Raw genomic sequence first — 55065 nt, forward strand, 5'->3', positions numbered from 1 at the left:
GCGGGCCGAGCGGCAGCGGGAGGCCGTACTGGAGTCCTCGCGGGCGGCGAAGGCGGCCCGGGAGGCGGTTTTGGGGACATCCTCCGCGGCTGACCGGAAGGCCGAGAAGAAGGCGCTGGACGACGCCCTGGACGGGGCCCGCGAGGAGGATCTGCTGAGCCAGATCCGCCAGCAGGTGCTGCTGATCCGCCCGCAGGCGCCGGTGGAGCCGGCCCGGCTGGAACGGATCCGGCCGCGCACGCTGGTCTCGTTCATCGCGGGCGCGTTCGGTGCGTACTTCCTGCTCACGCAGCTGGCCCATGTGGACTTCGCGACCATCATCGGCGAGGCGCAGTGGGGCTGGGTGGGCGCGGCCCTGGCCTTCTCCGTCCTGACGTACTTCGCGGCGGCGATGAGCCTGCTGGGCTTCGTGCCGGAGCGGGTGTCGTTCCTGCGGACGGTGCTCGCACAGGTGGCGGGCTCCTTCGTGAAGCTGGTCGCCCCGGCGGCGGTCGGCGGTGTCGCGCTGAACACGCGCTTTCTGCAGCGGGCGGGGGTCCGGCCGGGCCTGGCGGTGGCCAGCGTGGGCGCCTCGCAGCTGTTCGGGCTGGCGAGCCACATCCTGCTGCTGCTGGCCTTCGGCTACTTGACGGGAACCGAGAAGACCCCGGAGATGACGCCGTCCCGGACGGTCATCGCGGGTCTCCTGACGGTGGCGGTGCTGGTGCTCGTGGTCACAGCGGTGCCGTTCCTGCGTAAATTCGTGGCGACGCGGGTACGGGCCCTGTTCGCGGGCGTGGTGCCGCGCATGCTGGACGTTCTCCAGCGACCGCAGAAGCTGGTGACCGGCATCGGCGGGATGCTGCTGCTGACGGGCTGCTTCGTGATGTGCCTCGACGCGTCGATCCGGGCCTTCGGGGGCGGGCAGGCCATCAGCTACGCGAGCATCGCGGTGGTCTTCCTGGCGGGCAACGCCTTGGGCTCCGCCGCCCCGACGCCGGGCGGCATGGGCGCGGTCGAAACAACCCTGACCCTCGGCCTGATCGCGGCGGGCCTGGAAAAGGAGGTCGCCATCTCGGCCGTCCTCCTCTTCCGCCTGATGACCTTCTGGCTCCCGGTACTCCCGGGCTGGATCTCGTTCAACTTCCTGACCCGCAAGGAAGCCATCTAGCTCCGCCGGGGGACGGCCAAAGCCGCGGCGCCGCTGCCGGGTGCTCCGCCTCGGACGCGAGCGTGCGCGGCGACCCGAACGGGTCAGCGCGGGGGCGGGGTGTGGCGGGGGCACGCAGGATGGGGGCATGTCGAGAAATGGTCCCCGGGTCGCCGCTGCCGTCGTCCTCGCCGCTGTGCTGGTCGGTGTCAGCGGCTGTTCCGACAGTAGCGAGGAGAAGAAGCCCAAGGCCGGCGGGACCAAGGGGGCCGAGCCGTTGAAGTGGGGGGAGTGCGAGGCTCCCACCGCTGCCGAGGGTGGGGGGCAGGCGCCGTCCAAGGAGTGGCAGTGTGCCACCCTCCACGTGCCCCTCGACTACGCCAAGCCCGAGGGGGAGACCATCCCGATCGCGCTGATTCGGGCCAAGGCCCGGGACAAGGGCAAGCGGATCGGGTCGCTCGTTTTCAACTTCGGCGGGCCCGGTGGGTCGGGGATTTCCACCCTTCCCGGCGCCGCCAAGGAGTACGCGGCGCTGCGCGAGCGGTATGACCTGGTCAGCTTCGACCCCCGCGGGGTGGGGCGCAGTGCTCCTGTCCGCTGCGAGGGCGACAGGCAGCTCGACGCGTATTACGCACAGGATTCCACGCCTGGGACGCCCCAGCAGGAGAAGGCCTTTGTTGACAACCTCAGGAAGTTCCAGCAGGCCTGCGAGAGGAATTCCAGGAAGGTGCTGCCCTACGTCGGCACCGAGAACGCCGCCCGCGACCTGGACCGGATCCGCCAGGCCCTCGGCGACGAGAAGCTGAACTACTTCGGGATCTCCTACGGCACCGAGCTCGGCGGGGTCTACGCCCACCTCTTCCCGAAGAACGTCGGCCGGGCGGTGTTCGACGCCGTCGTGGACCCGACCAAGACGTCGGAGGAGGGCGCCCTCGGGCAAGCCAAGGGGTTTCAGCTGGCCCTCGGCAACTTCGCGCAGGACTGCGTGAACCGCGGGGACGAGTGCCGGCTCCAGGGCAGCACCGCCAAGGAGATCGAGGCGAACATCGTCAAGCTGCAGAAGGACCTGGCCGTCAAGCCCATCGCCGGTATCGGCGGCCGGATGCTGACTGATTCCGCCGCGACCAACGGGATCGCCCAGGCCCTCTACTCGAAGCAGCTCTGGCCGCTGCTGGAGCAGGGCCTGGACGAGGCCGACGGCGGGCAGGGGCAGCTGCTCATGGCACTGTCCGACGCGCTCAACGGGCGCGACCAGCAGGGGCACTACAGCAATATCGGGGCAGCCAATACGGCGATCAACTGCGTGGACTCCAAGGACCGTTACACCCTGGAGCAGACCAAGTCCAAGCTCCCGGCCTTCCGTTCGACCTCCCCCGTCTTCGGGGACTTCCTCGGCTGGGCGCTGATGAGCTGCACCGACTGGCCGGTCCCGGGTGCTTGGGAGACGCCGGACGTGTCCGCCCCCGGCTCCGCCCCGATCCTGGTGATCGGCAACACCGGTGACCCGGCGACCCCGTACGAGGGCGCCCGCAGGATGGTGGAGCGGCTCGGTCCCGGTGTCGGCGTGGAGCTCACGTACAAGGGCGAGGGGCACGGCGCGTACAACAGCGGCGACAAGTGCGTGCAGAAGGCCGTGAACGCCTACCTGCTGGACGGGAAGGTGCCGGGCGCCAACACCGTCTGCACCGCGACGCAGAACCCCACGGGAACGCCCGTGGCGCCTGAGCCGCCTCAAGGTGCCTGAGAAAGCACCGAGAAACACCGAGAAGCACCGAGGGGCCGTACCGCGATGTGTGCGGTACGGCCCCTGCGATCACTACAAGTAGACCGGCCTTGATAGACCGGGCTTAGTAGACCGGCTTCTCGGGCTCGATCTGGTGGACCCAGCCGATGACGCCGCCGCCGACGTGCACCGCGTCCGCGAAGCCCGCGGACTTCAAGACCGCGAGAACCTCCGCACTGCGGACACCCGTCTTGCAATGCAAGACGATGCGCTTGTCCTGCGGGAGGTCCTGCAGGGCGGTGCCCATCAGGAACTCGCCCTTGGGGATCAGCCTCGCTCCGGGGATCGAGACGATCTCGTACTCGTTCTTCTCGCGGACGTCGATGATCTCGATGGGCTCGTCCGTGTCGATCCACTCCTTGAGCTGCTTGGGAGTGATCGTGGAGCCGGCCGCCGCCTCCTGGGCCTCCTCTGACACGACGCCGCAGAAGGCCTCGTAGTCGATGAGCTCGGTGACCGTCGCGTTCGGGCCGCAGACAGCACAGTCGGGGTCTTTGCGGACCTTGACCTGGCGGTACTGCATCTCCAGGGCGTCGTAGATCATCAGGCGGCCGACCAGCGGCTCGCCGACACCCGTGAGGACCTTGATGGCCTCGGTGACCTGGATGGACCCGATGGACGCGCAGAGCACGCCCAGCACGCCGCCCTCGGCGCAGCTCGGGACCATGCCCGGCGGCGGGGGCTCCGGGTACAGGCAGCGGTAGCACGGGCCGTGCTCGGACCAGAAGACCGAGGCCTGGCCGTCGAAGCGGTAGATCGAGCCCCACACGTACGGCTTGTTCAGCAGCACGCAGGCGTCGTTGACGAGGTAGCGCGTGGCGAAGTTGTCCGTGCCGTCGACGATGAGGTCGTACTGGCTGAAGATCTCCATCACGTTCTCGGCTTCGAGCCGCTCTTCGTGAAGGACCACGTTCACGTACGGGTTGATGCCCAGTACGCTGTCGCGGGCCGACTCGGCCTTGGAACGGCCGATGTCCGCCTGGCTGTGGATGATCTGGCGCTGCAGGTTCGACTCGTCGACCTCGTCGAATTCCACGATGCCCAGCGTGCCGACGCCGGCCGCGGCCAGGTACATGAGGGCGGGGGAGCCGAGGCCGCCCGCGCCCACGGCCAGCACCTTGGCGTTCTTCAGGCGCTTCTGGCCGTCCATCCCGACATCCGGGATGATCAGGTGGCGGGAGTACCGACGGACCTCGTCAACGGTGAGCTCAGCAGCTGGCTCGACCAGGGGTGGCAGCGACACGGGGACTCCGTAGATGGGTATGTCTGAACGGTTGTTCTCCCCGTAACACTGCCACGCCCTTCTTCATTCCGAGACACCCCGTCCGATACGCGAGACGATTTCGTCCCAGTACGCGGGCATCGAGGCCCATGGGTCCCGGTCTCCGGCCCCCCGCCTGTCGGTGAACCAGATGGTGCCGGCACCCTGCCAGCGGGCGATCCGCACAGCCTCCTCCAGATGCGTGCGCGGCACCCCGTGGACGAAGTGGCAGAACCGCTCCGGCGGGTACTCGGCCGTCCACTCCGCCACCTGCGACCAGCGGTAGCCGGCCCAGGGCCCGGAGAAGGTGACCAACTGGTCGGCGGCCTCCGCGTAGCCGGCGTACGGGTGGGTGCCGTGCCCGAGGACGATGTGCAGCCCCTCGCCGAGGCCGCGCAGGGCGCCCACGACCCGGCGCACCTCGGCCAGGCCGTCCTTGTCAGCCGGGGCGTCGGCGAGGTAGAAGCCGCCCACCCGGTACCAGTCCACGAAGCGGTGGGCGTCGGAGATCAGCTCCCCGAAGGACCGCTTCCCGTCCCGCGTCGCGAGATGCCCCAGCAGGGTGCCGCCCGCGTCCCGGAGCTTGACCGACGTCTCCGTGCAGTGCGGGTCGGGCCTGCCGCCGGGGCCGTCCGTGACATTGAGCACGGCCCAGTGCAGCGGGGTCCCGGGCCGGGTCAGCTCGGCCCATTCCACCGGCGCGAGCAGCGGGTGCGCGTAGCCGGGGATGCCGAAGCCCAGCCCGCCGGCCTCGGTGGCCGGCAGCCGGGCCCCCGGGATGGTCAGATGCGACACGCCGCCTCCATCCAGATGTCCGCGAGGGATTCCTCCAGGTTGATCCGGGGCCGCCAGCCGAGCCGGTCGCGGGCGGTCCGTACATCGGCCTGCTGCCAGGCGCCGCAGCCGTCCGGGTAGGGGTACGGGGGCGGCGCGGCGGCGGCGAGCTGCTCGGCCGTCGCCTCGGAGCGCGGGGATCCGATGGCGGCCAGACCGGCCGGCCGGCTGACATGCCCCGGGTGGCCGTGCTGTCCGGGGTGGCCGTGCTGCTGCGGGCCGCCGTGCGGTACGTCGAGTTCGTGCAGGGAGCCGCCGTAGCCCGCGACCCGGGCCAGCACCGCCGCCGCGTCGCGCAGCCGGACCGCGCGGCCGGTGCCGATGTTGACGACACCCTGGGCGGCGGAGAGCGAGGCGGCGTGCACGGCCCGCGCCACGTCCCGTACGTCCACGAAGTCGCGCTGCACGCCGAGCCCGCTGAGCTTGAGCTCGCCGTCCCCGGACTGCATGGCGCGCCGCATGGCCTCGGCGAGCCGGCCGAGCGGGGATCCGGCCGGGGTGCCGGGGCCGACGGGCGAGAAGACCCGGAGGACGACGGCGTCCAGCCCCGACCCGAGTACCAGCTCGGTGGCGGCGAGTTTGCTGACGCCGTACGGTCCGCCGGGTCTCGGCACGGCGTCCTCGGCCGTGGACGACCCGGGCTGGCTGGGCCCGTACTCGGCGGCGCAGCCGAGCTGGACGAGCCTGGCCCCGCAGCCGCTGCGGCGCAGCGACTCGCAGATCGTCGCGACGGCCACGGTGTTGTGCCGGGTGAGTTCCCGGGCCCCGCCGCGGGTGGCGCCCGCGCAGTTGATGACGACGCCCGGGTGGACGGCGTCGAGGAACCGGGTGAGCGCGCCGGGGCTGCCGGTGGCGAGGTCGAAGCGGACGTCCGCGTCGTCACCGCGGCCGAGCGCGGTGAGCTGGACGGCGGGGTCGGCGAGCAGCCGGTCCGCGACGTAGCGGCCGAGGTATCCGTTGGCTCCGATCAGCAGCACCCTCATCGCGCGGCCCCTTGGTTGGTTGGCTGGCCGGTCATCCTGTTTCTCCTTGGTCGAGGGGTGGGGGTAGGGGTACGGGGGCTTCGGCGTCGGCTCCGAAGGGCGGGCGGTGGTCGTCGGGCCTGGTCGTCGAGTGGTCGTCGGGCGGACAGGGACGACGCCGGGGCGGTCAGGCCCCGCGGCTGCTTTCTCCGGGGCGTGCGTGCGCGGACGCGCGGGACAGCGCGAACACGGCGTGTACGAGGAGCCCCGCGGCGGCGGCGGACACCGCGGCCGGGGCCAGGGCGACCCCCAGGGCGAGGGCCAGGGCCGCCGCGGCGGGCCGGCGGTGGGCGCCGCGGGCTCCATGGGTGAGCAGCAGGCGGGTCAGGAACAGCAGCACCGCGAGCGGTACGGCCTGGGTGAGCGGTGCCCCGGTGAGCGCGGCCGCCCCCGCGGCGGACGCGCCGAACACCGTGACGGCCCCGACGAGGAGCGGCCGCGCCCCCGCGGCGAAGTCCTCCAGGGCCCGGCTCCCGGCGAGCCTGCGCCGGGCCCGGGCCGCGAAGGCGGCGGCGACGAGGTGGCCCGGGGCCACGGACAGGGCGAGGGCGACGGCCAGGGCGGTGCCGAACCGGTACGCGGCCCACCCGACGGCGGCTGCCGAGAGCAGGTGGGCGAGCCCGGGGAACCGTCCCCCGGTGCTCCGGCCGGGCCACACCAGGGCGGCGACCGTGGCGAGCACCGCCGCCGGCCCGGCCCACGGCACCCCGGCGGCGGCCGCGCCGAGGGCGAGGGCCCCGGGGAGCAGGGCGCACCCGAAGCGGCGCAGCGCCCGGGGGTCGGCCGGGCTCCCGGCGGGCGGGCCGGGCGGTGCCTCCCCGCGGGGGGTCCGGGCGTAGAGCTCCTCGGCGAGGGAGAACACGTCCCGGTGCCGGAACCGGCCGGCGGTGCGGTCGGTGATGCCGTGCGCCTCCAGCCCGGCGGCGATCTCCAGCGGATCCACGGCCCGCTCGCACAGCTCCCGGTGCCGGTGCAGCAGCGCCTTGACGGGGTCCCCGCCGGGCCGCCGGCGGGGGGTCACGGGGACGGCTTCGTCGACGCTCATACGGTGGCCTCCGAAGTCGGGGTGGGAACCGGGGTCGGGGTAGGAACCGAAGCCGGGGCCGGAGCGGGACCCGAGGCCAGGGCCGGGGCCGGACCCGAGGCCGGGACCAGACCCGAGGCCGGGACCAGACCCCGGACCAGACCCGAGGCCGGACCCGAGGCCGGGACCAGACCCGAGGCCGGACCCGGGCCCGGAACCGGAGCCCACGTCGGCGTGGTCCAGTGCCCCGGAACCCGGGCCTCCGGCGGTCGCGCGAAGGGGATCTCGCCGTCCGGCCTGGCGGAGCCGCGGGCCAGCAGCTGGAGGTAGATGTCCTGGAAGGCGGCCACGTTCTGCTCGACCGTGAACAGCTCCAGGGCCCGCGCCCGCGCCGCCGCGCCGAGGCGTTGGGCTCGCGCGGGGTCCCGTAGCAGCGACAGGCAGGCGTCCGCGAGGGCACGGGGATTGCGCGGCGGCACCACCAGCCCGGTCCCGCCGATCACCTCGCACACCGCCCCGACGTCCGTGGACACGGTGGCCCGGCCGCAGAACATGGCCTCGGCCAGGGTGATGGGGAAGCCCTCGATCACGGAGGACAGCACGACCACCCGCCCCGCGCCGTACGCGTCGGCCGGCGAGGGCGCCTCGGGGCCGCCGATCTCCTCGAAGGTGACCGGGTTCTCCCCCACCGTGACCGCGTCCGCGGCCTCGTCCGGGAAGAGCTGCGCGGCCAGCGACCGGCAGTCGGCGAGGTACCCGGGTGCCACGGCGGTGGCGAAGATCCGCAGACGCGCCCCCGGTTCGGCCCTCCGGACCTCGGCGAAGGCGTGCAGCAGCGCGATCAGGTCCTTGGCCGGCTCCATCCGGCCGACCCACACCAGCGTGTCCGGGTCCCCGCAGTCCGCGGCCTCCCCGACGGTGGCGAATCGGTCCGCCTCCATCCCCGGATACACCGTCCGCAGCCGGTCCCGGGTGGCCCCGCAGCGCTCCTGCCAGCGGCGGGCGTGCGCGTTGCCGGGGGTCAGGAAGTCGGCCTCGGCGTAGATCTCCCCGGCGAGCCGGATGTGGAACGCCGCGAGCAGGGCCCGTGCGGCGGGCCGGGTGGTGTCCTCGGCGTGCTCCAGATAGTGGGCGCGGAGCTGGACCCCGTACTCCGTGACCAGCAGCGGAACCCCGAAGAAGCGTTTGGCCAGCAGTCCGGGCAGCGCCGCCACCCCGCCCGCGGCCGCGTGGCAGACGTCGACCTCGCCGAGCTCCCCGTACCAGTCGAGGGACAGCGGCCGCAGCGCACGCTCCAGCTCGTCCACGAAGTCCAGCAGGTCCGGCACCTGAGCGGCCTGTACGGCGCGACTCGCGCCCGGGGCCCGGCAGGCCGACTCCACGGCCCGCACCGCGGTCTCGGAACGCAGCGCCGCGTACAGCCCGCCCTGTTCCCCCGCGAGTTCGGCGAGCCCGTAGAGCCCGGCCGCGAAGTCCCCGGCCTCGCCCGCGCAGATCCCCCGGACCAGGTCCTTGAAGCACTCGGCGAACCGCCGGCGCTCACGCCGCGAGTAACTCCGCCCGTCATCGGCCGGGGCCCACAGGGGCGCGGTCCGCACCCGGGTCACATGGCCGGGCAGGTCCACCCGGCCGCGCTCCTCCTGCTCGGCGCTGCGGCTCAGCGCGTAGAGCTCGAACTCGTGCTGCGGAAGCCCGCGCACCAGCCGGTCGCACCACAGCCTCGCTTCTCCCGCCGCATACGGATAACCACCTTCCGTGAGCAGTCCGATCCGCACGAGTGGCACCCCCGATCTCCCGTTCAGGCGGTCGCCGTCGGTCTGGCGACCCGCCGCGGGAGAACTCAAGCGGATATGCGGAAGGCGCGACGGACGGTTGTCCGTCGCGCCACCGGAAGGGGTGAAGAGGCGTAACTTTCCCGTACGGTTCGCGTTCGAGCACGCTAAGAAAGGGCCTACGGCCCTCACGCCCCGGCTCAGGCGAGTGGAATCGGGTCCGGCGGAATGGGTCCGGCCGACGAAGGTCCGGTGGAATGGGATCCGGCGGCGGGCCTACGCGAATGCCTCCTGGCGCGTGGAGCGGCGGGTGGCGGCCAGGGCCGGGTCCAGGGACGGGACGGCGGCCAGGAGCTGGCGGGTGTACGGGTGCGCCGGGCGGTCGTAGACCTCGTCCACCGGGCCCTCCTCGACGATCCGGCCGCCCCGCATCACCGCGACCCGGTCGCTGACCTGCCGGACCACCGCCAGGTCGTGCGCGATGAAGACGAGCGCGATGCCGAGCTCCCGCTGGAGTTCCGCCAGCAGGGCGGTGACCTGTGCCTGCGTGGTGACGTCGAGGGCGGAGACGGGCTCGTCGCAGACGATCAGCCGGGGCCGGGGCGCCAGGGCGCGGGCGATGCCGACGCGCTGGCGCTGGCCTCCGCTGAACTCGTGCGGGTAGCGGTCGTAGTGCCCGGCCTCCAGGCCGACCCGGACCAGGAGTTCCCCGACCCGGGCCCGGATCGCGGTCCCGTCCCGCTCGCCCGCCGCGCGCAGCGGGTCGGCGATGGACTCGCCGACCGAGCGGCGCGGGTTGAGCGAGGACACCGGGTCCTGGAACACCATCTGAACCCCGGCCGGAATGCCGACGGCCGCGGCGCCCGCGTGCCGGACCTGCCCGGAGCTCGGCTCCAGCAGGCCGACGAGCATCCGGCCGAGGGTGCTCTTCCCGCTGCCGGACTCGCCGACGATGCCGAGGGTCTCCCCCGCGCGCAGGGTCAGGGAGACCCCGTCGACGGCCGTTACCGCCCGCTTGCCCCGGCCGAACTCCCGGCGCAGTGAGGTGGCTTCGACGACGGGTGGCGTGGCCGCGGCCTTGGCCGTGGGGCCGTTCGCGCCGACCCCCGCACCCGTGGGGCCGTTCGCGCCGACCCCCGCACCCGTGGGCCCCTTCGCGCCCACCCCCGCACCCGGCCCGGTCCCGCCGACCGCAGGGGCTGCACCCACCCCCGCACCGGACCCGGTCCCCCCGACCGCGGGGGCCGTACCCGCCCCGGGCCGCGTACACGCGGGACTGACGGACCATGGGAAGGAGACCTCTCGGCGTGGAAGAAGAACAGCGGAAAGGCCACGCGAGGGGCAGCGGTCGGCAGGCAGCGATCTGCGGTCAGCGTCGGGTGCTGACGGATTGGACGCTGACGGGATGGATTACCGATCAGCGGACAGGTTGTCAACGCGAGTCCGCGTCATTCTTCACCCGCCGGCCCGTCAACTCCCCGGGAACACCCAGGGATTGGGCTTGCACTGAATTCCGCCGATGTCCAGGGATTTCGTCTGCTGCTGCATGATCGGCGCGAGCGCGCCCGGCGTCTGGCAGTTCACGTGCCCGTGCCCGAGCCGGTGTCCGACTTCGTGGTTGATGAGCATCTGCCGGTAGGCGAACATCTGGTCCGCCCCGTACGTCGGCGAGCCCTGCGCCCAGCGGAACGCGTTGATCATCACGCGGTCGGTGGACGCGGAATCGCAGGAGACGTTGTCGATGGTGGTGTCCAGGCCGGACTTGGCGCACCAGACGCCGGTGGTCCCGGGGCTGGCGAGCGTGATCACGAAGTCGGCCTCGCCGCCCGGCACCCGCTCGAAGGTCTTCGTGCCCCCGTGACCCCAGCTGCGGTCGTCGTTGAGGGTGCGGTGGATGGCCTCGGCGAACAGCTGCGGGTCCAGGCCGAGGCCCTGTTCGACATCGACCCGGTAGCGGATCTTCTTGCCCTTGCCGGGCGCCGGCGCCACTCCTGGCACGGTGTCGAAGGTCCCCGGCCCCTTCAGCTTCTCGTCGATCGGGAGCTGATGGGCCATCTTCTGGTCGTACGTGAGTTCCGGCGCGGCGGACGGGGAGGGCGCCGCCACGTCGGGCACCCCGGAGCGGCCGTCGGAGCGGGAGGCCGCGGACTGGCCGGGCAGGGCGCGGTTCGGGCTGTCGTCGTCGGCGCGCAGGGTGGTCTTGCGGGTTTCGCCCTGCGAGGTCATCTGCCCCGCGATGACGACGGCGAGCACGGTGGTGACGGCCGCGGCGGCCATACCCGCGTAGGCGCGGCCCTTGCGGCTGCGCGGAGCGCCGGGATCCTGCTGCTGCTGCTGCTCTTCCTCGACGGGGGCGGCGGGGGCGACGGGGGCGACGGGGGCGACGGGCTTGCGGGGGCCCGGCACCCGGCGGTGCGAGCCGGTGGAGGTGAACGGGTCGGTCCCGGGCCCGGGCTCGGGCAGGCGCGGCGCCGGGATGGTGACCTGCGGGAAGCCGGCCGCGGGGGTGGCGAAGGCCGGGGCGGCTCCCCATGCACCGCCCCGCTCGCGCAGCTCGGGGTGCCCTGCGGCCCGCGTGTCCGGCTGGGGCGGGGCGGCCTGGGGCACGTATCCCTGGTGCGTGACGGTGGGATCGACGCCTGAGGCGCAGCGGTCGTAGGCCTGGTGGTCCTCGTAAGCCTCGTGCGTCTCGTAGTAGCCCCCGTGGGCCGGGTGGCCCGCGTTCGTCCCGTAGGCCTGGTAGGGCTGGTACTGCTGGGAGGACTGCTGGGCCCCGTACGCGTCGTAGGGCTGGTACGCCTCGTACGCCTCATACGTGCCGGGCGCCTCATACGTGTCATGTGCCTCGTACGGGCCGGACTCCACCGGCGCCGGACGGGCAGGACCAGGGGCGGGCTCCTTGCGACTATGTCGTCCCACGGTCCTCAGCCTCTGCCGTCTTCGTCTTCGGTGTCCCGGTCACCGACGCCCGTGTGGGCGCCGGTCTCGTGCAGCAACTCCCGGAAGGCGGCCGCGACCACCTCGGGGTACTCCATCATCGCCACGTGCCCGGCCTCGGGAAGGCTCAGCAGCCGCGAGCCCCGGAAGGCCGCCGCGGCCTTGCGCGCCATACGGTACGAGACCAGTTGGTCCCGGCCACCGTAGACCAGCAGGGTCGGTGCGAGCACCCTCTGTGCCTGCCGCCACAGGCCGTGCTGCCCGCCCAGGGTGTACGCGTCGACGATCCCGCGCGAGGAGCGGGTCATCGCCTCCCAGAAGTACGGCAGGCCCATCCGCCGTTCCATCTCGTCGACGGCGTTGCGGAAGCCCTCCGGGCTCACCCGCGAAGGGTCTCCGTAACAGAGGCCCATCACCCCGCGCGTGCGCTGCTCGGCGGTGAGGTCGCGGGTCAGCCGGCCGAACAGCCCGGCCATGCCCGGCACCGCCAGCAGCGCCGTCGGGACGGCCGACTTCTGCACGCGCAGCTCCGGCAGCGCGGGCGAGACCAGCGTCAGCGTGCGCACCAGGTCGGGCCGGACGGCCGCGACCCGGGTGGAGACCGCCCCGCCCAAGGAGTTGCCGACCAGGTGCACCGGCCCGCGCCCGGCGGCGTCGAGGTGCCGGATGACGACCCGGGCGAGTCCGGTGACGGAGTAGTCCCGGTCGCCGGGTGGCGGGGACCAGCCGAAGCCGGGCATGTCCAGGGCCTCGCCGTCGACGCTGTCGGCCAGCTGGGCCATGAGGTCGGACCAGTTCTGCGAGGAACCGCCCAGCCCGTGGACGAACAAAGCGGGCGGCAAACCGTCCCTCGCCGGGGGGCGCACCCGGAGATTCAGTTCCAGCCCGGGCAGCGCGACGGTGCGCAGCTGCTCCCCTTCGGCCACCCGGACGGCTTCCACCTGGGAAGACAGCTCGGCGGTGGACCGTACACCCGGCAGCTCGGTCGAAGACATGGGGCCAATGTTACGAGACGATCACGCCGGGCCCCTTGTGTTCGCGGTCACAGGCCTGCCTGGCGTCGATACCGCGATCCTCCTAGGCTCGTAGTGAGTACGGCTGTGCTCGCGAGAAGGCGGCGTAGAAGGCGAGGGGAGCGGCATGACTGTCGACCCTGCGGAACCGGACACCTTCCAGGGGCAGCTCCCGGAGCCGCTCGACGAGGAGACGCCCGAGGCGGATGCCGCGGAGCAGCACAAGGAGCTTCAGCCGCGCGAGGACGACCCGCTCACCGCGCTGGAAGAGAGCGAGGCCGCCGATGGGGACGCCTTCGAGCAGGCTCGTGTGGTGCCTCTGGACGAGGACGACTACCGCTGACCAGCGCGTCCGGCGGGTCCGTACCGCGAGAAAACTCGGCTTGAACCCTCCAGATTCGGTTACCGAAAAGTACGATGGCGGCGCGGCGCAGAGCGCACTGTGTTCTTAGAGAAAGTGGGAGGCGGCGTGACAGCCATCGAGCAGACGGAGGCAGCGCGTCCCCGGGGCACGCGACTGCCGCGCCGCGCGCGACGCAACCAGCTCCTGGGCGCGGCCCAGGAGGTTTTCGTCGCGCAGGGCTACCACGCGGCGGCCATGGACGACATCGCCGAGCGGGCCGGAGTCAGCAAGCCGGTGCTCTACCAGCACTTCCCCGGCAAGCTCGACCTCTACCTGGCGCTGCTGGACCAGCACTGCGAGGCGCTGCTGCTGGCGGTGCGTACGGCGCTCGCGTCGACCACCGACAACAAGCTGCGCGTGGCCGCGACGATGGACGCCTATTTCGCCTACGTCGAGGACGAGGGCGGCGCGTTCCGCCTGGTCTTCGAGTCCGACCTGACGAACGAGCCCGCCGTGCGCGAGCGCGTCGACCGGGTCTCGCTCCAGTGCGCCGAGGCCATCTCCGACGTCATCGCCGAGGACACCGGCCTGTCGAAGGACGAGTCGATGCTGCTGGCCGTGGGCCTGGGCGGGGTCTCGCAGGTCGTGGCGAGGTACTGGCTGTCGAGCGAGAGCCCGGTCGCCCGGGACACGGCGGTCGGCCTGCTGACCTCGCTCGCCTGGCGCGGTATCGCGGGATTCCCGCTGCACGGCACGGAAGCCGGTCAGGGCTGACCGGTCCCAGCCTGACCGGTCCGGGCTGACCGGTCCGAGCCGACCGGTCCGGCCGCCGCTGTTCGCTGCCAGCGTGTCCGCCGCGCGGCATTCGTGTCCCCTCACCGGGCTAATGTGGACTGGGTATGGCGCGGCTGATCGCGCGAACCGGACCGTCGGAGGGACAAAGCCGTGGAGGTCAAGATCGGCGTGCAGCACGCACCCCGGGAGATCGTGCTGGAGAGCGACCTGGGCGCTGAGGAGCTGGAGCGCATCGTCACCGCGGCGCTGTCCGGCACGGCGCCGCTGCTGAGCCTGACCGACGTCAAGGGCCGCAAGGTCCTGGTGCCGTCCGACCGCCTCTCGTACGTCGACCTGGGCGAGCCCAGCGTGCGCAAGGTCGGCTTCGGGGCGCTCTGAGCACCCGGAACCAAGCGAAACGGCCCGGTGGTTGATTCCACCGGGCCGTTTCCCTTTCTTCCGCTTCGGGTAGGAGCGCACTGAAACCGGTTGCCCTGACCTGTGGGAGGGACCTCCATGCTGCTGATCGAAGCGCTCGGCTCGGCTCTGCTGGGCCTCGCCCTGTCCGGGGCGGCCGTGCGCGTGCTCGCGAAGCGGCTGCCGTCTCCCCGGATCGTGCTGGTCAGCGGGGTACTGGGAGCGCTCTTCGGCGCGTATCTCACGCACACCGCGCTCGGCCCTGGGCACAACAACCTGCCCGCCGTCTTCCTCGGCGGGGTCCTGGTGTCGGCGGTCGTGCTCTCGCTCCTGCTGCGGCCCGCGACGCGGTCCGGGAGGTCTCCTCAGCGGGCTCCGTTTTCGCTCCCGTCGCGGGGGTGACCGACCCCGTGACCGCTGAAACATCTCGTACGCACGACGGCCCCGGCACGGAGTGATCCCGTGCCGGGGCCGTCGTGGTGCGTGCGGTGGGGCGTATTACGCCGCCAGGCCGAGAGCGGCCATCCGCTTGGTGTGCGCCTTGGTGATGCGGGTGAACATCTCGCCGACGGCCGCCAGGTCGAAGCCGGCCGCCATCCCGTCGACGCCGCCAACCAGCATGGTGGACAGCGCGTCGCGCTCGGCGACCACGCGCTGCGCCTGCGAGAGCGCCTCGCCCATCAGCCGGCGGGCCCACAGCGCGAGCCGGCCGCCGCAGCGCGGGTCGGCCTCGATCGCGGCGCGCACCTTCTCGACGGCGAAGTTGCCGTGACCGGTGTCGTCGAGCACGCCGAGCACGAGCGCGCGGGTGTCGGTGTCGAGGTGGCTGGCCACCTCGCGGTAGAAGTCGCTGGCGATCGAGTCACCGACATAGGCCTTGACCAGGCCCTCCAGCCAGTCCGACGGCGCGGTCTGGCGGTGGAAGTCGTCCACGCCCTTGGCGAAGGGCTCCATCGCGGCGGTGGGCTCGGCGTCGATCGCCGCGAGCTGGTCGCGCAGCCGCTCGAAGTGGTGGAACTCGGCGGAGGCCATCTTCGCGAGCGCCGCCTTGTCGTCAAGGGAGGGCGCGAGTTTCGCGTCCTCCGCGAGGCGCTCGAAGGCCGCGAGCTCTCCGTACGCCAGCGCGCCGAGAAGGTCCACGACGGCGGCGCGGTACTGCGGCGACGCGGAGGCGGTCGCCCAGTCCTGGGCGGCGATACCGAGCGCCTCGGAGGGGGCGCCGTCGTCGGCGGGCGATGCGTTTTCAACGGTCGACATGCTCCGCACAATAGCTTCCCCAAAGGGGCCGCAAGGCACCGCGTCCAGTCGCTGCGAGTCCACGTAAACGCGACTACCAGGTGAATTCACCCAACACGCCTGCGCGAATCCGGGGTACAGTGGTAATGCGCCTGCCGAATACTCGGCGGGCCATCCGAATGAGGATGCCCGGTCGGTGGCCCGATCGGCTCCAACCCGACCGCCCTCGGTGTGATGCGTACGTTCATGCGTACCGCCTCCCACGAGGGGCCCCCTCAGCGGCAGATGCGCTTGAGCGAAGGCTAGTGGTCCCGCGCAGCTTTGCACGGCTCGCCCGAACGTGGGTGGGCGCAGTACTGCAAGCCCGGCACGGTACGACCCCCATCGCCGCCTCGCGCCGCGTCTCACAGAAGAGGCAGCACCCTGACTACGTTCCGAGACCTCGGGATCCTTCCCGAGACGGCCGAAGCCCTTGAGGCCGTCGGCATTGTGTCCCCCTTCCCGATCCAGGAGATGACCCTCCCCGTCGCCCTCTCCGGCACGGACGTCATCGGCCAGGCCAAGACCGGAACCGGCAAGACGCTCGGTTTCGGCCTTCCGCTGCTGGAGCGGGTCACCGTCCCCGCGGACGTCGAGGCGGGCCGGGCAAAGCCCGAGCAGCTGACCGACGCCCCGCAGGCCCTCGTGGTGGTTCCGACCCGCGAGCTGTGCACCCAGGTCACCAACGACCTTCTGACCGCGGGCAAGGTCCGCAACGTCCGCGTCCTCGCCATATACGGCGGCCGCGCGTACGAGCCCCAGGTCGAGGCGCTCAAGAAGGGCGTCGACATCATCGTCGGCACCCCGGGCCGCCTGCTCGACCTGGCCGGTCAGAAGAAGCTCGACCTGTCGCACGTCCGGGCCCTGGTCCTGGACGAGGCCGACGAGATGCTCGACCTGGGCTTCCTGCCCGACGTCGAGAAGATCATCAACTACCTGCCGCCGAAGCGTCAGACCATGCTGTTCTCGGCGACCATGCCGGGCGCGGTCATCGGCCTGGCCCGCCGGTACATGACGCAGCCGACGCACATCCGCGCCACCTCGCCTGAGGGCGAGGGCGTGACCGTCGCCAACATCAAGCAGCACGTCTTCCGTGCGCACAACATGGACAAGCCGGAGCTCGTCTCCCGCATCCTCCAGGCCGAGGGCCGTGGCCTCGCCATGATCTTCTGCCGCACCAAGCGCACGGCGGCCGACATCGCCGAGCAGCTGGAGAAGCGCGGCTTCGCGTCCGGCGCCGTCCACGGCGACCTGGGCCAGGGTGCGCGCGAGCAGGCGCTGCGCGCGTTCCGCAACGGCAAGGTCGACGTGCTGGTCTGCACCGACGTCGCCGCGCGCGGTATCGATGTCGAGGGTGTCACCCACGTCATCAACTACCAGACGCCGGAAGACGAGAAGACCTTCCTGCACCGCGTGGGCCGCACCGGCCGCGCGGGCAACAAGGGCATCGCCGTCACCCTGGTCGACTGGGACGACATCCCGCGCTGGCAGCTGATCAACAAGGCGCTGGAGCTGGACTTCCACGACCCGGTCGAGACCTACTCCACGTCTCCGCACCTGTTCGAGGAGATGAACATCCCGGCCGGCACCAAGGGCGTCCTGCCGCGCGCCGAGCGCACGCGGGCCGGTTTGAAGGCCGAGGACCTCGAGGACCTGGGCGAGACCGGCGGCCGCGGTGGCCGTGGCGGTCGCGGGGCTCCGGCCGCCGCAGCCGCGGTGGTCGAGGACCGTCCGGCCCGTACCCGTACGCCGCGTCAGCGCCGCCGTACCCGTGGTGGTGCGGACCTGGGCGCCGAGGCTGCCGTGACCGAAGCCGCCGTGACCCCCGTGGCGCAGACGCCCGAGGCTCCTGACGCCGACGAGCCGCGCAGGCCGCGTCGTCGCCGGACCCGCGCGTCGGCTCCGGCCGCCGTGGTCGAGGCCGCCGCCCCCGTCGAGGCCGCTGTCGTGGCGCAGGTGGCTCCGGTCGCCGAGGCGCCGGCGTTCTCCGAGCCCGACTTCCAGATGGCCCCGGCCGTGGAACCGGTCAAGACCGTCCGGCGCCCCCGTGTCCGCAAGGTCGCGGAGACCGCCCCGGAGCCGGACTTCCAGATGGCCCCGCCGGTCGAGCCGGTCAAGCCGGAGCGCACGCGGACCCGCAAGGCCGCCGTGGCCGCGCCGGCCGCCGAGGTCGTAGCCGAGGCCGCCGCGGTGGCCGAGGAGGCCCCCGCCAAGCCGAAGCGCACGCGGACCCGCAAGGCCGCCGTGGCCGCGCCGGCCGCCGAGGTCGTAGCCGAGGCCGCCGCGGTGGCCGAGGAGGCCCCCGCCAAGCCGAAGCGCACGCGGACCCGCAAGGCCGCCGCGGTTGCCCCCGTCGCCGAGGAGGCGCCGGTCAAGCCGAAGCGCACCCGGACCCGCAAGGCTGTCGCGGAGGCCCCGGAGGCGTAAGCCTCCCGCTCCGCACCGATGGCCCCGATCCCCTTCCCAGGGGGCCGGGGCCATCCTCGTGCCCGGGCGGAAGGGGCCTACGGGCCGGTAACCTCGGGGCATGAGCAAGCCGCCGCGCCTCACCCTGCCGTCCGACGCCCGCGCGTACCGCCTCACCACCGCACGGGGCGAGTTCGCCGTGCACGAGGCCGGTGAGCCGTCGCGTGGCACCGCCCTGCTGGTCCCGGGCTTCACGGGCAGCAAGGAGGACTTCATCGCCCTGCTGGAGCCCCTGGCCGGCGCCGGCTACCGGGTGGTCGCGGTCGACGGGCGCGGCCAGTACCAGAGCCCCGGCCCGCGCGAGGAGTCCGCGTACGCGCTGGAGGAACTGGCCCTGGATCTCCTCGCCCAGGCGAAGGCACTCGGTGCGGGCCCGGTCCACCTGGTGGGCCACTCCCTGGGCGGCCTGATCTCCCGCGCGGCCGTGCTGCGCGACGCCGGCCCCTTCGCCACCCTGACCCTGATGAGCAGTGGTCCGGCGGCGATCTCAGAGGAGCAGCAGGCCCGTACGAAACTGCTGGTCGCGGCCCTGGAGGAGCTCCAGGGCGACATGCCGACGATCTGGGCGGCGATGCGGGCCCAGGATCCGGTGGACGCCACCCCCGACTCGGCCGCGCTGACGGAGTTCCTGCGCGCGCGCTGGCTGGGGACGGTGCCGGAGCAGCTGATCGCCACGGGCCGCATCCTGATCTCCGAGCCCGACCGGGTCGAGGAGCTGGCCGCGGTGGGCCTCCCGAAGCTGGTCCTGTCCGGAAGCGCCGACTACGCGTGGCCGATCCCGCTGATGGACGACATGGCCCGCCGCCTGTCGGCCGAGCGTGTGATCGTCCCGGGCGCCGAGCACTCGCCCAACGCGGAGAACCCGCAGGTCACGTCGGGTGCACTGGCCACGTTCTGGGGCGCCCACCCCCGCTAGTCCTTAGCGAGTGAAAAAATTTCCTTAGCGTAGGGAATGTTTGCTCCATACACTTCGTTGAACCCTCTGCAAGGAGAACACCGACGAAGGGAGAAGCCCCGTGCGCTTCGAGATTCTGCGCCTGGACGACGTCGACGGAAACGCCGTGGACACCACCGTCGTGGACGTGGCCTCCGTCAACCGGATCGTGCAGCAAGCGGCCGCCATCGGCCAGCGCATTCTGATCCGACCGGCCGAGACGGCGTCCTGCTGACGCCGACGCCCGTCGTACACACGTCGACGCCCCCGCGACCGAACCGGTCGCGGGGGCGTTCGCATGTGCGCGTGGCAGGGTGCGGGGTGCGGCCGGGGCCGGTCAGGCGCCCCGTACGACCTGGAGCACGCCGTTGATGATCTGCTGGACGGCGATCGCGGAGAGCATCATGCCGGCCAGCCGCGTCACGAGGACGACACCGCCGTCCTTGATGATCCGGATGATCACCAGCGAGTAGCGCATGGTCAGCCACAGCACCACGTGCATGGCGGCGATCGCGGCCCAGACCGAGAGCTGGCCGCCGAACCCGTCGGCCTTCTGCACGGCCAGGATGACGGAGACGATCGCACCGGGCCCGGCCAGCAGGGGCATGCCCAGCGGGACGAGGGCGACGTTCACGTCCTTGGTCTGCTTCGGCTCGTCGGTCTTGCCGGTTAGCAGGTCGAGCGCGATGAGCAGGAGCAGCAGACCACCGGCGATCATCAGCGCCGGAACGGAGACATGCAGGTAGTCGAGGATCTGCTGGCCGCAGATACCGAAGACGGCGATGACGCCGAAGGCCACGCAGACGGCCTGCCAGGCCATCCGGCGCTGGACCTTGGCGGGCCGGCCCGAGGTCAGCGCGAGAAAGATCGGGGTAATGCCCGGCGGGTCCATAATCACAAAAAGCGTGAGAAAAAGGGATCCGAAGACGGCGAAATCAAACACAGTGATGCCTTGCAGGAGAGAGGGGTGAAGCAAAAAAGGGCGTGGAGCGGCCGAGGAACTAAGCCTCGTTGCGCCGTCCACCGGCGCCGGGCACGGGGAAGGCCCCGGTGGCACGGCGCGTGATCTCGCCGTAGATCTCGGGGTCCGTCGTGTACTCCCCGAGACGGCAGGTCTTGCGCTCGCCGTGGTAGTCGCTGGACCCGGTCGTCAGCAGTCCGAGGTCCGCGGCCAGTCCGCGCAGCCGGGCGCGGGTGTCGGTGTCGTGGTCCATGTGGTCCACCTCGATGCCGTCCAGACCGGCGGCCGCGAGCTCGGCTATGGCGGACTCGGGGACGACCTGGCCGCGCTTGACGGCGGCGGGGTGCGCGAAGACGGTGACCCCGCCGGCCGCCTTGACCAGGCGGATGGCGTCGAAGGGGTCGAGCTCGTGCTTCTCGGCGTAGGCGCGGCCGCCGTCGGCGAGCCAGTCGGGCGTGAACGCGTCGGAGACGGTCGGTACGACACCCAGCTCCACCATGGCGGTGGCGATGTGCGGCCGCCCGACGGAACCGTCCCCGGCGATCCGGGCGACCTGCTCCCAGGTGACGTCCACGCCGAGGGCCCGCAACTTGCCGATCATGGCCTGCGCGCGCGGGGTGCGGTCGTCGCGGACCAGCTCCCGCTCACGGGCGAGCTCGGGCTCCTCGGGATCGAAGAGGTACGCGAGCATGTGCACCCCGACCCCGTCGAGCCGGCAGCTGAGCTCCGCGCCGGTGACGAGCGTGAGGCCCGCCGGAACGGCGGCGATGGCCTCGGCGTATCCCCCGACGGTGTCGTGATCGGTCAGCGCGACCACGTCCAGCCCGGCGGCGGCCGCGTTGCGGACCAGCTCGGCGGGGGTGTCGGTGCCGTCGGATGCCGTGGAGTGGGCGTGCAGATCGATGCGCACAGCCGGCTCCATGGTTCTACGTACGTACGGGGGACACTCCAGGGTACCTGTGCCGACGCCCTGGCCGGGCGGTGGAGGGGTGGGGTCCGGCCGCGGGCCCGGGGACGGCGCCCGGCGGTCAGGACGGGCCCAGGATCCGGGGGCTCAGCGCTCCGCAGGGGAGGAGTTCGACTTCCGCGCCCGCGTCGCGCAGGTCGGTCAGGACGAGTTCGTCGTACATGAGGAGCCCCGACTGCTCCGGCCAGACGATCGCCCAGAGCCACAGCCCGCACGCCTCGCCGGCGAAGACGGCGCGGTCGTCCGGGGCGTCGGAGACGTGCCACAGCGGGGTGGGACGGCCCGCCGCCACGACCTTGGCGTGGGGCGGGGCCGAGACGTTCAGGGAGGGGCCCGGGTCGGGGCCGTCCATCCCCGCGAACCGCGCGCCCAGGCCGACGCCCAGCTCCTCCGCGATCAGGAGCAGCTCCCCGATGCCGCCCAGCGGCCCGGGGCCCGAGCAGGCCACGGCCGTGGCCCGGCCGCCACTGCGGTCGTCACCGGCCGAGGCGATTCCGGTGAACAGCCATCCCACCGGCAGCGGCCACGGCATCCACACCGGCACCTGTGCCCGGTGCACCACCACGCTCAGGCCCTCGACGCTCGGCGGGATCACGGGCTGCAGGGGGTACACCGCGCCATGCACCGCGCACTGCCAGGAGTCGGAGAAAAGACCGGGCGCCCTGACCCGGCCACCGCACTTCGGGCAACTTGGTTCGCCCCTCATAAGAAGCCACGCTCCTCCCCGCCGCGCGCCCCGTCAAGACGCGATCACCCGTCCGGGCGGTCAGTCCAGCGCAACGGCCGTACGCAGAGGGTCCCGCAGATCCGTGCCGCGCGCGAGCCAGCGTTCCTGGAGGGCGGCCGCGCCGTGCACCCGCTTCCACGCCGCCTCGTTCGCCGTCATCGGGAGGAGGGGGAGGAACTGCACCGGGTCCATGGGGTCGTCGAGCTCCAGGTCCTCCACCAGCCCGCCCGGCTCCGCCACCAGCACCGAGCTGAACGGCGCCCCGTCCCACAACGGTTCGCCCACGTCCAGCGACGCCCCCGGGGCCACGATCAGCCCCTCCACCTGTGGGCTCGCGGCCAGCACCGCGAGCGGGCGGAGCAGCTTGTCGGTGGGTGCCAGGCCTCCCCGTACGGTCAGCACCAGCTCGGCGCGCGGGCCGCGCACCGGGTCGGCGACCACGGCGGTCGGGTCGGTCATGGGGTGCGCGGACATCCCGAGGGTCGCGTACCGCACGAGGCCCCCCTCGGAGAAGCGGAGTACCTCGATGCGATCGGTGCCGAGGAAGGTGACGGCGGCGCGGGCGTCGGGTTCGCCGAACGCGGTCCGCAGCCGGGCCTCCACAAGGGCCAGAATTTCTGCCATGAAGTGAGCATAGAACTCGTATCCCCCGGGTAAAGGCGGGGTCTTGACCACCCGTCGGCTGATAGTGTTGACAGCTGGTTCGGGTCCGCACGCAGAAGCGTTGTTTCAAGGCCCTGGACGACAGGACGTCCCCTACGGGGGACCGGCCGGAGGAGGTGGGGCTGCGATGGATCGAAGTCGATCGTGCAGTACCAATCGCTCTTCCACTTCCATGCCGGGCGACTCCCGCCCCCTGTGATCTTCCGATCAGTAGAAGAGCGACGGCGGAACTCTGTCCTCCCGTCCTGTTCCCTTCCTCTGCGCGTGCCTGCCCGCCCGCGGTGACGGAGGGTCTCCCACCCGTGCGGTCCGCAGCCGCGCGTGCGAAGGAGCCTGCGATGTCGATGCTGCCCTACCTGCGTGCCGCCGTACGTCCGGCGCTGCGCAAGCCCACCCCCGTACTGCCCGGCTACGGCACCACGCGGGACCCTTCCGCGAGCAGCGCGGTGGTCGACTGCGCCGTGTACCGCGAGGGCCGACGCGTCCTGGGGCCCGCCCGCCTGACGCCCCGTGAGGCGATGCGCCGGGTCCGCGAGGACGGCGGCTTCGCGTGGATCGGCCTGCACGAGCCGACCGAGGACGAGTTCGCGGGGATCGCCGCCACCTTCGGGCTGCACCCGCTCGCCGTGGAGGACGCGGTGCACGCGCACCAGCGGCCGAAGTTGGAGCGCTACGACGACACCCTCTTCACCGTCTTCAAGACGATCCACTACGTCGAGCACGCCGAACTCACCGCCACCAGCGAGGTGGTGGAGACCGGCGAGGTGATGTGCTTCACAGGCCCCGACTTCGTGATCACCGTCCGGCACGGCGGCCAGGGCTCCCTCAAGGGCCTGCGCCACCGCCTGCAGGACGACCCCGAGCTGCTCTCCCGGGGGCCCTCGGCCGTCCTGCACTCCATCGCCGACCACGTCGTCGACGGGTACATCGCGGTCGCGGCGGCCGTCCAGGACGACATCGACGAGGTGGAGAGCGATGTCTTCGCCGCCCCCGCCAAGGGCAGTACGCGCGGCGGCGACGCGGGCCGGATCTACCAGCTCAAGCGCGAGGTGCTGGAGTTCAAGCGGGCCGTCTCCCCGCTGCTGCGGCCCATGGAGCTGCTGAGCGAGCGCCCGATGAGGCTGGTGGACCCGGGGATCCAGAAGTACTTCCGCGATGTCGCCGACCACCTGGCGCGGGTGCACGAGCAGGTCGTCGGCTTCGACGAGCTGCTGAACTCGATCCTCCAGGCCAACCTCGCGCAGGCGACGGTCGCGCAGAACGAGGACATGCGCAAGATCACCTCCTGGGCGGCGATCATCGCCGTCCCCACGATGATCTGCGGGGTCTACGGGATGAACTTCGAGCACATGCCGGAGCTCCAGTGGCGCTACGGCTACCCGATGGTGATGTGCACGATCGTCGGGATCTGCTTCACCATCCACCGGGCGCTGCGCCGTCACGGCTGGCTGTAGGGCGTGTTTTAAAAGTCCCGCCTGGCCCGCGGCGTCTGGTACCGCACCTCGCTGCGTTGTCGGAGCGCCCGAGTACGTCCAGTACTCGGGCGCCCCTCCGCCTTGCGATGCACGGCACCAGACGCCGCGGGCCACGCCCTCCGGGCGCCCGGCGCTACTTTTAAAACCCGCCCTAGGCCCACGGGGAGGACCCGGGGAGGACCCCCTACCCTGTCCGCATGACTCTCAGCACGCTTGACCTGGCCCTCGTCGAGGAGGCCACCAAGAAGTCCGGCCTCATCTGGGTCCGCGGCACCGGGGCGGACCGGGCGCTGTGGCACGCCTGGGTGGACGGCGCCGCGCACGTGCTGGGCGACGGGCCCGGGGAGCAGCCGTTCCCGGGGCTGGCCGACGGCGCGACCGCCGAGGTGACCGTACGCAGCAAGGACAAGGGCGGCCGGCTGGTGGCCTGGACGGCGACGGTACGGGAGCTCGCGCCCCACAGCGAGCCGTGGGAGGCCGCGGTCGCCGAGCTCAAGGGCAAGCGGCTGAACGCGCCCGACTCGGAGACGATGACCGAGCGCTGGGCCCGGGAGTGCCGGCTGCTGCGCCTGGAGCCGGCCACGGCGAGCACGGACCTGCCGGGCGGTTCGCTGGCCGCGGCGCCGCTGGAGTCGCCGGCGATCACCCGGAAGCCGATCCCGGCGGGCCTGCCGAGGCTGCTGCTGAAGCGGAAGAAGGCCGCCCGCTAGGGCACCCGCCAGGCCACGCCCGCCAGGCCACCCCCGCCAGGGCACCCGCCTCGGCCCGTCCCAGGGCCTGTCGGAGCGTCCTCAGCCCTTGCTCGGGTCGGTCCCCTGGCCGGACCCCTTGGTTCCGGCCGAGGAGCCGCCGCTGCCCGCTTCCTTGGTCGTCGGCAGCTGGGACCCGTAGTCGACGGTCTGGTCCTGCTCCGGCGGGTCCAGCTGGAAGGTTTTGCCCCACTCCCCGAGTTCCACCCGGCCGGCGCCGCCGGCCCGCTCCATGACCAGCGGGTACGGCGTCCCCTCCAGCGAGACCGACAGCTTGCCGCCCTTGCCCGCGTCCGCCGCGAGCTGGACCGCGCGGGTGTGCCCGACCTTGGTGTACGTCTCGCCCTTGGTGAGCTTGCCCTCCAGTCCGAGCAGCCCGTCCAGCAGCACGTCCATGTCGGTGAACCCGCGGAACTGCTTGTACGAGGGGTCGCCCTCGGGGACCTTCACGTACTTGTCGCCGAGCTTGCCGGCCGAGTCGGACTTCCCCCAGAACGCGGCGCTGGCCTTCAGGTACAGCTGCTCGCCCACCCGCAGCAGCTGGAAGGTGTCCTCCTGCGACTTCACCTCGCCGGAGCCGCCGTCCGACTTCAGCCGCATGTCCAGGGTGAAGGTCTTGCCGCCGCTGACCAGCGTGCCGGAGAGGTGCACCGAGTCGGCTGCCGTGGCCGCGGCCCGCGCCTTGTCCTCGATCTGGTCGGCGGAGAGCTTGCCGACCCCGTTGGTGCCCTTGTCGGGATCGGGGTCCGCCCCGCAGCCCGTGCCGGTGACCGCGAGGCCGGCGCACAGGGCACCCACGAACGCGGCCCGGCGCAGCCGTGCGGCAGGGAAGTAGGCGGTCACGGGCAGGTGCCTCTCGTCGGTCGTCTGCGGCAGCAGGCAGCGTACCCGCCCGTGGACGGGCCGCCGCGGCCCGCCCGCGGTGGCTCGGGGGCACGCCCGTGCGGACCGCCCCACCAGGGCAGTTGTCCGCGGCACGGGCTAGCCTGAGGGGCGGCAGGACTGGTGATCGATGCTCTAGGAGGCGCTCGGATGGTTGCTGGCGCCCCGCGCATCTTCGTCTCGCATCTGTCGGGTGTGCCCGTCTTCGACCCCAACGGCGACCAGGTCGGCCGCGTCCGCGACCTCGTCGCGATGCTGCGCGTCGGAGGCCGCCCGCCGCGGCTGCTGGGCCTGGTGGTCGAGGTGGTCAGCCGGCGCCGGATCTTCCTTCCCATGACCCGGGTGACGGGCGTGGAGTCCGGGCAGGTCATCACCACGGGCGTGGTCAACATGCGGCGCTTCGAACAGCGCCCCACCGAGCGGCTGGTCCTCGGTGAACTGCTGGACCGCCGGGTGAAGCTGACCGCGACGGACGAGGAGGTCACCGTCCTCGACGTGGCCATCCAGCAGCTGCCGGCCCGCCGGGACTGGGAGATCGACCGGATCTTCGTACGGAAGGGCAAGTCGGGGGCGCTGCGCCGGCGCGGCGAGACGCTCACGGTGGAGTGGTCGGCGGTGACCGGCTTCTCGCTGGAGGAGCACGGGCAGGGCGCCGAGAGCCTGGTGGCCACCTTCGAGCAGATGCGCCCGGCCGACGTGGCGAACGTACTGCACCACCTGACGCCGAAGCGGCGCGCCGAGGTGGCCAACGCCCTCGACGACGACCGGCTGGCGGACGTCATGGAGGAGCTGCCCGAGGACGAGCAGGTGGAGATCCTCGGCAAGCTGAAGGAGGAGCGCGCGGCCGACGTCCTGGAGGCGATGGACCCGGACGACGCGGCCGACCTGCTGTCCGAGCTGCCGGAGGACGACAAGGAGCGGCTGCTGACGCTGATGCAGCCGGATGAGGCGGCGGACGTGCGGCGCCTGATGGCGTACGAGGAGCGCACGGCGGGCGGTCTGATGACCACCGAGCCGATCGTGCTGCGGCCGGACGCCACGGTCGCGGACGCGCTGGCGCGCGTACGGCAGTCGGACCTGTCGCCGGCGCTGGCGGCGCAGGTGTACGTGTGCCGGCCGCCGGACGAGACGCCGACGGGCAAGTACCTGGGCACGGTCCACTTCCAGCGGCTGCTGCGCGACCCGCCGTTCACGCTGGTCAGCTCGATCGTGGACACGGACCTGCCGCCGCTGCGGCCGGATGCCTCACTTCCGGTGGTGACCAGCTATCTCGCCGCGTACAACATGGTGGCGGTGCCGGTGGTCGACGAGAGCGGCTCGCTGCTGGGCGCGGTGACCGTGGACGACGTACTCGACCACCTGCTGCCGGACGACTGGCGGGAGAAGGACTTCCATTCCGAGGAGGCCGTGAGTGGCCACTGAGCGCGGGCGCGGCGACCAGGCGCGCGAACGGCGCCGGGAGCAGATCCGGGAGCGGCGCGAGCAGGCCCGGCTGCTCGCGCGCGAGCACGGGCTGGAGGAGGCCGCCGAGCGGGCCGCCGAGCGGGTGCGCAGCGAGCGCGCGAAGAGCGGCATGGCGACCGGGTCGAGCGCGCTGACGCGCTCGCGGGCCCGGCTGGACCAGCCTCGGGCGCCGCGCCGGTCGCTGCTGCCCGAGTACGACCCGGAGGCCTTCGGTCGGCTGTCGGAGCGGGTGGCGCGGTTCCTCGGCACGGGCCGGTTCATCGTCTGGATGACGCTGGTCATCATCGTGTGGGTGCTGTGGAACATCTTCGCGCCGGACGACCTGCGGTTCGACCAGTACCCGTTCATCTTCCTGACGCTGATGCTGTCGCTCCAGGCCTCCTACGCCGCTCCGCTGATCCTGCTCGCGCAGAACCGGCAGGACGACCGGGACCGCGTCAATCTGGAGCAGGACCGCAAGCAGAACGAGCGCTCCATCGCCGACACCGAGTACCTGACCCGGGAGATCGCCTCCTTGCGCATGGGCCTGGGCGAGGTCGCGACGCGCGACTGGATCAGGTCCGAGTTCCAGGACTTGATCAAGGAGATGGACGAGCGTCGTCTATTCCCGCTCAAGAGTGACGAAGGCGACCGCTAGCGGCCTTTCCTGGGGGACGCTACCGAGCCGTACCATCGGGGCATGGCTACCGACACAAGCTCCGCCGCCGTGCCCGAGCAGGACGCGATCCTGGACGCGCTGGCGACGGTGAACGACCCCGAGATCCACCGGCCGATCACCGAGCTCGGCATGGTCAAATCGGTGGAGATCGGCGACGGCGGCGCGGTCGCCGTCACGGTCTACCTCACGGTGTCGGGCTGTCCCATGCGCGAGACCATCACCAAGAACGTCACCGAGGCCGTCGAGAAGGTCGCGGGCGTCACCTCGGTCGAGGTCTCCCTGGACGTGATGAGCGACGAGCAGCGCAAGGAGCTCGCGGCCTCGCTGCGCGGCGGCACCGCCGAGCGCGAGGTGCCCTTCGCCAAGCCGGGGTCGCTGACCCGTGTGTACGCGGTCGCCTCCGGCAAGGGCGGCGTCGGCAAGTCCTCGGTCACCGTCAACCTGGCCGCGGCGATGGCGGCGGACGGCCTGAAGGTCGGCGTCGTCGACGCGGACATCTACGGGCACAGCGTGCCGCGCATGCTGGGCGTGGACGGCCGCCCGACCCAGGTCGAGAACATGATCATGCCGCCGTCGGCGCACGGCGTGAAGGTCATCTCCATCGGCATGTTCACCCCGGGCAACGCGCCGGTGGTGTGGCGCGGGCCGATGCTGCACCGGGCGCTTCAGCAGTTCCTGGCCGATGTCTTCTGGGGCGACCTGGACGTGCTGCTGCTGGACCTGCCGCCGGGTACGGGCGACATCGCGATCTCGGTGGCCCAGCTGGTGCCGAACGCCGAGATCCTGGTGGTCACGACCCCGCAGCAGGCCGCGGCCGAGGTGGCCGAGCGGGCCGGCTCGATCGCCGTGCAGACCCACCAGAAGATCGTCGGCGTGGTCGAGAACATGTCCGGGCTGCCGTGCCCGCACTGCGACGAGATGGTCGACGTGTTCGGCTCGGGCGGTGGCCAGAAGGTCGCCGACGGCCTCACCAAGACGGTCGGCGCGACGGTCCCGGTGCTGGGCTCCATCCCGATCGACGTCCGGCTGCGCGAGGGCGGCGACGAGGGCAAGCCCGTCGTGCTCTCCGACCCGGACTCTCCGGCCGGCGCGGCACTGCGCTCCATCGCGGGCAAGCTGGGCGGCCGCGCCCGTGGCCTCTCGGGCATGTCGCTGGGGATCACTCCGCGGAACAAGTTCTAGCCAGGTAGGCATTCGTTCCGCGGGGCGGAACGGCGGCCACACCGGCCATCGGCCCACACCTGGCCGCACCTGGCCGCACAGCGTGAAGGGCACCGCCGACCGGCGGTGCCCTTTCCCGTACCCCGGTACGTCTACTCGTACGCCGTCAGGTCGCCGATGACCGAGAACCCCAGCCCGTACGCGCTCATCCCCCGCCCGTACGCCCCCAGGTACACGCCACCGGAGGCGGTCCCGGCAAGCACCCAGCCAAACTCCGACTCGCGGTAGTGGAACGTCGTCGGCTCCCCGTCGACCGGGAGCGACAGCGTCGACCAGTCCTCACCGGTCAGGTCGTCGGCGAGTTCCCACGCGGCCTCGGTCTGCTGGTCGAGCCAGTCGTCGCGCAGGGTGTGGTCCATCTGGCCGGGCCAGCTGTAGGCCAGCAGCCCGGAGCCGGCCAGCCAGGCCGCCGAGGAGACCGAGGTGGCCTCCAGGACGCCGGTGCCGTCGCCGCTGCGGCGGAGCGGATTGCTGGCGACGGTGATGACCACCGCGAAGCGCTCCTTCTCACCGGTGGCGATCTCGCCGCGCGCGGAGGGCTCGTCGCCGTGGCCGGTGGAGCCGTGCTCCACGGTGCCGTCGGCGCCGGTGCCCACCTGCATGAGCCAGCGGGGGCCGGTGAAGGCCCCATCCAGCCCGTACCAGGGGAAGTCCGCCGCCAGGAACCTCTCGGCCGCCCGGCGGGCTGCCGGGACCGGCGTGCCGTCCTGGGACTGCGAAGGCTGTGGGGGTGCTGTCTGCGGCGGTGCGTCGGCAGGGGCGGGTGCTTCGGCGGGTTGCGCCCCTACCCGGCTACTGCTCGTCGTCTCCATCTGAGCGGCCTCTCGTTCCGTGGGGTCCGGAACGGCCCGCCCCCCTCGGGCGTCCTGCATCCGGACAGATGGAGAGGATAGCCATCCGACCCCGGATCGCCGGGCAGGCGTGAACTCAGGTGGCGTCGGCGTCGAACGGGGTGCGCTGCTCGGCGGCCGGGGCGGCGGGCTTCTTCAGCAGGTCCGGACCGGTGGCGGCGGGTGCGGAGGTGGCGCCGGAGGTGGACCCGGAAGAAGTGCCGGCGGCGGACGGAGACGGCTCCGGCTCCCTGCTGTTGACGGCGTCGGTGACGTCGTTCAGCTCCTTGCGGAGATCAAAGCTGCTGCGGATCTCCTTGAGGTCCTCGTTCTCGCCGAGCTGCTTGCGGATGAAGGTTTTGGGGTTCAGGTCCTCGAACTCGAAGTCCTTGAATTCCGGGCCGAGTTCGGAGCGGATGTCCTGCTTCGCACTGTCCGAGAACGCACGGATCTTCCGGATGACGCCCGTTACGTCCTGAATGACCTTGGGCAGCTTGTCGGGACCGAAGACCAGAATGGCGAGCACCACGATCGTGACCAGCTCGAGGCCGCCTATGTCGTTGAACACCTTGCCGCTCCTCGACTCACTTCACTTCCGGCCCGGACAACGGTACCCGTCGTTACCGCCGGGCCCATACACGCGTACTGACTCCGCGGCGGTTTCACCCCGCCGTCATGATCCGTTCGCCGAACCGAGCACCATTTCCAGGGTCCGCTCCCGGCCCTCACGGAGCACCGTGAGGCTCAGCCGGTCGCCCGGGCGGTGGGCCCTGATCTTGATGATCAGCTCGTCGCCACCGTGCACGCGCGCGCCGTCCACTTTGGTGATCACATCGCCCGGCTTGATCCCGGCGCTGGCCCCGGGGCCGCCGGCGACGACGGACGATCTGCCGTCCTCGCCCTTGGCGGCGACCCGGGCTCCGTCGCCGGTGTACTGCATGTCCAGGGTGACCCCGATGACGGGGTGCGTGGCGCGGCCGGTACGGATGAGCTCCTCGGCGACGCGCTTGCCCTGGTTGATGGGGATGGCGAAGCCGAGGCCGATGCTGCCGCCCTGCCGGTCGGAGTCCTCCTGCTTGTCCGCTCCGCGGATCGCGCTGTTGATGCCGATGACGCGGGCCTTGGCGTCGAGGAGCGGGCCGCCGGAGTTGCCGGGGTTGATGGGGGCGTCGGTCTGGAGGGCGTCGACGTAGCTGATGTCGCTGCCGTCGCCCTTGTCGCCGCCCGCGGTGATGGGCCGCCCGGTGGCGCTGATGATGCCGGCGGTGACGGTGTTGGAGAGGTCGAAGGGCGCGCCGATGGCCACCACCGGGTCACCGACCTTCACGTTCTCGGAGTTCCCGAGCGTGAGCGGCTGGAGTCCCCGTACGCCGGTGACCTTGACCACGGCCAGGTCGTAGCCGCTGTCCCGGCCCACGAGCTCGGCGGTCACGCTCTCGCCGGTGCTGAAGGTGACCGTTATCTTCTTGGCGCCGGCGACCACGTGGTTGTTGGTCAGGATGTGGCCCTGAGGGTCCAGTACGAAGCCGGTTCCGGTGGCGCTGCTGCCGCCGCCGCTGACGTGCAGGGTGACCACCCCGGGCAGTGCGGTGGCCGCGATCCCGGCCACGCTCTCGGGGGCCCGGCCCTTGCTCTCCACCCCGGCCTGCGGAAGCTCCAGCCGGGTGCTGCTCTGGCGCTCGGCGAGCACTCCGACGTATCCGCCGATGCCGCCGGCGAGCACGGCGGAGCCCACGCTGATGGCCACCACGTGCCGCATGCGGATCCCACGGCCCGGCTTGCCGGTGTCCACGGCCTGCAAGGGGGCCACGCCCCAGGGGTCGTAGCGCGGCTCGGGGTCGGCGTGGGGGCCGGCGTGAGGCTGCTCGGCCTCCCCGGCGGTGTCGCCCTCGGCGGCCCCGGCGGGGGCTTCGGGGGCGGCGGCGACTTCGGCGGCGACTTCGGCAGGGGCCGCCCCGGTCTCCGGCCGCGGGGCCGGAACTCCCTCGCGGCGCACGTCCGCCAGCCCCTCGGGCCGGCTCCACCACCGCGGAGCCGGATCGGTCTGCTGACTGTCGGACATGGGCGCTCCCCGCGTACCTGGCGCACCGCCTGGCGGCGCATCTGCCGCCGATTCAACCAGGTCCCGTCCCGGCCGGGGGCTCCGCCCCCGAACCGGAATGCCGGTGGGGGCGCGTCAGCGGGACAGGGAGACCGGCCGGGCCGAGGCAGGCGCCGACGGGGTGACGGGAGGCTGCGGGCCCGGGGTGCGCAGGCTGGGGACACCGCCGGGGCTGGGCATACGGTCGCGGACGGCCGCATCGGCCACGGACACGGCGGGGCCGGGCTGCGAAGCGGGGACCTCGCCCCGCGCGTTCGGGTCGACGGCATCGATCGGCAGCGATCCGCCGAGGGCGATCGCGGCCAGCGACACGGCTCCCGCCGCGACGAACGCGAAGCGGCGCCGGGACCGGCCCACCTCATGGATCCGGAAGCCCTCCCGGGGGGAGACCGGAACGGCGTACCCGAAGGAGGCGAAGGGATCGGCCCCCGGCGAACCCACCGGACGGACTGACCCGCCAGGGCCGACTGACCCGCCCGAGCCGACTGACCCGCCCGGACCCGGGGGGCCGGAGGAGCCGTCGAGACTCCCGCCCGGCAGGCCCTGCAGCCGGGCCAGCAGCCCCGCGGACAGCGGCGGCGGCGCACTCTCCACGAACAGGCTCTTCAGACGGCGCTGCGCATCGGCCTCGGCCTTGCACTTGGGACACGTCGCCAGATGGGCCAGGACCCGCTCGCGCACGTCATGACTGAGCTCCCCGTCCACCAGGGCGGCGAGCCGGTCGCCCAGGTGCTGTTCGGCGGGGGACGGACTGACTCCGCTCACTCGGCTCCGCCCTCTCCCCCGGCGCCCGGAGCGCCCAAGGCCACGCCTGCCAGCGCACGCTGCTCCGCACGGGCCGCGGGAGACCGGTGCTTGAGCGCCTTGCGCAGGTGCGAGCGGCCTCGGTGGATACGGCTGCGCACGGTGCCGAGCTTCACGCCGAGCGTGGCGGCGATCTCCTCGTAGGACAGGCCCTCGATGTCGCACAGCACCACGGCCGCGCGGAACTCGGGCGCGAGGGTGTCCAGCGCCTGCTGCACATCCGCGTCGAAGTGGGTGTCGTGGAGCACCTGCTGGGGGGACGGCTCACGGCTGGGCAGCCGCTCGGCGGCGTCGTCCGCGAGCGCGTCGAACCGGATCCGCTGCTTGCGGCGGACCATGTCCAGGAACAGGTTCGTGGTGATCCGGTGCAGCCAGCCCTCGAACGTGCCGGGCGTGTACGTGGACAGCGAGCGGAAGACGCGGACGAAGACTTCCTGCGTCAGGTCCTCGGCGTCGTGCTGGTTACCCGTCAGACGGTAGGCAAGGCGGTAGACCCGCGCACTGTGCGTGCTGACGATCTCCTCCCATGAAGGAGGGGTCCACGCCTGGGAGCCCGCATCGGCGGCGAAGGTCGCGGTGGTTGCGGTCGCGGTGTGGAAGCGGTCAGCAATGTTGGTCACGGATTTCAGCTCACCCGCCGACCAGAAGAGGCGTCTCAGAACGCCTCCACGATCCACAGGCGCAGCCGCACCTCCCCTATCGGCTCTGGTGGTGTCCAGTGGAGTCCCTACCATAGCCACCCCCTCCGTCAGCTCTGGATAAGCATTTTTGCAGTAACTTTGCACGGGTCTTACGCCCCAGAGCGGCCCCGGACCGGCGTTCTGCCCGGCACCGTCCCTGTCTATCCCTCATCCATCCGGCGTCTACCCCTCACAACGCCCGGTCCCATCTGCGGGTTCCCGACGTCAACGGATACAGTCACCGTTGCGCCAACTATGGGGACAGGAGAGGGTCATTAGCGGCAACCGGCAGACGAGCTGGGCGTTCGCCGACGCGTTTGTCGCCGAGGACGACGCTCTGCGATGGGCCCGCGACCGGTCCAGGGAAGCGGGCCTGCGCTCCGTCTCCCCCGGCACCGGCGCCGCGCTGCGCCTGCTCGCCGCGACCGCGGACGCCAAGGCGGTCGCCGAGATCGGTACCGGAACCGGGGTCTCCGGCATCCACCTCCTGCACGGGATGCGCCCCGACGGGGTGCTCACCACCGTGGATCCCGAGGCGGACCGGCAGGCCTTCGCCCGCCAGGCCTTCCGCGCCGCCGGCTTCGCGGGCAACCGCGCCCGCTTCATCCCCGGCCGAGCGCTCGACGTACTCCCCCGGCTCGCGGACGGCGGGTACGACCTCGTGTTCTGCGACGGGGACCCGACCGAGTCCCTCGACTACCTCGCCGAATCGTTGCGCCTGCTGCGGCCCGGCGGCCTGGTGTGTTTCGAGGGAGTCTTCTCCGACGGCCGCACGGTCGATTCCGCCGCCCAGCCGGTGGAGGTGCTCCGCGTCCGCGAGCTGCTGCGCAGCGTCCGCGAGAGCCCGGCGCTGGAGGCCGCCCTGCTCCCGGTGGGGGACGGCCTGCTGTGCGCGGTGCGGCGCTGAGGCCCGTCCCGTCGGCGGGGGAACGGAAAAAACAACGCTGCCCCGGATGCGATGAGCAGCCGGGGCAGCGCAGAGTCTTCAGTTGGTGCCGACGGTTCAGCCGACGACCTTCTTCAGGGCGTCACCCAGGGCGTCCGCCTCGTCCGGAGTCAGCTCGACGACAAGCCGACCGCCGCCCTCGAGCGGTACGCGCATGACGATGCCCCGCCCCTCCTTGGTGACCTCGAGCGGGCCGTCGCCCGTCCGCGGCTTCATGGCCGCCATGCTCGTTCCCCTTCCTGAAACCAGCTCATCGTCAGCCGACGGCCCCGTTCAGGCGCCTAATACCCGGCATCGAACACATTGCTTCCCGGCCATTATCCCGCATGTCAGGACCCGATGACCAACATCGGCGGGGAACGCTTCTGCAACGCGCTTGACCAAAACCACTCATTTCGGGGACCCGCCTGCGATACTTCGCCACCGCGCAGCCGCCGCGCCGTCCGCTTTCTTTGACGCACATCACATGTCCGGTCGCGTTCCGGTCCGCCATGCTGGCCCTTGCACCGGCCGGTACCGGCCGGTAGCGAAGCCTGCGACGAAGGGGGACCCCCTGCCATGGCCGACAGCGTGCTCTACGAAGTGACCGACGGACTCGCCACCATCACGATCAACCGTCCCGACGCGATGAACGCGATGAACACGGAGGCCAAGGTCGCGCTGCGCGACGCGGTCCAGGCGGCGGGCGAGGACACGGACGTACGGGCCGTGCTGCTGACCGCCGCCGGGAACCGGGCCTTCTGCGTCGGCCAGGACCTCAAGGAGCACATCGGGAACCTGGCGGCGGACCGCGAGGGCGGCTCCTCGCTGACGATGAGCACGGTCGCCGACCACTACAACCCCATCGTGCGGGCACTCACCGAGATGCCGAAGCCGGTGGTGGCGGGCGTGAACGGCGTCGCGGCGGGGGCCGGCTTCGGATTCGCCCTGGCGGCGGACTACCGGGTCGTCGCCGAGACCGCGTCCTTCAACACCTCGTTCGTCGGGGTGGCGCTGACCGCGGACTCGGGGATCTCGTGGACCCTGCCGCGGCTGATCGGTGCCTCGCGGGCCGCCGACCTGCTGCTGTTCCCGCGCTCGATCAAGGCGCAGGAGGCGTACGAGCTCGGCATCGCGAACCGGCTGGTGCCGGCGGACTCGCTGGCCGCGGAGGCGGAGTCGGTGGCCCGCGCCCTGGCCTCGGGGCCGACGGTCGCGTACGCGGCGCTGAAGGAGTCCCTGGCGTACGGGGCCTCCCACTCGCTTCCGGAGGCGCTGGCCCGCGAGGACGTCCTCCAGACCCGTGCCGGGGCGTCCGAGGACCACTCGATCGCCGTCCAGGCGTTCCTTGCGAAGCAGCCGCCGAAGTATCTGGGCCGCTGATCCCGGTCCCCGGGCGGGCGGGCCCGTCGGAGGCCCGGCCCGGCCCGGGCGGCCTCCCGGTCCTCCCGGTACCGGGGCTCTGTCCCCTACCCGCCCTTCCACCGTTCCCTGGGGCTCCGCCCCAGACCCCGCGCCTCAAACGCCGGCGGGGCTGGAGGGTGGCGCCGCGGGGCTGGAGGTGGCGGGCCGGGGAGGTCAGTGGCCCGCGAGGCGGGCGGGCCCGACGGCCGGCTCGCGGGAGACGCAGGTGGCCAGGTGGTCGTTGACGAGGCCGCAGGCCTGCATCAGGGCGTAGGCCGTGGTGGGGCCGACGAAGCGGATGCCGGCCTTCTTGAGGGCCTTGGAGAGGGCCGCGGACTCCGGGGTGACCGCCGGGACGTCGGCGATCGACTTCGGGGCCCGGCCCGGCTCCGGGGCGTGGGACCAGATCAGCGTGTCCAGCTCCCCCGGCTCCCATCCGGCCAGGACCTTGGCGTTGGCGAGCGTCGCCGCGATCTTCGCCCGGTTCCGGATGATCCCCTCGTCCGCCAGCAGGCGCTCCGCGTCCCGGTCGTCGAACTCCGCGACCGCGGCGATCTCGAAGGAGGAGAAGGCCGTCCGGAACGCCTCGCGACGGCGCAGGATCGTCAGCCAGGACAGCCCGGACTGGAAGGCCTCCAGGCACAGCCGCTCGTAGAGGGCGTCGTCCCCGTGGACCGGACGGCCCCACTCCGTGTCGTGGTAGGCGATGTAGTCCTCCGTGGACAGCGCCCACGGGCAGCGCAGCCCTCCGTCCGGGCCGAGGAGGGCCGTCACTGGCCCGGCCGCTTCGTCAGGTCCGGCCGCGCCGGCACCGCGTCCTGAGGGGCCTGCGCCGACGCCTCCAGCTGCGCGATCCGGGCGTCCCTCTCGGCCAGCTCGGCCGCCAGGCGCTCCAGTACGTCGTCCACCTCGGCCATCCGGTACCCGCGCGGCGCGACGGGCAGCCGCAGCGCGTCGATGTCCGCCCGCACCACCGGCCGGGTCTCCGGCAGCGCGTCGGCGACCCGGTCCGGCTCCGCCTCGGGCAGCACGGCCTCCGACCCGCCGCCGACCACCGCGAGGGTGACGGCGGCGACGACCACGACCAGCGCGATCAGCAAGAACCAGAACACGATCAACTCCCTGAGAGACTGCGGCCCACTCCAAGCACCAGGTTAAGGTCGCAGGCGAGGCGCGAGGGCCGCCGGAGGAGGAAAGAACGGGATGCTGCGACTGGGCAGGCGCGAGTTCGACACCCACGAGCCGGTGATCATGGCCATCGTGAACCGGACTCCGGACTCCTTCTACGACCAGGGCGCGACCTTCCGCGACGAGCCCGCGCTGGACCGGGTCGAGCAGGCGGTGGCCGAAGGCGCCGCGATCATCGACATCGGCGGGGTCAAGGCGGGCCCGGGCGAGCACGTGGACGCGGTCGAGGAGGCCCGGCGCACGGTCGGCTTCGTGGCCGAGGTCCGGCGACGCCACCCGGACGTCGTGATCAGCGTGGACACCTGGCGGCACGAGGTCGGCGAGGCGGTCTGCGAGGCCGGAGCCGACCTCCTGAACGACGCGTGGGGCGGGGTGGACCCGAAGCTGGCGGAGGTCGCCGCCCGCTACGGCGCCGGCCTGGTCTGCACCCACGCGGGCGAGGTCGAGCCGCGCACCCGGCCGCACCGGATCGCGTACGAGGACGTCATGGCCGACATCCTGCGGGTTACGCTCGGCCTGGCCGAACGGGCGGTCTCGCTGGGGGTCCGCCGGGACGCCATCATGATCGACCCGGGCCACGACTTCGGGAAGAACACCCGCCACTCCCTGGAGGCCACCCGCCGGCTGGGCGAGATGACGGAGACGGGCTGGCCGGTCCTGGTCTCCCTGTCCAACAAGGACTTCGTCGGCGAGACCCTCGACATGCCGGTCAAGGAGCGCCTGTTGGGCACCCTGGCCACCACGGCGGTCTCGGCCTGGCTGGGCGCGCAGGTCTACCGCGTCCACGAAGTCGCCGAGACCAGGCAGGTCCTGGACATGGTGGCGTCCATCCAGGGCCACCGCCCCCCGGCCGTCGCCCGCCGCGGCCTCGCCTGAACCCACCACCCGACGGCCGGAGGCCGGCGCAGCCACTCGAAGCCGGAGAGGCGCCCCGGCGCCGAACCGCGCGAGAGCGGCGTGAAAAAGGGGCTCCTGGACATGGTGGCGTCCATCCAGGGCCACCGCCCCCCGGCCGTCGCCCGCCGCGGACTCGCCTGAGCCCATGCCCCCGACGGCCGGAGCCGGCCGCCGGGGGCTCGTACGCGGCGCGGCGGCTACTTGCCGACTTCCTTCGTCACCAGCGCGATGGCCTCGTCCACGTCGTCCGTGACGTGGAACAGGTAGAGGTCGCGCTCCGAGGCCTTGCCCTGGGCGATCACCGTGTTCTTCAGCCAGTCGATCAGCCCGCTCCAGTACTCCGTGCCGAACAGCACGATCGGGAACCGGGTGATCTTCTGCGTCTGGACCAGGGTCAGGGCCTCGAACATCTCGTCCAGCGTGCCCAGCCCGCCCGGCAGGACGACGAAGCCCTGGCTGTACTTCACGAACATCGTCTTGCGGACGAAGAAGTACCGGAAGTTCAGCCCGAGGTCCACGTGCTCGTTGAGCCCCTGCTCGAAGGGCAGCTCGATGCCCAGCCCGACGGAGATGCCGTTCGCCTCGCGGGCGCCCTTGTTGGCCGCCTCCATCGCGCCCGGGCCGCCGCCCGTGATCACCGCGAAACCGGCGTCGACCAGGGCGTGCCCGATCCGTACGCCCGCCTCGTACTCCGGCGAGCCGGCCGGAGTACGGGCCGATCCGAACACGCTGATCGCCGGCGGCAGCTCCGCCAGCGTGCCGAAGCCCTCGATGAACTCCGACTGGATGCGCAGGACCCGCCAGGGATCGGTGTGCACCCACTCGGAGGGCCCGGCCGAATCCAGCAGCCGCTGGTCCGTCGTGCTGCCCGCCTGCACCTGGCTCCGCCTGCGCAGCACCGGTCCGAGCTGCTGCTCCTCCGGCCGACGACGAGCGGACCCGTCGGGATTGCGGTGGTTGCCCATAATGTGCTCCCTCCTGCTGATCGTTGGATCAGGGTAGGCGCACAAACGTGACCGCAAGCGGAATTCAGGTGGTCAGCCAGACGCGGAGCCGTTCCTCGCAGTGCAGGATGGCCTTCGTCTCGACGCGCTCGTCGACCTTGTGGGCCAGCAGGGCGTCGCCCGGGCCGTAGTTGACCGCCGGGACGCCCAGGGCGCTGAAGCGGGACACGTCCGTCCAGCCGAACTTCGGCATCGCGCGGCCGCCGACCGACTCCATGAAGGCCGCGGCCGCCGGGTGGGAGAGGCCGGGGAGGGCGCCGCCCGAGAGGTCGTCGACCACGAACTCCTCGACGCCGCAGTCCGCGAAGACCTCCCGGACGTGAGCGATCGCGTCGTCCACGGTGCGGTCGGGGGCGAAGCGGTAGTTGACCGTCACCGTGCAGGCGTCGGGGATGACGTTGTTGGCGACGCCGCCCTCGATGCGGACCGCGTTGAGGCCCTCGTGGTACTCCAGGCCGTCGATGACCGGCTTGCGGGCCTCGTACGCCGCGAGCCTGGCCAGGATCGGGCTCGCCGCGTGGATGGCGTTGGAGCCCATCCAGCTGCGCGCGGAGTGGGCGCGCTCGCCCCTCGTGCGGAGCAGGACGCGCAGGGTGCCCTGGCAGCCGCCCTCGACCTCGGCGTTCGACGGCTCCAGCAGCACCGCGAAGTCGCCGGTCAGCCAGTCGGGGTGGGCTTCGGCGACCTTGCCGAGGCCGTTGAGGTCGGCGGCGACCTCCTCCTGGTCGTAGAAGACGAAGGTGAGGTCCCGGTTCGGCTCGGTCACGGTCGCGGCGATCCGCAGCTGTACGGCGACACCGGACTTCATGTCCGTCGTGCCGCAGCCCCACAGGACATCGTTCTCGTCGAGGCGGGACGGCACGTTGTCGGCGATCGGCACCGTGTCGAGGTGGCCGGCGAGGACGACGCGCTCGGCGCGGCCGAGGTGCGTACGGGCCACGATGTTGTTGCCGTAGCGGTCCACCGTGAGGTGCGGCAGGCCGCGCAGCGCGCTTTCCACCAGGTCGGCGAGGACCTTCTCGTCGCCGCTCACGGAAGGGATGTCGACGAGCCGGGCGGTCAGCTCGGCGGCGTCCAGGGTGAGGTCCAGCTCGGAATCGGACATGCTCCTGACCCTAACGCCCCGGGCTGTGACGAAGCCCGGTGCGTCCGGCCGGTGGACGCGTCATATGGCTCAAGTACGGTGGGCCGCGTGTCCCAGAGCGATCACTCCCGTCCTCGACGCCGTCCTCGGCGCCGCCGGCCGTTCCGCAAGGCCGCCGGTCTGCTCGTACTGCTCGCCGTCATCGGCTATTTCGCCGCGCAGTACGACTCGAACGACGGCGGCGGTGCCCCGCACTGCACGGCCAGCGTGCTCACCGGAGCCGACGCGTCCGGCAAGGGCGGCACTCGCGAGTCCTACGACATGTCCCCCGAGCAGGCGTCGAACGCGGCGACGATAGCCGCCGTCGGCGTCTCCAAGGGCCTGCCGGAGCGGGCCGTGACCATCGCTCTGGCAACCGCGATGCAGGAGTCGGGGCTGCGCAACCTCAACCACGGCGACCGGGACTCGCTCGGCCTCTTCCAGCAGCGCCCCTCGCAGGGCTGGGGCACGCCGGACCAGATCAGGGACCCGGTGTACTCGTCCGGGATCTTCTACGACCGGCTGGTCGAGGTCCCGGGGTACTCGCGGCTCCCGTTGACGGTGGCCGCGCAGAAGGTGCAGCGCAGCGGCTTCCCGCAGGCCTACGCGAAGCACGAGCCGGACGCGATGGTCGTGACGGCGGCCTTCGGCGGCCGCGGCGCCCTGACGTGCGGCGGCCCCGCGCCGAGCACGCCGGGCGATCCGGAGAAGGTGCGGACCGAGCTGGTCCGGATTTTCGGCAAGAAGCTGCTGTCGGGCAACAACGGCGAGCCCTCCCGGACCGAGGACGCGGGCGGGGGCGGGGGCGCGGGCACGGGCACGGCCGCGGGCGCGGGCGCGGGCGGGAAGATCAAGGAAGCGGAGATCAACCTGCCGCTGAGGCAGACCGGCGACGACACCGAGACGCGCCGTGCGGGGGCGCTCGCCCACTGGGCGGTCGCCCACTCGCGGTCCATGGGCATCGCCCGGGTCTCGTACGCCTCCCGGGCCTGGGTGGCCGGCGAGGCGAAGGGGCAGTGGCAGGCCAAGGGCGGAATCGGCAAGTCCGGCGACGGGGACCCCCACAACGCCGGAGACGAAGCCGTACGGATCTTCGTGCACCGCTGAGCCGCCGATGAACCGCCCCCGGGCCGGGAGCCCGCTCGGGTGTGCGGGACATCCCCCGCACGGGGGTCGCCCGGCAGAGCCCCCCGAGGGCCCGGGAACGGTGGAATGCCTGGTCGGCGCCGTCCAATGAGGTTGTCGCGGAAGCCGATTAAACGATGCGTTACTGATCCTTTACCCACCGGCTCCGCAACCTCGCCCGCCCCTCGAGCGGTTGTACACGGCGTACTCAGCCGCTACCGCTTAGGAGCAACATGTCCCTCCCCCTGACCCGTCGGATCGCCCGTGCCGCGCTGCTGCTCGCAGCCGGGGCAGCTCCCGTGGTCGGTGCGGCCGGCGCGGCCAGCGCCGCGGGCCTGGAGTCCGTGCCGCAGCTGGGCGCGCTCACCGCACCGGACGCCACGGGCGACGTGGTGGGCACCGGTGAGACCGCGGCCGCCGGAGCCACCGACACCGCAACCCAGGCCGTCCCGGGAGAGCTGACCGGCGCCGCGGGCCCGCTGCTCGCCGGCCTGCCGGCGAAGGGCCTGCCCACGCAGGGCCTGCCGACCGACGCGGTGCCGACCGACGCAGTGCCGACCGACACACTGACCGGCGCGCTGCCCACCCAGGGCCTGCCGCTGGGCGGCTGATTCCGCCGCAGCACGCCGAGGGGGCCGGGAGTACGAACTCCCGGCCCCCTCGGGCTTTTTCCGCGCAAGCGGCCCGCCCCTTAGGCCCGGCCGTCAGGCCCGACCGTTACGAGCCGAGCCGCTTGACCGCCTCCGCGACCCGCTCGTCCGTGGCCGTGAAGGCGACCCGCACGAACCGCGCGCCCGCCTCCCCGTAGAAGTCGCCCGGCGCGACCAGAATGCCCAGCCCGGCGAGGTGGGCCACCGTGTCCCAGCAGGGCTCGTCGCGGGTCGCCCACAGGTAGAGGCTGGCCTCGCTGTGCTCGATCCGGAATCCGTGCGCCTCCAGGGCTGCGCGCAGCGCCTCGCGGCGGGCGGCGTAGCGGCCGCGCTGCTCCTCGACGTGGGCGTCGTCGCCGAGGGCCGCCACCGTGGCCGCCTGGACCGGGGCGGGGGTCATCATGCCGCCGTGCTTGCGGATCTCCAGCAGGTCGCCGAGCACGTCCGCGTCTCCGGCGACGAAGGCCGCCCGGTAGCCGGCCAGGTTGGACCGCTTGGACAGGGAGTGGACGGCCACGAGGCCCTCGTAGGACCCGCCGCACACCTCGTCGTGGAGGACGGACACGGGCTCGGCCTCCCAGCCCAGTTCCAGGTAGCACTCGTCGCTGAAGACCAGGATCCCGTGCTCGCGCGCCCAGGCCACGATCCGGATGAGGTCTTCCTTGGGGATGACCTTGCCGGTGGGGTTGGACGGGGAATTGAGCCAGAGCAGCTTCAGGCCGGCCGGGTCGAGCTCGGTCGGGTCGTCGTAGACCACGGCCTCGGCGCCGCACAGCCGCGCGCCGACCTCGTACGTCGGGTAGGCGAGCCGGGGGTACGCCACCTTGTCGCCGGCCCCCAGACCCAGCTGGGTCGGCAGCCAGGCCACCAGTTCCTTGGAGCCGACCACCGGCAGGACGTTGCGGTGCCCCACGGCGCTCGCGCCGAGACGGCCGCGCAGCCAGCCCGTGATCGCGTCGCGCAGTGCGACCGTGCCCCACACCGTCGGATAGCCCGGGGAGTCGGCGGCCTCGACCAGGGCGCGCTGGATCAGCTGCGGCACCGGGTCGACCGGGGTGCCGACCGACAGGTCGACGATGCCGTCCGCGTGGGCCGCCGCCGTCGCCTTGTACGGCTCCAGCTTGTCCCAGGGGAAGGCGGGAAGACGGGCGGAAAGTGCGGCCACGGTGCTCTCTTTTCGCGTTCCGGGGTGTGCGTGCTGCGTGTGCGTGCTGCTGTGTGCGTGCTGCGGTGTGCGGGTGGGGCAAACGCCTCGGTCCCGTGCGGCGGCGGGGCCGTACGGGACCGAGGGACGCGCTGGGCGGGACGGACCCGTCAGTGCGCCGGGTTGATGTCCGCCGGCAGAGCGGCGATGAAGGGGTGGTCGCGCTCGATCAGACCCAGCTTCGAGGCACCACCGGGCGAACCGAGCTCGTCGAAGAACTCGACGTTCGCCTTGTAGTAGTCCTTCCACTCCTCCGGAGTGTCGTCCTCGTAGAAGATGGCCTCGACCGGGCAGACCGGCTCACACGCACCACAGTCGACGCACTCGTCCGGGTGGATGTACAAGGACCGCTGGCCCTCGTAGATGCAGTCGACCGGGCACTCTTCGATGCACGCCTTGTCCTTGACGTCGACACAAGGCTCCGCGATGACGTAGGTCACGCTCTCGTTCCTCCTCGGTAGGGCTTTCCATATCGCGCGGGAGCGCGGCGTCGTCGATGCCCGCATCTAGTATCTCCGTTCCCGGGCACGATCCGAACAGGAGGGGCGGACAGAGCTGTGGAAATCACTGCCGGAGGACTGCTGGAGATCCGTATTACCCCCGCTGACGTGGGTAAACGAGTCTCTGTACGGCGGGTCGATCTTGACCGGAGCGGACCACCCGAGTTCAGCGACACGGTAGGGGTTCTCACATCCTGGGACGAGGGTGTGCTGCTGATCACACAGAAGAACGGCAAGCCCGTCCGTATCGCGGAATCGTCGCTGGTCGCGGGCAAGGTCGTGCCCCCGGCGCCGGCCCGGCGACGGGGTCCGGCGGCCTCTTTCGAGGAGCTGGCGAGGGTCACGGCGCGGGCGTGGGTGCCGCTGGAGAGTGAGCCGCTGGGCGAGTGGACGCTGCGCGCGGCCGGTGGATTCACCCGGCGGGCCAACTCCGTGCTGCCGCTCGGCGACCCGGGGATGCAGTTGGACGAAGCACTCGCTCGAGTGACCTCCTGGTACGCGGAACGCGGGCTTCCGGCGTACGTACAGGCCGCGACGGGGGCCGTGGGCACGCAGGAGCTGCTGTGTGCGGAGCTGGAGCGGCGGGGCTGGGTGAACGAGGTGTCGGCGGAGGTCCGCATCGGGGCGCTGGCGCCGATCGCGGACGTGGACGCGGACCTTTCGGACGTACGTCTGACCCGCGCCCCGGACGAGGCCTGGCTGGGCCGGTACGGGCGGGTCAAGGACCCGGCGCTGGCCAGGCGGATGCTGGTGGAGGGGCCGTCGGTGTGGTTCGCGTCCCTGGCCGGGGGCCGGGCCATCGGGCGGTGCGTGGTGGACGGCCGGTGGGCCGGGTTCGCTGCGGTGACGGTCGATCCCGCGCACCGGCGGGAGGGTCTGGCGACGGCGGTGATGGCGGCGCTGGCGCGGCAGGCGCTGGACGAGGGCGCGTCGGCGGCGTGGCTCCAGGTGGAGACGGACAACTCGGGGGCGCGGGGGCTGTACGACGGGATGGGCTTCGCGACGCACCACGCGTACCACCACTACCGGGCCGGGGCCGCGGAATGACTTCCTCGTTCCGCGAACAGTTCGCGGCGGAGGCTCGGTCGGAGCGGCCCGATCTGGCGCTGCTGTGCCTGCTGCTGGCGGCCGAGGCGGATCCGGAGGTGGACGAACGGGTCATCGACTGGGCCCAGATCGAGCTGGACCGGCTGGCGGGGATGCTGCCGTACGGGCTGCGGGGCCGGGGCGGGAAGGCGTGGGCGTCGGCGGTGACGGAGCTGCTGGGCGGGAGGCTCGGCTTCCACGGGACGCCCGCGGACTACGACAGGCTGTCGTCCTCGCTGCTGCACGAGGTGCTGCGGCGGCGGCGCGGGCTGCCGATCCTGCTGTCGGTGGTGTGGCTGGAGGTGGCCCGGCGGGCGGGGGCGCCGGTGTACGGGCTGGGGCTGCCGGGGCACTTCGTGGTGGGCTTCGGGGATCCGGAGGAGGGGGTGGTGGTGGACCCCTTCGCGGGGGGCGCCTCGCTGGGCGCGGGGCCGGCGGAGCTGGCGGCGGGGCCGCGGGAGCCGGCCCGTACGTTGGACATCGTCCTGCGGATCCTGAACAACATCCGGGCCTGGGCGTCGGCCCGGCCGGAGCACTCGGGGGTGGCGTTGTGGGCGGTGGAGCTGTCGCTGCTGCTGCCGTCGCATCCGGCGTTGCTGCGGTACGAGCGGGCGCGGCTGCTGGTGGAGCGGGGCTCCTTCCAGGAGGGGGCCGCGGAACTCGACGCGTACGCGGCCGTCGTGGACGCGGTGGACTCCGCGACGGCGACCCGCATCCGCGCCGAGGCCACCTCCGCCCGCGCCCTCCTGAACTGACCCACCCCCGCTGCGCGGGCCTCCCGGGCTCCGCCCAGACCCGCGCCTCAAACGCCGGCGGGGCTGGATGTGGCTGCCGCCGGGCAAGATCCAGCCCCGCCGGCGTTTGAGGCGAACCTCCAGCCCCGCCGGCGTTTGAGGCGCGGGGGCTGGGGCGGAGCCCCAGGGGCGCGGAGGTGGTTAGAGCCAGCCCTTGTCGCGGGCCGTGCGGATGGCTTCGGCGCGGTTGCGCGAGGCCAGCTTCTGGATCGCCGTCGAGAGGTAGTTGCGGACCGTGCCCGGGGACAGGTTGAGCTGTTGCGCCAGTTCGGCGTTGGTCGCGCCGTGCTCCGCCGCCCGCAGAACCTCCCGCTCGCGGTCCGTCAGCGGGTTCGCGCCCTCCGCCAGGGCCGCCGCCGCGAGCGTGGGGTCGATGACCCGTTCGCCCGCCAGGACCTTGCGTACTGCGTCGGCGAGTTGCGCGGCCGGGGCGTCCTTGACCAGGAACGCCGAGGCGCCCGCCTCCATCGCTCCGCGGAGGTAGCCCGGGCGGCCGAAGGTCGTCAGGATGACGATCCGGATGGCCGGGAGGGACGCGCGAAGGGCCGCCGCGGCTTCGATTCCCGTCATGCCCGGCATCTCGATGTCCAGCAGGGCGACGTTCACGTCGTGGGCTCGGGCCGCCGCCACCACCTCGTCGCCGCGGGCGACTTGGGCCCGCACCTCGATGTCCGGCTCCAGGCCGAGCAGCGCGGCGAGGGCCTCGCGGACCATCGACTGGTCCTCCGCCAGGAGGATGCGGATGGGGCGTGCGCTCATGATCCCGATCCTAGGGGGACGCGGGCCTGGAGGCGGAAGCCCGTCCTGTCGGCGGGACCGGCCAAGAGGGTGCCGCCCACCGCCTCCAGGCGTTCCGTCAGGCCTGTCAGGCCGTTGCCGGGTACCGGCTGGCCGCCCGCGCCGTCGTCCGAGACCGTCAGTTCGACGAACCGGCCGGCCAGGGTCTGGCGGGCCTCCAGTGTGATCGCGCAGCTCCTCGCGCCGCTGTGGCGGACCACGTTCGTCACCGCCTCGCGCAGCGACCAGGCCAGGGCCGATTCCGCCTCCTCCGGGAGGGATCCGGGAACCTCCTCCGCCGGGAGGGACACCAGGACTCCCGCCGCCGCCAGCGCGGTCCGCGCACCCGCCAGTTCGCCCGGCAGGGTGGGCCGCCGGTAGCCGCTCACGGCCTCCCGTACGTCCACCAGCGCCTGCCGGCTGACCCGCTCGATGTCCGCCACCTGCTGGGCGGCGGCCTCCGGCTGCCCGGGCAGCATCCGGCCCGCCAGCTCGCTCTTGAGCGTGATCAGCGACAGCGAGTGGCCCAGCAGGTCGTGCAGGTCCCGGGCCATCCGCAGCCGTTCCTCGTTGGCGGCGAGCTGCGCCACCGTGGCCCGGGCCTCGCGCAGTTCGATGGTGGTACGGATCATCGCGCGGATGCCGACCATCGCGAAGCCGCCCATCAGGGCCGGGATCAGCAGGCCCGCCAGGTAGGCGTCGCCGTCCGGGAGCGCGAGGGCCGTGGCCGTCATCAGGGCGGTCGCTCCCGGGACCGTCCACCGGGAGATCTCCCCGGGCAGCGCGACGCCCGAGGAGATGGACACGTAGACGAAGAGCACGAGCCATTCGCGGCCCAGGCTCAGCGACAGGACCGTGGCCTGCGTGGCGAGCACCGCCACGGAGAGCAGGACCCGGCGGACCGCCATCTGCGGGACGGTGCGGAAGACCAGCACCAGGTACCAGGCGACGAACGCCGCGAGGCCCAGGCCGCCGAGCAGCCGGGCCCCGAGGCCGTGTCCGCCTCTGACCAGGTCGGTGACGGGTGCGCTCAGGTAGAAGAGCCAGATGCTGATCCAGAGGGCCTTCACCACCTTCTGGCCGCGGCTCTCCGGCCGTTTGGCGATCTCGGGGAAGCCCCGGTCTGCGCGGTCTTCGTATTCCTTCGTCCGCGCCACGGGTTCACGCCTTCAGTGAGTCCTTGCGGTACAGCCAGGCGGCGGCACCGGTGAACAGTACGAAGTACGCGGCGAGGATCGCCACGTCCTTGGCGTGCGGCGCCCCGCCCAGCTCGATGGCCTGGCCGAGGCCCGCGTAGGCGTGGGTGGGGAGCCAGCTCGCGATGGTCTGGAGCCACTGCGGGAAGTTGGCCGTGGGCATCCACAGGCCGCCGAGGATCGACAGGCCGAAGTAGAACAGCATCGTGATGGGGCGGACGTTGTCCCCGCTGGCCAGGTATCCGATGGCCACGCCGAGCGCGGCGAAGACCAGGCTGCCGGCCCAGATCGCGCCGGTGAGGGCGAGCCACTGCCAGGCCTCGAACCGTACGTCCTTCACGGCGGCCGCCACCGCGAAGACGACCAGGATGGACGGGAGCGAGAGGACGCCCGCGCTGGCGGTCTTGGCGAGGACGTAGCCGCGGCCGGGGAGGGCGGTCAGCCGCAGCTGGCGGACCCAGCCCTTCTCGCGCTCCTTGGCGATGCGCTCGCTGTTGCCCATGAGGACGGCGGTCAGGGCTCCGAAGGAGGCCATGGCGACCATGTAGAAGGCGGGCATGGTCAGTTCGGTGCCCATGACCTTGGTGGTGCCGTCGAGGGTGCCGCCGAGCATCAGGAAGAGGGCGGCCGGGTAGAGCACGGTGAAGAAGAGGTACTTCTTGTTGCGCAGGGCTCGGGTGATTTCGAGCTTGATGAGCACGTTCACTGGGTGGCCTCCTCGGTGAGGGCGATGAAGGCCTGTTCCAGGCCGAGGCCCGCGACCTCCAGGTTGCGGGGGTAGAGCCCGAGCGCGTACACGGCGTGGACGGTCGCGTCGGCGTCGGCGGACTGGAGCCGCACGGTCGCGCCGTGCCGCTCGTAGGCCCTGAGGGCGGGCAGGGCGCGGAGCATCTGCTCGTCCACTGCGTCGTGGCCGTCCAGGTCGAAGGAGATCTTCCGGGCGCCGGCCTTGGCCTTGATCTCGGCGGCGGTGCCGTCGGCGAGGAGCCGGCCCTTGTTGAGTACCAGCACCCGGTCGGCGATCGCGTCCGCCTCCTCCAGGTAGTGCGTGGCGAAGAGCACCGTGCGGCCCTGGGCGGCCTGTTCCCGCATCGTGGCCCAGAAGGCCTGGCGGGCGGTCACGTCCATGCCGGTGGTCGGCTCGTCGAGCACGATCAGGTCGTTGTGTCCCGCGGTGGCGAGGGCGAAGCGGACGCGCTGCTCCTGGCCGCCGGAGAGCTTGTTGACCGTGCGGCCGGCGATCTCGGAGACTCCGGCGCGGGCCAGTACCTCGTCCACCGGGTACGGGCGGGGGTGCAGGGAGCAGCCGAGCGTGACGAGTTCGCGTACGGTCACGTCCTCCATCAGGCCGCCGCTCTGGAGCATCGCGCCGACCCGGCCGGCCGCGACGGCCTCGCGCGGGGTGGTGCCGAAGAGCCGGACGGAGCCCGAGTCGGCGGGGCGCAGGCCGAGCAGCAGGTCGAGGGTGGAGGACTTGCCGGCTCCGTTGGGGCCCAGGAGTGCGACGGTCTCGCCGGGGTGGAGTTCGAGGGTCAGGCCGTCCACCGCCCGGACGGCGCCGTAGTTCTTGGTCACGTTCTCGAAGCTCACCACGGGGCCGGGTTCTCCGGTGTCCCTGGCGGCGGCTGTGTGCGTCGCGGTCGTCGTCATGGCTCAAGATTCGCCCGTACGGGGGTGCTCGCGGCAGTGTCTCCGGTCGTGAGTGCCGGATGACAGATGTCATGCGCAGGACGTGACAGAGCCCCCGCCCGAGGTCTGGGAGGGGGCTCTGACCTGCTGTTTTACCCGGTGTGGGTCAGCTGGCGTTGGTGTCGATGAGGACGGTCCGCTCGGCGAGGGTCTTGCCGCGCAGGGCCTTGCCGAGGGCGCCCGCGACGTCCTGCGGGGTCACCGCGGTCTTGTCGCCGGTGCCGCGGGTGATCAGGATCCCGTCGAAGGTGTTCCCGTAGAGCTCCTTCAGTGCTTCGAGGTCGTACTTCTCGACGAGGTGGCCGTCGACGACCTGCATGCTGAGGATCTTGGGAAGGGAGACCTTCGGGCCGAAGGCGATGGACTTGGTGCCCGCCTTGACGATGGCGTTCTGGGACATCGCGGGGGTGGCGAACTCCCGCATGGCCCGGTCCAGTTCCTCCTGGCCGATGACCGGCTCCTTGGTGGTGACCGGGAGTTCGGACACTGCGGTCTTGCCGGTGGCGACCACGTCGCGGAAGGCCTTGGTGACCTGCGCGGTGGAGGCGTCCACGTCGAGGGTGCTGCCGGCCTTGCCGGGGACGGGGACGGCCTTGCCCGGCTCGAACGTGATGGTCCCCTCGGTGGCGGTGCCGGCGGTCCCGGCGAGCTCCTGGAGGGCGACCTGGAGCTTCTCCTCGTCGACCGGCATCACGGGGTCGGCGACGCGCTCGTTGCCGAGGAGCGAGCCGATGACGGTGACGGGGTTGTAGTCGCTGCCCGCCGCGTTGCGGACGGTGGTCTGGCTGTCCAGGGTCAGGCCGGCCTTCTCGGGCTTCAGCTCGACCTGCTTGCCGCCGACGCTCAGCTGGAGCGGGGCGGCGGCGCGGTTGCCGAAGGCGGTCTGGAGCTTGGCGACGGCCTCGTCGCGGCTGCCGCTGATGTCGACGCCGAGGACGGTGGTGCCCTTGGGGACGTCGGAGTGGTTCAGGAGCAACCCGGCGCCGTAGGCCACGCCGAACAGGGCGATGACGGCGCCACCGAGGAGGACCACCTTGGAGCGGCCCTTCTTGGCGGGCTTGGCCGCCTTGGCCGCCTTGCCCGGCTCGGGGGTGCGGGCCGGGGCCGGGGCCGCCGGGCCGGGGGCCGGTACGGGGGTGTCCAGTTCGGGGCCGGGCCAGGGCGCCGGCTCGTCGGCGCGGATGGGCGTCGTCCCGAACACGGGGCCACCGGTGGGCCCGGCGGGCTCGCGGTAAGGAGGGAACGCCTCGGTGGACGGGCCGCCGTCGTACGCCGGGCCCCCCGGGGCGGAGCCGACGCCGGGGCCGCCGGGGACACGCGGGTACGGGGAACCGGGACCCGCCGGGCCGCCGGAGGCGGGCGGGTACGCGGCACCGGGGGCCGCGGGGCCGCCGGGGGCCGGTGCGTAGCCCGCACCCGGCGCGCCGGGGCGCTGGCCCGTGACGGACGGGGGGAACCCGGGGACGCGGGCGCCGTCGGTACGCACGCCCGCCGGGGGCGTGTCGAAGCCGGGGACGGCAGGGCCGCCGGTACGCGGCGCACCCGCGCGGGGCCCGTCGAAGCCGGGGCCGGCCGGGGCCGGGGCGGAGCCGCCGTCGGGACGGCCGCCGGGGCCGCCCGTCGGCGACGGGTAGGCGGAACCGGGGCCCGCCGGACCGCCGGGACCCGCCGGACCGCCGGGGCCGCCGGAGGCCGGCGGGTAGCCGGCGCCGCGGCCTGCCGGAGCGGGCGGGCCGCTCGGGAGGGCCGCCGGGGGCGGGGTCGCGGCCGCGGGCGGAGCCGACTTCCGGGGAGCGAACCAGTTGCTGGGCGCCCCCTCCGGCTCGGCCGGGGCGGAGTCGGGCTCCGCCCCGGCCTCGATCCGGGTCGGCACGGGCCGCGGCTTGGGGTCGCGCGCCGGTGCCTGCGAGGCCGCCGGCGCGGGCGCGTCGCCGGCCGCGTCGTCGGCGGAGGCACCGTTGACGGGCTTGCGTACGACCACCGGCGGAATCGGCCGCGAACCCGGGATGTTGATCCGGATCCGGGTCGTCAGGGTGGTCTCGGTCTTCGGCCCGTCGGTGTCGGGCGTGGACGGATTCGAGGTCACAGAGTTCTCCTCCGGGGCGGTCGCCGCGCCGGGCCGGGGTGGCACAGCCGTGGACGGATACTGGCCGGTTCCATACGGCGGGGTACCCGAGGGGTAGGCGGCTCCGCCGCGCCCCTGGGGCCCGGAGGACGAACTGTCAGTTTCACGACTCAAGGCAGGTTCTCCCGGTTGGCTCCGCCGCCCGTCATACCGTGCGCGGGCAGCTCGGCGGCCCGTCCACCATACTGGCCGCCGCCCGCGCCCAATCGACCCCGGGGAATCAAGGATTCCCCTTCACCTCGCCCAAGCCGCCCTCAAAGCACCCGAAATGCCCCGGTCAACGCCCCCGGCCGGGCCTGGGAACGGAGTTCAACGCCCCGTCACCTGCCGGGCCTCGCGGCCGAAACCTGCCGATCCGCCGGGATCCACATCGTGGCGCAGATCACAGCGAGCGCCGCCCCACCCAAAAGGTATACATACATACCGATTCCGGCCGAACTCAGCAGGAAGTCCCCTTCAGGGCGGGGGACGCTGACCATCACGTACGAGAGGAACCAGCCGGCCGCCGCCGCGCCCACCCCGAGACCGGTGCCCAGGGCGAGCCGGCCCCCGAGGAACAGTCCGAACAGGGCCAGCAGCGCGAGCACCAGACCGCCGGGGAACCACAGGTCCACCACGAGCCAGCCCGCCCCGCCGGTCAGCACTCCCGCCGCCAACAGGCCGACGCAGGCGGCGATCCGCCCCGGGGTCAGCCCCGCGGTCATGCCCGCACCCCCGCGAACAGGTCGTGCTCGCGCGCACCGTCCGGGGTGCCCCGCCGGCCCGCGGCCAACTCGTAGTACTCACGGGCGAACAGCGGCTGCGCCAGGTCGTTGGAGAGCGCGAAGAAGGGCCCGTCCACGGCGATCTGGGTGGCGTGCGCCCGCATCGCGGCCGCCTTGGCCCCGACGAACTTCTCATCGGCGCCGATCTCGGCGGTGATCCGCTCGTCGGCGACCACGCCCGGCACGTCGTCGGGCGAGGCCAGCCCCGGGAAGGACGCCATCCCCCCGGCCGCGCGCAGCCGGGCGAAGCCCTCCTCGACCACCGAACGCGGGACCCGGTTCCAGTAGACCTTCTCGATCGCGTGCGGGTCGCCGAGGTCGCGCCGGTACGTCTGCTCCGCGGCCAGCTCGGCGCCCCGCATGGCGACGCGGTGGGCCTGGATGTGGTCGGGGTGCCCGTAGCCGCCGTCGGGGTCGTAGGTGACGAGCACCTGCGGACGCAGTTCCCGGATCACCTCCACCAGGCAGGCGGCCGCCTCGTCCACCTCGGCGGACCAGAAGGCGCCACGGCGGCGGTTCTGCTCGGCGCCCATCATCCCGGAGTCCCGGAACCGGCCGGGGCCGCCGAGGAACCGGTGGTCGGTGACGCCCAGTTCCGCCATGGCGGCGGCGAGCTCGCCGATCCGATGGGTGCCGAGGGTGTCGTCGCGGTCGGCCGCCAGGTGGGCGAGCTCGGGCGGGATGACCTCGCCCTCCTCGCCGAGGGTGCAGGTCACCAACGCGACATGGGCGCCCTCGGCCGCGTACTTGGCCATGGTGACGCCGTTGTTGATCGACTCGTCGTCCGGGTGCGCGTGCACGAGGAGCAGACGGCGGGCGGGAAGACCGTTCATGGGGCAAGCGTAACGAGGCGAGGCCTACAGCTTGAGCCCACTGATCATGCCGGCCACGTTCGTGGTGAGCTGGCTGAGCGTCGGCGCGATCGAGGAGCTCGCCAGGTAGAAGCCGAGCAGCACGCAGACGAACGCGTGCCCCGCCTTCAGTCCCGCCCTCCGCACCAACAGGAAGACGATGATCGCCAGCAGCACCACGGCAGAGATCGAGAGTGCCACGGCGTTTCACCTCCACATCGAGCGGACATCGGTACGCGTACTCGTGCTCGGCGGACTCATACCCACCGTGCGCTACCGATCATAACTATCCGTACCAGCGCATCGATCGAATTCCGGCAGCACGAGGGGCGCATGGCGCGCATGAGCGGGGTCACAGAAAGGCCGGCCGGGGAGTCTGTACGCCTCCCCGGCCGGCTGTCGGCACCCGCACGGCCGCACTTCAGCCAGGCTGCATCGCTCAGATCTCGGGGCAGAAACGGGCAAGTTGCCGCCGTGTAAACGGAGTTGTGGCGGCGGTGAGGGGATCCGGGGTGAATATTCGGGGGTGGCGAGAAATGAGCGGTGCTACTCCTTCGCCAGCGGGTTCGACGGCGGAGCGGGCGGCGAAGGCGGGGACGGGGGCGAAGGCGGCGGGCCCGGCGGCGGTGTGAGGTCGCCCTCGGCGGGGACCACCTGCTTCTCGGCCGCGAAGTGGCAGGCCGAGGGATGCGCCGCCGGGCCCGGGGGCAGCGTCTCCGGGATCGCGAGCAGCGGGACCTCGTCGGTGCAGCGCTGCCGGGCCTTCCAGCAGCGGGTGCGAAAGGGACAGCCCGACGGCGGGTTGGCCGGGGACGGGACGTCGCCGGACAGGATGATCCGCTCTCGGTGGACGCGGGCCTCGGGGTCCGGGACGGGCACGGCCGAGAGCAGGGCCTGGGTGTAGGGGTGGGTGGGGTGGTCGTAGATCTGGGTGTCGGTGCCGATCTCCACGATCCGCCCCAGGTACATGACCCCGACCCGGTCGGAGATGTGCCGCACGATCGAGAGGTCGTGCGCGATGAAGACGTAGGACAGGCTGAACTCGTTCTGGAGGCGGTCCAGGAGGTTGATCACCTGGGCCTGGACCGAGACGTCCAGCGCCGAGACCGGCTCGTCCGCGACGATGATCTCCGGCTGCAGGGCCAGGCCCCGCGCGATGCCGATGCGCTGGCGCTGGCCGCCGGAGAACTGGTGCGGATAGCGGTTGATGTACTCCGGGTTCAGGCCGACCACGTCCAGCAGGTCCTGGACCTTGCGCCGGCGGTCGCCCTTCGGGGCCACCTCGGGGTGGATCTCGTAGGGCTCCCCGATGATGTCGCCGACCGTCATGCGCGGGTTCAGCGAGGTGTACGGGTCCTGGAACACCATCTGGATGTTGCGGCGGACGGCCTTCAGCGCGCGCCCCGACAGCTTGGTGATGTCCTCGCCCTTGTACGAGATCGCCCCGGCCGTCGGGCGTTCCAGGTTGACCAGCATCTTCGCGACCGTGGACTTGCCGCAGCCCGATTCGCCGACGATGCCCAGGGTTTCCCCGGCCCGCAGGTCGAAGGAGACCCCGTCGACCGCCTTGACCGCGCCCACCTGCTTCTTGAAGAGGATGCCCTGGGTGAGCGGGTAGTGCTTGACCAGGTTCCGCACTTCGAGGATCGGCTCAGGCACCGATGCACTCCTTCCAGAAGAAGCACGCGCTGGTGCGGTCCGGGGCGACCTCCGCGAGCGGCGGGACCTCGGCCCGGCAGACGGCCTGTGCCATCGGGCAGCGCGGGTTGAAGGCGCAGCCGGGCGGGATGGCCGTCAGGTTCGGCGGCAGGCCCTTGATCGCGTAGAGCTCCTGGCCCTTCTGGTCCAGACGCGGGATGGAGTCCAGCAGGCCGCGGGTGTACGGGTGCGCGGGCGCCCGGTAGATCTCGTGGACGGGTGCCGCCTCCACGATCCGGCCCGCGTACATGACGGCGATCTTGTCGGCGACGTCCGCGACCACGCCCAGGTCATGGGTGATGAGGATCAGGCCCATGTTCAGCTCCCGCTGGAGCTCCGCCAGCAGGTCCATCACCTGGGCCTGGACGGTGACGTCCAGCGCGGTCGTCGGCTCGTCCGCGATGATCAGCGAGGGCTCCAGGGCCAGCGCCATCGCGATCATGATGCGCTGGCGCATACCGCCCGAGAACTGGTGCGGATAGTCCCCCACCCGCTCCTTGGCGCCCGGGATCTTCACCCGGTCCATCAGCTCGACGGCCTTGGCCTTGGCGTCCTTGCGGGACAGCCCCCGGTGGACCTCGTACATCTCGCCGAGCTGCGCGCCCACGCTCAGCACGGGGTTCAGCGAGGACAGGGCGTCCTGGAAGATCATGGCCATCTCGGCTCCGCGGATCTTCCGCCGCTCGTCCTCCTTCATCTTCAGCAGGTCCGTGCCCTTGAAGAGGATCTCGCCGCCCGCGATCCGGCCGGGCGGCGTCTCCAGGATGCCCATCACCGCCTGGGCGGTCACCGATTTGCCCGACCCGGACTCGCCGAGTACGGCCAGCGTCTCGCCCTCGTCCACCGAGTAGTTGACGCCGTTGACGGCTTTGGCGACTCCGTCCCGCGTACGGAACTCC

56 protein-coding genes and 1 pseudogene (2 of these 57 cut by a window edge) are annotated in these 55065 nt (G+C 72.3%); 21 read left to right on the plus strand and 36 right to left on the minus strand.

Annotated features, from left to right (window positions below; translation table 11 throughout):
• Both J7I97_RS15405 and J7I97_RS15410 read left to right on the plus strand, forming a co-directional pair.
• Positions 1 to 1150, plus strand: partial view of a lysylphosphatidylglycerol synthase transmembrane domain-containing protein gene (locus tag J7I97_RS15405; protein ID WP_214935155.1) — the end only. Its footprint begins 1820 nt before the window's first position; the window shows 1150 of its 2970 coding nt (coding positions 1821-2970); the start codon falls outside the window, past its left edge; the stop codon is at positions 1148 to 1150.
• 127 nt (positions 1151 to 1277) lie between these two features.
• Positions 1278 to 2873: an alpha/beta hydrolase gene (locus J7I97_RS15410; protein WP_214935157.1), complete on the plus strand. Its 1596-nt coding sequence runs from the start codon at positions 1278 to 1280 to the stop codon at positions 2871 to 2873.
• Between the two features lie 103 nt (positions 2874 to 2976).
• On the opposite strand, the gene moeZ is transcribed toward J7I97_RS15410, so the two are convergent.
• The 8 genes and pseudogenes from moeZ to J7I97_RS15450 form a co-directional block, all read right to left on the minus strand.
• A complete protein-coding gene (gene moeZ / locus J7I97_RS15415; RefSeq protein ID WP_214935159.1) occupies positions 2977 to 4155 on the minus strand; it encodes an adenylyltransferase/sulfurtransferase MoeZ in 1179 nt (392 codons plus the stop codon).
• 63 nt (positions 4156 to 4218) lie between these two features.
• Positions 4219 to 4968 carry a spherulation-specific family 4 protein gene (locus J7I97_RS15420; RefSeq protein WP_214935161.1) on the minus strand — a complete coding sequence of 250 codons (750 nt, stop codon included), beginning with the start codon at positions 4966 to 4968 and terminating at the stop codon, positions 4219 to 4221.
• The gene (locus tag J7I97_RS15425; protein WP_214935163.1) at positions 4956 to 5990 is read right to left on the minus strand and encodes an NAD-dependent epimerase/dehydratase; all 1035 of its coding nucleotides are present in this window, start codon (positions 5988 to 5990) and stop codon (positions 4956 to 4958) included. Before J7I97_RS15425 ends, J7I97_RS15420 begins: the two co-directional genes overlap by 13 nt.
• Before the next feature lie 166 nt (positions 5991 to 6156).
• On the minus strand, positions 6157 to 7074 hold the full coding sequence (locus J7I97_RS15430; protein WP_214935165.1) for a hypothetical protein: 918 nt from the start codon (positions 7072 to 7074) through the stop codon (positions 6157 to 6159).
• The gene (locus tag J7I97_RS15435) at positions 7071 to 8828 is read right to left on the minus strand and encodes a DUF3492 domain-containing protein (protein WP_214935167.1); all 1758 of its coding nucleotides are present in this window, start codon (positions 8826 to 8828) and stop codon (positions 7071 to 7073) included. Before J7I97_RS15435 ends, J7I97_RS15430 begins: the two co-directional genes overlap by 4 nt.
• Before the next feature lie 273 nt (positions 8829 to 9101).
• Positions 9102 to 9884, minus strand: a pseudogene (locus J7I97_RS39925) (ATP-binding cassette domain-containing protein); the annotation flags it as partial.
• 411 nt (positions 9885 to 10295) lie between these two features.
• The gene (locus tag J7I97_RS38525; protein WP_308369166.1) at positions 10296 to 11744 is read right to left on the minus strand and encodes a DUF3152 domain-containing protein; all 1449 of its coding nucleotides are present in this window, start codon (positions 11742 to 11744) and stop codon (positions 10296 to 10298) included.
• Positions 11745 to 11749: 5 nt separating this feature from the next.
• Entirely contained in the window at positions 11750 to 12757 is a 1008-nt protein-coding gene (locus J7I97_RS15450; protein WP_214935169.1) for an alpha/beta fold hydrolase, read from the minus strand.
• 145 nt (positions 12758 to 12902) lie between these two features.
• Between J7I97_RS15450 and J7I97_RS15455 the strand changes: the two genes are divergently transcribed.
• From J7I97_RS15455 to J7I97_RS15470, 4 genes are all read left to right on the plus strand, one after another.
• Positions 12903 to 13118, plus strand: a complete 216-nt coding sequence (locus J7I97_RS15455) for a hypothetical protein (RefSeq protein WP_214935171.1) — start codon at positions 12903 to 12905, stop codon at positions 13116 to 13118.
• A gap of 126 nt (positions 13119 to 13244) precedes the next feature.
• The gene (locus tag J7I97_RS15460) at positions 13245 to 13892 is read left to right on the plus strand and encodes a TetR/AcrR family transcriptional regulator (RefSeq protein ID WP_214935173.1); all 648 of its coding nucleotides are present in this window, start codon (positions 13245 to 13247) and stop codon (positions 13890 to 13892) included.
• Between the two features lie 171 nt (positions 13893 to 14063).
• Entirely contained in the window at positions 14064 to 14291 is a 228-nt protein-coding gene (locus J7I97_RS15465) for a DUF3107 domain-containing protein (RefSeq protein WP_214935175.1), read from the plus strand.
• Positions 14292 to 14408: 117 nt separating this feature from the next.
• The gene (locus J7I97_RS15470) at positions 14409 to 14711 is read left to right on the plus strand and encodes a hypothetical protein (protein WP_214935178.1); all 303 of its coding nucleotides are present in this window, start codon (positions 14409 to 14411) and stop codon (positions 14709 to 14711) included.
• 96 nt (positions 14712 to 14807) lie between these two features.
• Here the strand turns inward: J7I97_RS15470 and J7I97_RS15475 are convergent, their stop codons facing one another.
• A complete protein-coding gene (locus tag J7I97_RS15475) occupies positions 14808 to 15566 on the minus strand; it encodes a ferritin-like fold-containing protein (protein ID WP_214935180.1) in 759 nt (252 codons plus the stop codon).
• A gap of 492 nt (positions 15567 to 16058) precedes the next feature.
• Between J7I97_RS15475 and J7I97_RS15480 the strand changes: the two genes are divergently transcribed.
• The 3 genes from J7I97_RS15480 (at position 16059) to J7I97_RS15490 (ending at position 19219) form a co-directional block, all read left to right on the plus strand.
• Positions 16059 to 18011, plus strand: coding sequence for a DEAD/DEAH box helicase (locus tag J7I97_RS15480; RefSeq protein ID WP_251058831.1), 1953 nt, complete (start codon positions 16059 to 16061; stop codon positions 18009 to 18011).
• A gap of 100 nt (positions 18012 to 18111) precedes the next feature.
• Positions 18112 to 18966: an alpha/beta fold hydrolase gene (locus tag J7I97_RS15485; protein WP_214935182.1), complete on the plus strand. Its 855-nt coding sequence runs from the start codon at positions 18112 to 18114 to the stop codon at positions 18964 to 18966.
• A gap of 100 nt (positions 18967 to 19066) precedes the next feature.
• Positions 19067 to 19219 carry a hypothetical protein gene (locus tag J7I97_RS15490; protein WP_214935184.1) on the plus strand — a complete coding sequence of 51 codons (153 nt, stop codon included), beginning with the start codon at positions 19067 to 19069 and terminating at the stop codon, positions 19217 to 19219.
• 102 nt (positions 19220 to 19321) lie between these two features.
• On the opposite strand, the gene J7I97_RS15495 is transcribed toward J7I97_RS15490, so the two are convergent.
• The 4 genes from J7I97_RS15495 to J7I97_RS15510 all read right to left on the minus strand — a co-directional run bounded on the left by J7I97_RS15495 (position 19322) and on the right by J7I97_RS15510 (position 22263).
• Positions 19322 to 19927 (minus strand): MarC family protein, encoded by a 606-nt coding sequence (locus J7I97_RS15495; protein WP_214935185.1) that lies wholly within the window; start codon positions 19925 to 19927, stop codon positions 19322 to 19324.
• A 58-nt stretch (positions 19928 to 19985) separates the two neighbouring features.
• Positions 19986 to 20855: a PHP domain-containing protein gene (locus J7I97_RS15500; protein WP_214935187.1), complete on the minus strand. Its 870-nt coding sequence runs from the start codon at positions 20853 to 20855 to the stop codon at positions 19986 to 19988.
• A 118-nt stretch (positions 20856 to 20973) separates the two neighbouring features.
• A complete protein-coding gene (locus J7I97_RS15505) occupies positions 20974 to 21618 on the minus strand; it encodes a DUF6758 family protein (RefSeq protein WP_214935189.1) in 645 nt (214 codons plus the stop codon).
• Between the two features lie 60 nt (positions 21619 to 21678).
• Positions 21679 to 22263 (minus strand): suppressor of fused domain protein, encoded by a 585-nt coding sequence (locus J7I97_RS15510; protein WP_214935192.1) that lies wholly within the window; start codon positions 22261 to 22263, stop codon positions 21679 to 21681.
• 377 nt (positions 22264 to 22640) lie between these two features.
• Between J7I97_RS15510 and J7I97_RS15515 the strand changes: the two genes are divergently transcribed.
• Both J7I97_RS15515 and J7I97_RS15520 read left to right on the plus strand, forming a co-directional pair.
• On the plus strand, positions 22641 to 23756 hold the full coding sequence (locus J7I97_RS15515; RefSeq protein ID WP_214935194.1) for a magnesium and cobalt transport protein CorA: 1116 nt from the start codon (positions 22641 to 22643) through the stop codon (positions 23754 to 23756).
• A gap of 218 nt (positions 23757 to 23974) precedes the next feature.
• Entirely contained in the window at positions 23975 to 24487 is a 513-nt protein-coding gene (locus tag J7I97_RS15520) for a hypothetical protein (RefSeq protein ID WP_214935196.1), read from the plus strand.
• An 81-nt stretch (positions 24488 to 24568) separates the two neighbouring features.
• Here J7I97_RS15520 and J7I97_RS15525 read toward each other — a convergent pair whose 3' ends face one another.
• Entirely contained in the window at positions 24569 to 25369 is an 801-nt protein-coding gene (locus J7I97_RS15525) for a hypothetical protein (RefSeq protein ID WP_214935198.1), read from the minus strand.
• Between the two features lie 189 nt (positions 25370 to 25558).
• Here J7I97_RS15525 and J7I97_RS15530 point away from each other — a divergent pair, with 189 nt between their 5' ends.
• The 3 genes from J7I97_RS15530 to J7I97_RS15540 all read left to right on the plus strand — a co-directional run bounded on the left by J7I97_RS15530 (position 25559) and on the right by J7I97_RS15540 (position 28712).
• Positions 25559 to 26830, plus strand: a complete 1272-nt coding sequence (locus J7I97_RS15530; protein ID WP_214935201.1) for a magnesium transporter MgtE N-terminal domain-containing protein — start codon at positions 25559 to 25561, stop codon at positions 26828 to 26830.
• A gap of 151 nt (positions 26831 to 26981) precedes the next feature.
• The gene (locus J7I97_RS15535) at positions 26982 to 27509 is read left to right on the plus strand and encodes a DUF1003 domain-containing protein (protein ID WP_214935297.1); all 528 of its coding nucleotides are present in this window, start codon (positions 26982 to 26984) and stop codon (positions 27507 to 27509) included.
• A 42-nt stretch (positions 27510 to 27551) separates the two neighbouring features.
• A complete protein-coding gene (locus tag J7I97_RS15540) occupies positions 27552 to 28712 on the plus strand; it encodes an Mrp/NBP35 family ATP-binding protein (protein WP_251049768.1) in 1161 nt (386 codons plus the stop codon).
• A 131-nt stretch (positions 28713 to 28843) separates the two neighbouring features.
• Here J7I97_RS15540 and J7I97_RS15545 read toward each other — a convergent pair whose 3' ends face one another.
• The 5 genes from J7I97_RS15545 to sigE all read right to left on the minus strand — a co-directional run bounded on the left by J7I97_RS15545 (position 28844) and on the right by sigE (position 33220).
• Positions 28844 to 29563 (minus strand): hypothetical protein, encoded by a 720-nt coding sequence (locus J7I97_RS15545; RefSeq protein ID WP_214935203.1) that lies wholly within the window; start codon positions 29561 to 29563, stop codon positions 28844 to 28846.
• 115 nt (positions 29564 to 29678) lie between these two features.
• Positions 29679 to 30149 carry a sec-independent translocase gene (locus J7I97_RS15550; RefSeq protein WP_214935205.1) on the minus strand — a complete coding sequence of 157 codons (471 nt, stop codon included), beginning with the start codon at positions 30147 to 30149 and terminating at the stop codon, positions 29679 to 29681.
• Between the two features lie 105 nt (positions 30150 to 30254).
• Positions 30255 to 31643 carry a S1C family serine protease gene (locus tag J7I97_RS15555; RefSeq protein ID WP_214935207.1) on the minus strand — a complete coding sequence of 463 codons (1389 nt, stop codon included), beginning with the start codon at positions 31641 to 31643 and terminating at the stop codon, positions 30255 to 30257.
• 114 nt (positions 31644 to 31757) lie between these two features.
• The gene (locus J7I97_RS15560) at positions 31758 to 32447 is read right to left on the minus strand and encodes a zf-HC2 domain-containing protein (RefSeq protein WP_214935209.1); all 690 of its coding nucleotides are present in this window, start codon (positions 32445 to 32447) and stop codon (positions 31758 to 31760) included.
• Entirely contained in the window at positions 32444 to 33220 is a 777-nt protein-coding gene (sigE, locus tag J7I97_RS15565) for an RNA polymerase sigma factor SigE (RefSeq protein WP_214935212.1), read from the minus strand. The genes J7I97_RS15560 and sigE overlap by 4 nt, the downstream gene beginning before the upstream one ends.
• 190 nt (positions 33221 to 33410) lie before the next feature.
• Here sigE and J7I97_RS15570 point away from each other — a divergent pair, with 190 nt between their 5' ends.
• On the plus strand, positions 33411 to 34073 hold the full coding sequence (locus J7I97_RS15570) for an O-methyltransferase (RefSeq protein ID WP_214935214.1): 663 nt from the start codon (positions 33411 to 33413) through the stop codon (positions 34071 to 34073).
• A 96-nt stretch (positions 34074 to 34169) separates the two neighbouring features.
• Here the strand turns inward: J7I97_RS15570 and J7I97_RS15575 are convergent, their stop codons facing one another.
• Entirely contained in the window at positions 34170 to 34337 is a 168-nt protein-coding gene (locus J7I97_RS15575; protein ID WP_003966491.1) for a DUF3117 domain-containing protein, read from the minus strand.
• 333 nt (positions 34338 to 34670) lie between these two features.
• On the opposite strand from J7I97_RS15575, the gene J7I97_RS15580 reads away from it, so the two are divergent.
• The gene (locus J7I97_RS15580; RefSeq protein ID WP_214935216.1) at positions 34671 to 35474 is read left to right on the plus strand and encodes an enoyl-CoA hydratase/isomerase family protein; all 804 of its coding nucleotides are present in this window, start codon (positions 34671 to 34673) and stop codon (positions 35472 to 35474) included.
• A gap of 195 nt (positions 35475 to 35669) precedes the next feature.
• Here J7I97_RS15580 and J7I97_RS15585 read toward each other — a convergent pair whose 3' ends face one another.
• Both J7I97_RS15585 and J7I97_RS15590 read right to left on the minus strand, forming a co-directional pair.
• On the minus strand, positions 35670 to 36269 hold the full coding sequence (locus J7I97_RS15585; RefSeq protein WP_214935218.1) for a DNA-3-methyladenine glycosylase I: 600 nt from the start codon (positions 36267 to 36269) through the stop codon (positions 35670 to 35672).
• Positions 36266 to 36613, minus strand: a complete 348-nt coding sequence (locus J7I97_RS15590; protein WP_214935220.1) for a DivIVA domain-containing protein — start codon at positions 36611 to 36613, stop codon at positions 36266 to 36268. The genes J7I97_RS15585 and J7I97_RS15590 overlap by 4 nt, the downstream gene beginning before the upstream one ends.
• A gap of 85 nt (positions 36614 to 36698) precedes the next feature.
• Between J7I97_RS15590 and folP the strand changes: the two genes are divergently transcribed.
• Positions 36699 to 37559, plus strand: a complete 861-nt coding sequence (folP, locus tag J7I97_RS15595; RefSeq protein WP_214935222.1) for a dihydropteroate synthase — start codon at positions 36699 to 36701, stop codon at positions 37557 to 37559.
• A gap of 218 nt (positions 37560 to 37777) precedes the next feature.
• Here the strand turns inward: folP and J7I97_RS15600 are convergent, their stop codons facing one another.
• Positions 37778 to 38545, minus strand: a complete 768-nt coding sequence (locus J7I97_RS15600) for a TIGR00730 family Rossman fold protein (protein ID WP_214935224.1) — start codon at positions 38543 to 38545, stop codon at positions 37778 to 37780.
• Between the two features lie 64 nt (positions 38546 to 38609).
• The gene (gene dapE / locus J7I97_RS15605; protein ID WP_214935227.1) at positions 38610 to 39689 is read right to left on the minus strand and encodes a succinyl-diaminopimelate desuccinylase; all 1080 of its coding nucleotides are present in this window, start codon (positions 39687 to 39689) and stop codon (positions 38610 to 38612) included.
• Between the two features lie 87 nt (positions 39690 to 39776).
• Here dapE and J7I97_RS15610 point away from each other — a divergent pair, with 87 nt between their 5' ends.
• Together J7I97_RS15610 and J7I97_RS15615 are read left to right on the plus strand one after the other, a co-directional pair.
• A complete protein-coding gene (locus tag J7I97_RS15610; protein WP_214935229.1) occupies positions 39777 to 40814 on the plus strand; it encodes a hypothetical protein in 1038 nt (345 codons plus the stop codon).
• Positions 40815 to 41065: 251 nt separating this feature from the next.
• Positions 41066 to 41443 carry an ATP-binding protein gene (locus J7I97_RS15615; RefSeq protein ID WP_214935231.1) on the plus strand — a complete coding sequence of 126 codons (378 nt, stop codon included), beginning with the start codon at positions 41066 to 41068 and terminating at the stop codon, positions 41441 to 41443.
• A 106-nt stretch (positions 41444 to 41549) separates the two neighbouring features.
• On the opposite strand, the gene dapC is transcribed toward J7I97_RS15615, so the two are convergent.
• Together dapC and fdxA are read right to left on the minus strand one after the other, a co-directional pair.
• Entirely contained in the window at positions 41550 to 42647 is a 1098-nt protein-coding gene (dapC, locus tag J7I97_RS15620) for a succinyldiaminopimelate transaminase (RefSeq protein ID WP_214935232.1), read from the minus strand.
• Positions 42648 to 42796: 149 nt separating this feature from the next.
• Complete coding sequence (gene fdxA / locus J7I97_RS15625) at positions 42797 to 43126, minus strand: ferredoxin (protein ID WP_214935234.1); 330 nt, start codon at positions 43124 to 43126, stop codon at positions 42797 to 42799.
• Positions 43127 to 43243: 117 nt separating this feature from the next.
• On the opposite strand from fdxA, the gene J7I97_RS15630 reads away from it, so the two are divergent.
• Together J7I97_RS15630 and J7I97_RS15635 are read left to right on the plus strand one after the other, a co-directional pair.
• Positions 43244 to 44233, plus strand: coding sequence for a GNAT family N-acetyltransferase (locus J7I97_RS15630; protein WP_214935236.1), 990 nt, complete (start codon positions 43244 to 43246; stop codon positions 44231 to 44233).
• Entirely contained in the window at positions 44230 to 45027 is a 798-nt protein-coding gene (locus tag J7I97_RS15635) for a transglutaminase-like domain-containing protein (RefSeq protein ID WP_214935238.1), read from the plus strand. The genes J7I97_RS15630 and J7I97_RS15635 overlap by 4 nt, the downstream gene beginning before the upstream one ends.
• A gap of 180 nt (positions 45028 to 45207) precedes the next feature.
• On the opposite strand, the gene J7I97_RS15640 is transcribed toward J7I97_RS15635, so the two are convergent.
• The 10 genes from J7I97_RS15640 to J7I97_RS15685 all read right to left on the minus strand — a co-directional run.
• Entirely contained in the window at positions 45208 to 45825 is a 618-nt protein-coding gene (locus J7I97_RS15640; RefSeq protein WP_214935240.1) for a response regulator transcription factor, read from the minus strand.
• Positions 45822 to 47000: a sensor histidine kinase gene (locus J7I97_RS15645; protein ID WP_308363752.1), complete on the minus strand. Its 1179-nt coding sequence runs from the start codon at positions 46998 to 47000 to the stop codon at positions 45822 to 45824. Before J7I97_RS15645 ends, J7I97_RS15640 begins: the two co-directional genes overlap by 4 nt.
• 4 nt (positions 47001 to 47004) lie before the next feature.
• Positions 47005 to 47745, minus strand: coding sequence for an ABC transporter permease (locus J7I97_RS15650; protein WP_214935242.1), 741 nt, complete (start codon positions 47743 to 47745; stop codon positions 47005 to 47007).
• Positions 47742 to 48689, minus strand: coding sequence for an ABC transporter ATP-binding protein (locus J7I97_RS15655; RefSeq protein WP_214935244.1), 948 nt, complete (start codon positions 48687 to 48689; stop codon positions 47742 to 47744). Before J7I97_RS15655 ends, J7I97_RS15650 begins: the two co-directional genes overlap by 4 nt.
• A 145-nt stretch (positions 48690 to 48834) precedes the next feature.
• Positions 48835 to 50814 carry a hypothetical protein gene (locus J7I97_RS15660; protein ID WP_308369167.1) on the minus strand — a complete coding sequence of 660 codons (1980 nt, stop codon included), beginning with the start codon at positions 50812 to 50814 and terminating at the stop codon, positions 48835 to 48837.
• 359 nt (positions 50815 to 51173) lie between these two features.
• Entirely contained in the window at positions 51174 to 51557 is a 384-nt protein-coding gene (locus J7I97_RS15665; RefSeq protein WP_214935248.1) for a DUF6113 family protein, read from the minus strand.
• A complete protein-coding gene (gene mshB, locus J7I97_RS15670) occupies positions 51554 to 52450 on the minus strand; it encodes an N-acetyl-1-D-myo-inositol-2-amino-2-deoxy-alpha-D-glucopyranoside deacetylase (protein ID WP_214935250.1) in 897 nt (298 codons plus the stop codon). The genes J7I97_RS15665 and mshB overlap by 4 nt, the downstream gene beginning before the upstream one ends.
• A gap of 24 nt (positions 52451 to 52474) precedes the next feature.
• Complete coding sequence (locus tag J7I97_RS15675; RefSeq protein WP_214935252.1) at positions 52475 to 52669, minus strand: hypothetical protein; 195 nt, start codon at positions 52667 to 52669, stop codon at positions 52475 to 52477.
• A 345-nt stretch (positions 52670 to 53014) separates the two neighbouring features.
• Positions 53015 to 54127 (minus strand): ABC transporter ATP-binding protein, encoded by a 1113-nt coding sequence (locus tag J7I97_RS15680; protein WP_214935254.1) that lies wholly within the window; start codon positions 54125 to 54127, stop codon positions 53015 to 53017.
• Positions 54120 to 55065: the 3' portion of an ABC transporter ATP-binding protein gene (locus tag J7I97_RS15685; protein WP_214935256.1), read on the minus strand. Its footprint extends 29 nt past the window's final position; 946 of the gene's 975 nt are visible here — the last part of the coding sequence; the start codon falls outside the window, past its right edge; the stop codon is at positions 54120 to 54122. The genes J7I97_RS15680 and J7I97_RS15685 overlap by 8 nt, the downstream gene beginning before the upstream one ends.

The sequence above is a fragment of the Streptomyces sp. ISL-87 genome (genome assembly GCF_018614095.1).
GTDB lineage: Bacteria > Actinomycetota > Actinomycetes > Streptomycetales > Streptomycetaceae > Streptomyces.

Excerpts from the sequence above, each read along its gene's own strand:
- J7I97_RS15530 (WP_214935201.1), top strand. The coding sequence starts at position 25,559 with ATGGTTGCTGGCGCCCCGCGCATCTTCGTCTCGCATCTGTCGGGTGTG.
- J7I97_RS15475 (WP_214935180.1), bottom strand. The coding sequence starts at position 15,566 with ATGTCGACCGTTGAAAACGCATCGCCCGCCGACGACGGCGCCCCCTCC.
- J7I97_RS15555 (WP_214935207.1), bottom strand. The coding sequence starts at position 31,643 with ATGTCCGACAGTCAGCAGACCGATCCGGCTCCGCGGTGGTGGAGCCGG.
- J7I97_RS15535 (WP_214935297.1), top strand. The coding sequence starts at position 26,982 with ATGGCGACCGGGTCGAGCGCGCTGACGCGCTCGCGGGCCCGGCTGGAC.
- folP (WP_214935222.1), top strand. The coding sequence starts at position 36,699 with ATGCTGCGACTGGGCAGGCGCGAGTTCGACACCCACGAGCCGGTGATC.
- J7I97_RS15635 (WP_214935238.1), top strand. The coding sequence starts at position 44,230 with ATGACTTCCTCGTTCCGCGAACAGTTCGCGGCGGAGGCTCGGTCGGAG.
- J7I97_RS15665 (WP_214935248.1), bottom strand. The coding sequence starts at position 51,557 with ATGACCGCGGGGCTGACCCCGGGGCGGATCGCCGCCTGCGTCGGCCTG.
- J7I97_RS15455 (WP_214935171.1), top strand. The coding sequence starts at position 12,903 with ATGACTGTCGACCCTGCGGAACCGGACACCTTCCAGGGGCAGCTCCCG.
- J7I97_RS15505 (WP_214935189.1), bottom strand. The coding sequence starts at position 21,618 with ATGAGGGGCGAACCAAGTTGCCCGAAGTGCGGTGGCCGGGTCAGGGCG.
- J7I97_RS15600 (WP_214935224.1), bottom strand. The coding sequence starts at position 38,545 with ATGGGCAACCACCGCAATCCCGACGGGTCCGCTCGTCGTCGGCCGGAG.
- J7I97_RS15430 (WP_214935165.1), bottom strand. The coding sequence starts at position 7,074 with ATGAGCGTCGACGAAGCCGTCCCCGTGACCCCCCGCCGGCGGCCCGGC.
- J7I97_RS15580 (WP_214935216.1), top strand. The coding sequence starts at position 34,671 with ATGGCCGACAGCGTGCTCTACGAAGTGACCGACGGACTCGCCACCATC.
- J7I97_RS15470 (WP_214935178.1), top strand. The coding sequence starts at position 14,409 with ATGCTGCTGATCGAAGCGCTCGGCTCGGCTCTGCTGGGCCTCGCCCTG.
- J7I97_RS15510 (WP_214935192.1), bottom strand. The coding sequence starts at position 22,263 with ATGGCAGAAATTCTGGCCCTTGTGGAGGCCCGGCTGCGGACCGCGTTC.
- J7I97_RS15545 (WP_214935203.1), bottom strand. The coding sequence starts at position 29,563 with ATGGAGACGACGAGCAGTAGCCGGGTAGGGGCGCAACCCGCCGAAGCA.
- J7I97_RS15485 (WP_214935182.1), top strand. The coding sequence starts at position 18,112 with ATGAGCAAGCCGCCGCGCCTCACCCTGCCGTCCGACGCCCGCGCGTAC.
- J7I97_RS15640 (WP_214935240.1), bottom strand. The coding sequence starts at position 45,825 with ATGAGCGCACGCCCCATCCGCATCCTCCTGGCGGAGGACCAGTCGATG.
- J7I97_RS15450 (WP_214935169.1), bottom strand. The coding sequence starts at position 12,757 with ATGTCTTCGACCGAGCTGCCGGGTGTACGGTCCACCGCCGAGCTGTCT.
- J7I97_RS15615 (WP_214935231.1), top strand. The coding sequence starts at position 41,066 with ATGTCCCTCCCCCTGACCCGTCGGATCGCCCGTGCCGCGCTGCTGCTC.
- dapE (WP_214935227.1), bottom strand. The coding sequence starts at position 39,689 with ATGTCCGATTCCGAGCTGGACCTCACCCTGGACGCCGCCGAGCTGACC.
- J7I97_RS15480 (WP_251058831.1), top strand. The coding sequence starts at position 16,059 with ATGACCCTCCCCGTCGCCCTCTCCGGCACGGACGTCATCGGCCAGGCC.
- J7I97_RS15575 (WP_003966491.1), bottom strand. The coding sequence starts at position 34,337 with ATGGCGGCCATGAAGCCGCGGACGGGCGACGGCCCGCTCGAGGTCACC.
- J7I97_RS15425 (WP_214935163.1), bottom strand. The coding sequence starts at position 5,990 with ATGAGGGTGCTGCTGATCGGAGCCAACGGATACCTCGGCCGCTACGTC.
- J7I97_RS15655 (WP_214935244.1), bottom strand. The coding sequence starts at position 48,689 with ATGACGACGACCGCGACGCACACAGCCGCCGCCAGGGACACCGGAGAA.
- J7I97_RS15515 (WP_214935194.1), top strand. The coding sequence starts at position 22,641 with ATGTCGATGCTGCCCTACCTGCGTGCCGCCGTACGTCCGGCGCTGCGC.
- mshB (WP_214935250.1), bottom strand. The coding sequence starts at position 52,450 with ATGAACGGTCTTCCCGCCCGCCGTCTGCTCCTCGTGCACGCGCACCCG.
- J7I97_RS15540 (WP_251049768.1), top strand. The coding sequence starts at position 27,552 with ATGGCTACCGACACAAGCTCCGCCGCCGTGCCCGAGCAGGACGCGATC.
- sigE (WP_214935212.1), bottom strand. The coding sequence starts at position 33,220 with ATGGTAGGGACTCCACTGGACACCACCAGAGCCGATAGGGGAGGTGCG.
- J7I97_RS15410 (WP_214935157.1), top strand. The coding sequence starts at position 1,278 with ATGTCGAGAAATGGTCCCCGGGTCGCCGCTGCCGTCGTCCTCGCCGCT.
- J7I97_RS15520 (WP_214935196.1), top strand. The coding sequence starts at position 23,975 with ATGACTCTCAGCACGCTTGACCTGGCCCTCGTCGAGGAGGCCACCAAG.